This window comes from Ruegeria sp. YTSA226 (assembly GCF_059609905.1).
Genome location: NZ_JBXWMQ010000003.1, coordinates 56,001 through 113,671 on the forward strand (window position 1 = coordinate 56,001; position 57,671 = coordinate 113,671).

The window sequence follows — 57,671 nt, forward strand, 5'->3', positions numbered from 1 at the left end:
CGTCACTATGTCTCTGTTCGAGAACCTGATCAGTGACGAAGAAGGCCATATCGACTTCCTCGAAACACAGCTTGATTTGTACGAAAGGATTGGCGAAGCCAATTATGCGCAACTTAACGCATCGAAAATGGACGAAGGCGAGTAAGCTCTCGCTTGTAGCGGTGGCTGCGATTGCAGCCACCCCGATCCTGTCCGCTGAACTGCAGGATCTGCATCTCAACTTCCAACCCAGAACCGAAGATGAAAAGGCCCGGATCGCGGATGTGATCGCCGCGCCCACGGATTTCGACGCCGCGCAACGGTTCGAGGACCTGCCCGCCGGTGCCGCAACCGTAAGGGCACGTCAGGACGCAGATGCATTTTCGCAACCTTCGGGCAATCTGAAATTCGAACAGGAACTGGATTTCAAGGTCGGCAACGGGCTGTTCAAGAAAATCTGGGTGTCTTCGCCTTCCTCGACCCTGGCCTCGGACGGCTTGGGGCCATTGTACAACGCGCGCTCTTGCCAACGGTGTCACATCAAGGACGGGCGCGGCCACACACCAAATGGGCCCTATGACGGGGCTGTTTCGATGTTCCTTCGGGTCTCAATCCCCGGTGGCGGCACAATCGATGAAATCGCGGACTACATCGCCACTCAGCCCGAACCCAATTACGGCGGGCAGATGCAGGATCTGGCCCTCGCGGGCCACCCCGCCGAGTACCGGCTGGACATCACCTATGAAAACCTTCCTGTCGCGCTATCAGACGGCGAAACGGTCATTCTCCGCAGCCCGACCTATACCGCGGCGGATCTTGGATATGGCCCGCTGCACCCCGAGGCGATGCTGAGCCCGCGCGTGGCCCCACAGATGATCGGTCTGGGATTGCTTGAAGCGATTCCGGTCGCGGACCTGCTGGCAAAGGCCGACCCGGACGACGCGGATGGCGATGGTATTTCCGGCCGCCCCAACATCGTTTGGTCAACCGAATACGGTGAACCGATGATGGGCCGGTTCGGCCACAAAGCCGGGATGCCTACGATAATGGAGCAGTCTGCTGCAGCTTTTGCAGGGGATATCGGCATCTCAAGCCCGCTTTACCCTGCTGGCCATGGGGAGTGTACGGAATTGCAGGTGGATTGCGTTGGCGCGCCCCATGGGGACAACGATGACCGCGTGTTTGAAATCGACCAACTGGGCATGGACCTCGTTGCGTTTTACAGCCGCAATCTGGGCGTACCCGCGCGGCGCGATATCGGTGACCCGCAGGTCCTGCACGGCAAGCAGGTGTTCTTCGATACCGGCTGCGCCTCGTGCCACACGCCATCCTATGTCACCCATCGGATGGACGACCGGCCCGAGCACAGTTTTCAGCTGATCTGGCCCTATACGGATCTTCTGCTGCATGACATGGGCGATGGTCTGGCCGACAACCGACCCGAAGCACGCGCAACAGGCCGGGAATGGCGCACACCCCCGCTTTGGGGGGTCGGCCTGACGGGGCAGGTCTCTGGCCACACACAATTTCTGCATGACGGGCGGGCGCAGTCGCTGTTGGAAGCTATTTTGTGGCACGGTGGAGAGGCACAATCGGCGCGCGACACCGTTGTGTCTATGCCAAAACCCGACCGCGACGCTTTGATCCGCTTTCTGGAGAGCCTCTGATGCGTGCCCTCGGCCTGGCCATTGCCCTTATTCTGCCCCTGTCAGCCTTGGCGCAAAATCCCAGCCAGATCCTGACAGATGTTGTTGAAGGGCACATTCTTCCCGGATACGCACAGCTATCTGACGCAACAGCTGCGCTGGATGCGGCAGCGCAGGCGGATTGCACAGCCGTTTCACCGAACCTTCGTGCAGCCTATCACCTGGCATTCGACCGCTGGGTCAAGGTAAGCCACTTGCGCTTTGGCCCCTCCGAGGTCGATGACCGCGCATTTGCGATGGCATTCTGGCCAGACACAAAAGGGTTTACACCCAAAACCCTATCCGGCCTGATTGCCACCCAAGACGCGGTGGTTGACACCCCCGAGGCTTATGCCGAGGCTTCGATCGCGGGACGCGGGTTTCTTGCACTTGAATTGATGCTATTCGACCCAGCCCTCGCGGATCAGGGTGACAGGGCCTATCGATGCGCTTTGATCCGGGCGATTGCTGCAGATATAAACCGCAATGCGAAGGCGATGGACCACGACTGGCAACCTTTCTCTGCCAACCTGACCATGCCCGGCGGAGATAGTCCTTACCGGTCTGCTGATGAGGCCATGCAGGAACTTTACAAAGCTCTGATCACCGGATTGGAATTCACTGCCGAAACACGCCTTGGACGCCCCATGGGCACCCTAGAGCGCCCCCGTCCCAATCGGGCCGAAGCGCGCAGGTCTGAACGGTCACTACGCCAGGTCGAACTGTCATTGATCACGCTGCGCGATCTGGCCACCGGGCTGTCCGCAGATCATCCGCAGATTGCCGCTGATTTGGATAATGCGTTCGACAAGGCTATCATCCGCACGCGTGAGTTAGACGGCCCTACACTGGCCGGTGTCTCGACACCTTCGGGTCGGATACGGGTCGAAGCCTTGCAGCAGATGATCAACGACATCCTCACGATTGCAGCAACCGAGCTGGGCCCGACCTTGGGTATCAGTGCCGGATTCAATTCGCTGGACGGGGACTAAGCCATGACAAGCCGCCGTCAATTCCTTGCGGGCCTGGCTGCAGCTAGCCTTGCCCCAACACAAGGTTGGTCGACTGTCGGCGCGCCAGATTTCCTGGCGGCGGCGCTGTTTCCGGACGGCACCTATCGGCTGGCGGGCCTGAGTTCTGAAGGCGGTATCTTATTCTCTCTCCCCCTGCCGGCGCGCGGCCATGCCGCTGCGGCGCATCCCTTGCGCGCGCAAGCCGTGGCTTTCGCCCGCCGCCCTGGCACCTTTGGCGTGGTGATCGATTGCAAGAGCGGAACCCAAACCGCACGGATGGATGCTCCCAAAGGCCGCCATTTCTATGGCCATGGCGTGTTTTCCCGGGATGGAACCCATCTGTTCACCACCGAAAACGACTATGAGGCCGGTGAGGGTGTGATTGGCGTTTGGGACTCGGAGGACTACACGCGGTTGGGCGAGTTTTCTTCGGGCGGGGTCGGGCCGCATGATATGCGGATCATGCCGGATGGAGAAACTCTGATCATCGCAAATGGCGGCATTGAAACACATCCTGAAATGGGCCGAACCAAGCTGAATCTGCCCATCATGCAACCGCGCCTAAGTTATCTGAGTCTGTCAGGCTCGGTCCTGGAACAGATAGAGCTGCCCCGGACACTGCATAAAAATTCGATCCGGCACCTTGCCGTTCGATCCGACGGTCTGGTTGGGTTTGCAATGCAATGGCAGGGCAACAGGTTAACCCACCCGCCTTTGCTGGGACTGCACAAAAGAGGCGAGGCTCCGCGCCTGCTTGCAGCCCCGGAATCGGTGCAAAGTGCCTTGCAGGGTTACGCTGGCAGCATTGCTTTTGCCGGGGACGGCAAAACCATCGCCATCACCTGCCCTCGCGGCAACAATTTGCTCCGGTTCGACAGCTTGACCGGTCGACTTAACGACACGACCCCGCTTGAGGATGTCTGCGGCCTGGGTGCCGGGCCTTCCGGTTTTGTCTTCACCACAGGCACCGGGCTGGTCGGAGCGCTTACTGCCAAGGCCCGCATTTCCGCCCGACCGGATTGTCAGTGGGATAACCATCTGGTTCCCGTTGGTCTGCCTGTATAAATTCGGAAATACCCGTCACATAGATTACACTTGGACGAATCGAATTGCTGCCGTATTGGCGGGCGCGAAGCAGGCACCCTAGGTTAAGGACAGACTTGATTGAAACAGACGCCCGACGCACCGCATTCCATCTACGGGGTTGAGAAATGGGGCAAAGACCTCATCGAGGTGACGGAAGACGGCGAAATCGGTCTGCGCAATCCCCTTGCACCAGAGACTGCTGCTATCAGCCTGCCCGGTATTCTGCGTGATCTGGACGATCGCGGCATCAAGGCTCCGATGATCCTGCGCGTCAGCTCCTATCTGGAGCACGAGATTGTCCATATTAACGAAAGCTTTGCAGAGGCGATTGCCCGGGTTGGGTACAAAAGCAGCTATCGCGGTGTCTTTCCGATCAAGGTCAACCAACAGGCTCAGGTGGTCGACCGGATCGTCGAGTTTGGGAAGAAGTACAATTATGGCCTTGAGGCTGGCTCGAAACCGGAACTTGTGGTCGCGCTTGCCCATCGTCTGGCCAATGAGGCGCTGATCGTCTGCAACGGCGTCAAGGATGCCGAGTTTATCCAGCTGGCCATCCTCAGCCGCAAAATCGGGTTCAATACGGTGATCGTGCTGGAAAGCCCGAAAGAGGCCGACACGGTGATCGAAGTCTATAACCAACTGGGCATCGAACCGCTGATCGGCGTACGGGTTAAACTGACCAACCAGATCAGCGGAAAATGGGAAGAAAGCTCGGGCGACCGTTCCGCCTTTGGCATGAACACCGATCAACTGGTCGCCACGGTGGACAAGCTGAAGGCCGCCGGATTGCTGCACTGCCTGAAGCTGCAGCACTCGCATCTTGGATCGCAGGTGCAGGACGTCAATGACGTGCGCCGCGCCGTGGGTGAGGCCTGCCGATACTATACCGAACTGACCCGCGAAGGCGTACCGCTGACCCATCTGGACCTGGGTGGCGGCATGGGCGTAGATTACACGGGCGAAAAGAAAGCCGCCGAAAACTCGATCAACTACACGGTAGAAGAATACTGCGCCAACGTGGTCGAAACCGTGGCCTATGCCATGGATGAAGCCGAGGTCAAGCACCCCACATTGGTCACCGAAAGCGGGCGCGCTATCGTTGCGACCTCATCCATGCTGGTGTTCAACGTGCTGGAAAGCACGCTTTATGACGCGCCAGACGGCCCTGAGGTCGAGGCGGATGATCATCACTTAGTCTCGGACCTTGCCGCCGTGCACGGATACCTCTCCAGCGACCGCCTTCAGGAATGCTGGAACGACGCCACTTTTTATCGCAACGAGCTGCGCGCCCTGTTCCGCCGCGGATATATCGACCTGCGCCAGATGGCGCGCGCCGAACGCATTTATCTGTCATTGATGGCCCGCCTCAAGGCGTTGGCTGCCAGTGATGAGCTCGACACGGATGTCGACGAACAGTTGGAAAAAGTGGCTGATATCTATCACTGCAACTTCTCACTGTTCCAATCGCTGCCCGACGTCTGGGCCATTGACCAGCTACACCCGATCGTGCCGCTGCAGGGTCTGAACGAAACGCCCGACCGCCGCGCGGTGCTGTCCGATATCACTTGCGACAGCGACGGCAAGATCGACCGGTTTATTCTGGCCGACGGTGTCTCGCCCAGCCTGCCAGTGCATTCCCTGCCCGAGAATGACGAATACTTCATGGGCGTCTTCTTTGTTGGTGCTTATCAGGAAACGCTAGGCGATCTGCACAACCTGTTCGGCGACACCAACGTGGTTACCATCGACCTGCGCTCCGATGGCGGTTTCGATCTGCTGCACGAGCAAGAGGGCGACACCATTGGTCAGGTCCTGTCCTATGTCGAGTTTGATCCGGCCGACTGTGTCGCCGCCTTCCGCAAAATGGTGGACGAGGCGATCTCGACCGGTACTCTGCTGGCCAAAGACCGCAAAACCCTGATGAGCGCATATCGCGACTCGATCAATGGCTACACCTATTACGAATAACCCCCGAGAGGAGATGACCCCATGGGAACTTTGAGTGGCAAAACGCTGGTTGTCGGCGCGGGCGGCGTCTCTCACGCTGCGGTGCACAAGATGGCGATGAATTCGGACATCTTCACTGAAATCACGCTGGCCAGCCGCACCAAGTCGAAATGCGACGCCATTGCCAAGGCCGTGAAAGAGCGTGTTGGCGTTGATATCGCTACTGCGGAGCTGGACGCTTATAAGGTCGCGGACACAGTCAAACTGATCAAGGACACCGGTGCCGAGGTCCTCGTGAACCTGGCCCTGCCCTATCAGGACCTCGTGCTGATGGACGCGTGCCTTGAGGCGGGCATCCACTACATCGACACCGCGAATTACGAGCCCGAGGACGAAGCCAAGTTCGAGTATCACTGGCAATGGGCCTATCAGGATCGGTTCAAACAGGCAGGACTGACCGCCATCCTCGGTTCGGGCTTTGATCCGGGCGTGACGTCTGTCTTTGCGACGTGGTTAAAGAAACACAAGTTGGATACGATCCGCCAGATCGACGTGCTGGACGCCAATGGTGGCAGCAACGATCAGGAATTCGCCACCAACTTCAACCCCGAGATCAACCTGCGCGAAGTGTTGGCCGAAGTGCGCCATTGGGAAGCTGGCGAATGGAAACACTCCCCCGCCATGACCCATAAGGTCGAGTTCGATTTCCCCGCCATCGGCCCCAAAAACATGTACCTGATGTATCACGAGGAGCTGGAGAGCCTCTCCACCCACTTCCCCGAGATTGAGCGTGCCCGCTTCTGGATGACCTTCGGCGACGCCTATATCACCCACGCCAAAGTGCTGGAAAATGTCGGCATGACCCGCATCGACCCAGTGATGCATGACGGCAAGGAAATCATCCCGATCCAGTTCCTGAAAACATTGCTGCCCGACCCTGGCGATCTGGGCGCAGAAACCAAAGGCAAAGCTTGCATCGGCGACATCGCCACGGGTCAGGCCAAAGACGGCTCGGGTGAGAAGACCTATTACATCTATAACATCTGCGACCACGAGGAATGCTATGCCGAGGTCGGCAGCCAAGCGGTCAGCTATACCACCGGCGTCCCCGCCATGATCGGTGCGGCGCAGGTGCTGAAAGGCAACTGGTCCGAGCCGGGCGTGTGGAACATGGAACAGCTGGATCCGGACAACTTCATGGACATGCTGAACGAACATGGCTTGCCGTGGCAGGTCCACGAACTGGATGGTCCGGTCGAATTCTAAAGCTTAACCGTCACCATATTAAAGAGGGAGCGAATAGAAGCAATGTCGTCAGATCAGCAAATGGCAATTCTGATCGGGTCGATGTTCGGAACCTATGCGCTCCTTCTTATTTTATCGAAGCGGTACAGGACAGACACGGTCAAAATGTTCCGCTTGGAAAAGTCCAGCATTCTTGTGGCAGTAGAAAATCCTGTCGCTACCACTGCTCATATCCTGTCATTCATTATACCACTTTGGATGATGGGCCTCATCTGAAACTGCGTCGAACTTTAAGGGGCCGCAGTTAGAATGAAAGGGACTGGATTATCATGGCAGAAATGATGACCACACAAGCCGGGGATGCTGGAGCTTTCCGCAATTTCGACCTCAACCGCGTGCCAACGCCTTGCTTTGTGGTCGACGAAAAAGCAGTTGAGCAAAATCTGGCTATCTTGTCCGACGTCGGCAGTCAGTCAGGTGCGCAAGTGCTGAGTGCGCTCAAAGCGTTTTCGATGTTCTCGCTTGCGCCGCTGGTCCGCCAACATCTTGACGGCACCTGCGCCAGCGGTATCTATGAGGCGCGTTTAGGCCGCGAAGAATATGGCGGCGAAGTCGCCACCTTCTGCGCGGGCTACAAGGAAGCGGACATGGATGAAATCCTGTCGCTGTCCGACCATGTCATCTTTAATTCTATAGCTCAAAAGGATCGGTTCCTGGCCAAAGCCCAAGCAGCAGGTGTGCAGGTCGGTTTGCGCATCAACCCGGAACATTCCGAAGGCGAGATTGCAAAATACGACCCCTGCGCGCCCTGTTCGCGTCTGGGCACACCGGTCAGCCAACTAAGCCATGAAATCATGGTTGGTGTGGACGGCCTTCATATGCATACACTTTGCGAACAAGGGTTCGAGCCCTTGATGCGCACATGGGAAGCCATTGCACCAAAACTCGCCCCGTTCCTGGGTCATCTCAAATGGCTGAACTTCGGCGGTGGCCACCATATCACCCGCGACGACTATGATCGTGATGGGTTGATCGCGTTCATCAAGGCGATCCGCGAAACCCATGACGTCGACGTCTATCTTGAACCCGGCGAGGCTGTGGCACTGGATGCGGGCATTCTGGTGGGCGAAATTCTCGACCTGCCGACCAATGGCATGGCCCTTGCGATCACCGACATCTCGGCCACATGCCACATGCCCGACGTGATCGAAGCCCCCTATCGCCCGGCCCTGATGGCCGAGGCCGAGGCAGGCCATACCTACCGTCTGGGCGGCCCGTCCTGTCTGGCGGGGGATGTGATCGGCGACTATACGTGGGACAAACCGCTTGAGATCGGCCAACGCTTTGCCTTCCTAGATCAGGCGCATTATTCGATGGTCAAGACCAACACCTTCAACGGTGTCCCCCTGCCCACAATCGCCCTGTGGAACAGCGAAACCGACGCGTTGAAAATTATCAAACAGTTCGGCTATGACGACTTTAAAGAGAGGCTCTCATGAGCGTTTTCCTCGACAGTGAATTGACCACATCGGAACGGACCGAAAACGCCCGGTTTCGTGTAATCCCAGTACCGCTGGAGCGCACGGTATCCTACGGCTCGGGTACAGCCGGTGGCCCGGCGGCGATCATCGAGGCCAGCAACGAGCTGGAGCGCATCACCGGCCTTGCCGAGCCTTGCATAGCGGGTATTTTCACTGAGGAACCTTTGAACTGTGACGGCCCTATGCCTGCAGTGATGGAACGCCTTGCCCTGCGCACCGAAGCCGCCATTCGCGCTGGTAAAGTGCCAGTCACTCTGGGCGGTGAGCATTCGCTTAGCTACGGTGCGGTGATGGGCGTGGCCCGCGCGTTGAACCAACCGATCGGGATCGTCCAGATTGATGCGCATGCGGACCTGCGCGACACGTATCAGGGTGAAAAGCACAGCCATGCCTCGGTCATGCACCTGCTGGCCCAAGAAGGCGTCCGACTGGCCCAATTCGGCGTCCGGGCCTTTTCGACCGAAGAGGCGCAGAGCCGGGTGAAGAACAACGTGTTCCACATTGATGCCGAGGAGCTGGTCACCGGTAACATCCACGCGGTCGATCTGCCCAAGGATTTCCCCGAACTGGTCTATGTCAGCTTTGATGTCGACGGGCTGGACCCTTCGCAAATGCCAGCCACAGGAACACCCGTGCCCGGCGGCTTGGGCTATTATCAGGCGCTGCAACTGGTCGAGCATGCCCTTCGTGGGCGCAAATGCGTGGGGTTCGACGTGGTCGAGCTGGCCCCGGACGGCAATGCCGCCTGGGATTTTACCGCCGCACAGATCGTCTACCGTCTGATGGCCGCCTGCTAACCTTCGGCGGTTTCGTTCAACTCCATATGCCCCTCGCCGCGGCTTAGGACACGGCGCAGCATCGGCTCGAAGAACTCCAACGGTTTGGTCGGGTAATCCGGATCGAACGCCTTTTGGTCGTATTCATGGCAGAAATAGCGGCATTCCTCCCAATAAGGACTGTCGCGGTACTTGTCTCGGGCGTTGCGGTCTCCGCCCAGGTGGTGATTGTAGTAATAGCCCTGGAACACGCAGTGATGTTTGAGGATCCAATGGGTTTTCTGGCTGACATAGGGCTTCATCATCGCCGCTGACAGCTCTCCATGGTTATAGGGAGACAGGATATCGCCGGTGTCGTGGATCAGCGCTGCGACGACCAGCTCTTCTTCCGCCCCATCCTCATAGGCGCGCGTCGCGGCCTGCAGGCTGTGCTGATAGCGGTTCACGGGATAGGGCGTCCAATCCTCGTCCAGCGAACGGATCGCATCCAGTATCCTGTCCGGCAACGCGGCGTTATAGGCCTCTTCGTATTCCATGACGGCGTCCCAATCGGCCTTGGTCGCCTCTTCAAAGCTGGTCCAGGTGGGTTTGTGGGTTTTGTCCAGCATGGTCCGGTCCTTTTGACTGATCATCCAACCGCAGCCTAACGCAGAAAACCTGAGCGAAAAAACGAATTAGCTTGGCCGAAGAACATTGCGCCGAAATGCGCCGTAGCTTCAGGCTTGGGACAATGCCCGCGAGTGTTTTCTTGCGCGCACGCGCAGAAGCGGACGACCTGCAATCAAAAGAAACAGGCACGAGATCAATATGCCCATGACAGCAGGCAAATAGAGCAATAGCCACAATTTCGGGTCTTCGATCACCAACGGAGACACAAAGCCGCGCATACCTTCCAAAAGGACCAGAATTATGAATGCTCCAAAAATCTGTGGCCACAGGCCAAATCTGGAAAAGCTGCCCAACATAAGGGTTGCATAGCCCGCCATCGCGACCGCGATACAAATGGTGATCCACGAAAATCGCTGATGCAGCTCGTCGATCAACGCGCCCTCAGTGAACCCTTCTGCTGCCGCGATCGCAGCCCGGTCGCGCAACAGCTCTGCGGTGGGAATGGCCTCGAGGCTTCGCTCGGCCGCGTTGTCGGTACTCGTCAATTCTGAGATGTCATAGGACGCGTCCTGAAACAGTGTAGACGACAGGGTACGTCCCTGCCGGTCCTGACGCAGCGCAACTCCGTCAACCATCACCAGATGAATGCCCGAGCCGTTATTGACCAGATAAGCTGTTTGGCTGGAATAGCTGACCGGGCTGGTTTTATCCCGCCGGTCCGAAACAAAAACTTCGCGCAAAGTCCCGTCCAGATCAATTCCTCCAATATAGACGGTCACGTCACTTGCAGGATGCAGGAATTCGCCTTCATTCAATAACTGCGCTGTGACGTCACCCGCCACTTCGGCCTGCCGTTTTTCCAATAGATCGACCGAGGCCGGGCGCAGGAAAACACTGATCGAGGCCATCATCAGACCAGCAACAAGACCGAACAGAACAACAGCGCGAGCCAACCGCCACGGGCTGGAACCTGTGGCCAGCATCACCGTAAGCTCGCTTTCACGGCTCAAGCGGTTGGTGGCATAGACGGCCGCTGCGAACACGGCCATGGGCATCACCGTACGGATCAGCGTCGGCAAAGTAAGAGCGGTAAATTCGAGAAACACCATGGCCGATTGACCACCGCTGATGACACGGTCAAACAGGCTGACCGAGCGGGTGATCCAGAAAACCCCCACCAGAATCAGAGTGAAAAAGCCGAACAGAATCAGCAGTTGCCGCAGGAAATATCCATCGAAGCGCGACATGTATCCTCATCCGGCTACTTGAAATTCTTTTGGACAATATGCCAATCCCCTGACCGAGGAAACCGCATAGCCCAAGAATTATAGAAATTGAGCCGTGCGCACTAAAACGGCTTATGCCACATCGGAATTGGCACCCCGGTCCAGCATGCTTACCTGCCCGGATCAGTCCAGCGTTTCAGACAACGATCTGAGCAGGTGATTGAGCTGATCGCGCTGTTGCAGGGACAAACCCTGAACCAGGCGCTGCTGAGTCTCCACATGATCCGAAACGGCGGCCTCAATCGCTTTGAATCCGTTTTGGGTAAGACGGATCAGGAAGCCCCGGCCATCCTCAGGGTTTTGCACTCTTTCGACCATCCCCGCCTTAACCAGTTGATCGACGCGATTCGTCATTGTGCCGGACGTCACCATTGTAAGCTCCAAAAGCTCGCCAGGTGAAAGACCCTCTGGCTTGCCAGACCTTCGCAACGTGGCAAGGACATCAAAGCTGGCAGCGTTCATGTCATGAAGAGCCCAAGTATGCTCCATCGCCCTTCGCAACTGAACCGCCAACCGCGTCAGTCGACCAACGGTTTCCATCGGCCCCACATCCAGGTCGGGCCGGGCACTGTTCCACTGCGCGATAATTCGCTCCACATGATCCATGAGTTCTGGCTAGCCCAGCTTTATCTTGACGTCAAGATTTTACAATATATCTTGACGTCAAGATAAAAGGATTCGCCATGAGACACCAAACCGACATCGCCCTAACTGCTGTTGCCCCTTTGATCTGGGGTAGCACCTATTATGTTACGACCGAATTTTTGCCCGTCGGATATCCGATCACGATGGCCGCGCTGCGTGCGCTGCCTGCCGGACTGCTGCTGCTAGTTTTGTCCCGTCAACTTCCAAGGGGTCATTGGTGGGGCCGCATATTCATTCTGGGCGCGCTCAATTTCACCGTGTTCTGGACCCTGCTTTTCGTCGCGGCTTACAGGCTCCCCGGTGGGGTCGCAGCCACTGTCGGCGCGGTACAACCTCTTATTGTAGTCTTCCTGTCGGCATTTCTGCTGAACACCCCGGTTGGGCTGAGATCGGTCGGCGCGGCGCTGCTGGGGGTGATCGGCGTCGGGTGCCTTGTCCTCGGAACAGCTATCAATCTTGATACGGTTGGCCTGATCGCTGGACTGGGTGGCGCCCTTTCGATGGGGGCAGGAACTGTCCTGACGCGCAAATGGCAACCGCCAGTGCCGCTGCTGACATTTACCGCTTGGCAACTAACCGCCGGCGGGCTGTTGCTGGTGCCGCTTGCACTGATATTTGAGCCCGCCTTACCAGCGCTTGAAACAAACAGCCTTCTCGGAATTGGATATCTGAGCGTAATCGGGGCTGCCCTGACCTATATCCTGTGGTTCCGAGGCCTCGCCCGGATCGAACCCTCTGCGGTCTCGGCACTTGGCTTTCTCAGCCCGTTATCCGCCGTAATGATTGGTTGGGTCATGCTTGGGCAAAACTTGACCTTTGTGCAGATCGCCGGTGTCTGTATCGTACTTTTGGCGGTCTGGCTGGGGCAAATGGGCAAGCGTACCGGCCGTTCGATTGTCACCATCAGAAAGCCCGCCTGAAACTCCAGGCATCGATGTACGAGTTTTGTGCTAAACTGTGTGCTGTGCAACGCCCCGGCAAGAAAGGTATCACGTGTCAAAAAGCCGAGTAAAACCGCGCTATTTTGCCATCGCCCTGCTGCCGGTATGTGTTTTCGCAATCCATAAACTGATCCAGAACCAAATGATCGCCAATGAACTGGACGTTCCAGTGAACTTTGTGTTGAGCGGTAGCTCTTGGCAGGAAGCCGTTGGTCGGTTTCGGTTTCTTGCCGCGTCCTGGTTCTTTTTATCGCTGGCCTTGTTGCCCGTGGCAGTCTTGTTCCGGACCCTGTCACGCCCGATCGAAAAAAACACCCGGATCGCGGCAATCGCGATTGTAGTCGCCATCGTGTTTCTGGCTCTCGTGCCGACCATTCAAAAGCATATGACCGACCAAAGCCCGCAGATTTACCACCAGATCGGAAAAGCCATTTTTGAAACAGCATTGTCGCAAGGCACCTTACCGGCATGTTCCGGTTCGGAAGATAGCTGGATGTTTGGGAAATGCGGGCATGCCCCTGTTCTTTCACTGTTCAACCGTATTCTGGACCTGGTGAATGCAATGGCCGGCCTTGCGATCGGGTCTCTGATTGTCGGAATGATATTGTGTCTTGGTCGGCATGAATCTCAGGACATCGAAGCAACCGCAGCTGAGCTGGCGCAAAACCTGCGGCAGATGCGGCAGCAGCTCTACCTGTCCAGTCTGGTGCTGACCTTCGGCATGTTCTTTGCCGCAAGCTGGATGTACTGGCCCTTGCCCATGATCGCTGAATCAGAAAGGGCCGCCTATAGCGCATTGCTCAACGCATCGGCCTTGTTCACCGGCACATATTTTTGCTTGCTAATGCTCAGCTACTTTCTTCCCGTGGCAGTCCTTCTGGACGGAAGAATTTCTAACCTCGCTTTGGCTGCCCGAAATCAGGGCGGCACAGACCAGGTATTCGACATTGATGACTGGAGATCGTCGCATAAGCTGACAGAAGGCACAGGTGACATCATCCGCGCCGGCTTCGCCCTGACGGCCCCAATCTTGGCCGCTTTTGCCGGTGGCATATCACCGATTTTGGGTTAGACCGTGATTTGTTGAGCAACCAGAACGCGGTTTATCGCATCGGTCGAATGCTCTGCTGGTCCAAGTTGTAACAGCTAGGCTGCGCAAAGGGTCACGCGTGTCCCATTCCGCCCAAGCGGCACAAACTTCTGGAAATGGAGAGAATGGCAGGGGCAGCAGGGTTCGAACCCGCGACCTACGGTTTTGGAGACCGTCGCTCTACCAACTGAGCTATACCCCTAAGGTGCGCCTCAAATATGCCAGCCGCGCGGCGGACTCAAGAGGCTTTTTCAGATTCCTCCTCAGTTATGCGCACGACAAACAAGTTGCGTATGGCGTTGAGTTCTATAAGACACGGTTTGATCAATATGAGGGTCACCATTCGTGAGTATCCGCAAGAAAATCGCCGATAGCGAGGCCGTCCTGAATTGGACCGCCCGCCGCATCGCGAGCTATATTCGGATGGTTAACCGCAACACCCAATGGCAACGCATCGGCTATGAAGAGCTGGACCAACTGGCCGATCAGGGCGAGCCGGTCATCGTTGTCCTTTGGCATCAGCGACTGGCACAATCGCCCTATTTCTTTCCGTTGGATAAGGGGCGTATCTGCTCGATCACATCTTCGGCACGCGCTGGCAGCATGGTTGGTCGGGTGCAGAAACTCTTCGGCATGGACACCATCGCCATGACCAGCAAAAACGCCAACAACATCGCGGTGTCACGCGAAGTGATCGGCAAGATCAAGCGGGGCATTTCCATCGGTATCGCCGCTGACGGCCCGCGCGGTCCGGAACGGGTGCTGTCGACAGTGCCTCTGGTTTGGGCACGCACCTCGGGCAAGCGGGTCTTCGGTATCACCTTTTCTGCCCGCCACGGCAGCGAGGCCGGTACCTGGGATCGCCTGCTGATGCCGCGCCCTTGGCGCAATCAGGGCGTCTTTTTGTGCCGGGAATGGACCGAAAACGTTCCCCGCAAGGCCAGTGAAGAAGAACTCGAGACGCTGCGGTTAAGCCTTGAGGCGCATATGAACGACATCACTGCCGAAGCAGACAGGATGGTCGGGCGCGAACCCTGGTCACCCAAGGGCTAACCGCCGCGCAGCCTTTGCATCAGATACACTTCGCTGCCTTCGGGGATCGGTTCGGTCAACCCGCTGGCGATCACGCGACCGTTTATTGAGATGGATACCCCAGCATCAATCGGTGCCTGAAGCTGCGGATGTACCCGCGCAAGTTCCCGCAGCAGCTCACCAGTGGTTTTGGCCTCAACCTCGACCACCTGTTGACCCCCGGTCAAAGACCGGAGGCCGGACCACAGGTGGACCTCAACCATTGTCCTTGAGCGCCGCCAAAATGCGTGGCGGTGACATTGGCAGTTGTTTCATCCGCACACCCGCTGCATTCGAAACCGCGTTGGCGATGGCTGCCAGCGGTGGCACGATGCCAGTCTCGCCCACGCCGCGCACACCAAACGGGTGGCCGGGATTGGGCACTTCGACGATCACCGTATCGATCATCGGCAAGTCGCTGGCGACCGGGATACGATAATCGAGGAAGATCGAGTTCTGCAGACGACCATCCTCGCCATAGACATATTCCTCGTTCAGCGCCCAACCGATGCCCTGCGCCGCGCCACCCTGATACTGGCCTTCCACATAGGTCGGGTGGATCGCCTTTCCGGCGTCTTGAATGACCGTATAGCGGGTGATGCTGGTCTTGCCGGTCTCCGGGTCGACCTCGGCATCGACGATATGGGTGCCAAACGACACGCCTGCGCCTTCCGGGGTTGCTTCGAAATGGCCCGAGATCGGACCGCCGGTCGCACCCATATCAGCGGTGATATCGGCCAGCGGCATCGGGTCGAAATCGCCCGCATTGGGGCCCGAGGGCACCGCGCAGCCGTTTTCCCATTTCACCGCATCCATCGGGATGCCCCACTTGGCCGCCGCGCGTTCGCTCAGCTTTTCAACCGCATGCCGGGCCGCCTTGATCGTGGCCAGCCCTGAGGCATAAGTCACGCGCGAGCCGTGCGAAACGTCGTTATAGCCGAGTGTTGCCGTGTCCGCGATGGTGACGCGGATATTCTCGTAGGGAATGCCCAACACCTCGGCTGCCATCAGAGCCATCGACGCGCGCGAACCGCCGATATCGGGCGTGCCGACCATCAGCTGGGCCGAACCATCCTCGGACAGGGCCAGCGACACGGATGTCTCGCCCCCGTGATTGAACCAGAATCCACAGGATATCCCACGCCCCTGCCCTGGTTTCAGTGGCGCAGAATAGTGCGGATGCGCCTTGGCGGCCTCAAGCGTTTCGACCAGACCGATGCGTTCGTAGCGCGGGCCATAGCTGGCCTTCGTACCTTCGTAGGCGGCGTTTTTCAGACGCACATCCACGGGGTCCAGACCCAGTTTCTTGCACAGCTCGTCAATCACCGACTCAACAGCAAAGGCTCCCATCGGTGCACCGGGCGCCCGGTAGGCCGCCTGTTTCGGGCGGTTGGCCATGACGTCATAGCCCACCTGCTTGACGTTAGTCAGGTTATAAGGAGCAAAGGCACACATGGCCGTCATATCACCCGGCGCGCCGGGGAAGGCCCCACCCTGCAGGCGGAACACGCCTTGCGCTGCGGTGATCGTGCCGTCTTTCTTCATCCCGATCTTGATATCCATCGACGCGGAGGCAGTCGGACCGGTGGCCCGGAATACCTCGGATCGGGTCATCACCAGCTTGACCGGGCGGTTGGCCTTGCGGCTCAGCGCCAGCGCGACCGGCTCGATGAATACGGTTGTCTTGCCACCAAAGCCGCCGCCAATCTCGGACGCCGTCACCCGCAGTTGCGATGTTTCGATCCCCAGCAAAGCCGCACAGGTTTTCTGCGCGATCCAGTGACCTTGGGTGGTGCACCACAGCTCACCCTTGCCGTCATTTCCCAGCGTCGCCAAACAGGCATGAGGTTCGATATAACCCTGATGGGTTGCCTCGGTGACAAAGCTGTCTTCAACAACCAGATCCGCTTCGGCAAAACCGACCTCGACATCGCCATGCCCGCTTTCGTGATAGCGCACGACGTTCGGGTGCATCCCTTCGGGCACGGAATAATCCGCCGCCCCCTCGCGTATAACCGGAGCGTCCGGGGCCATCGCTTTGTCGACATCGGTCACATGGGGCAGCACCTCATATTCGACCTCAATCAGTTTGAGTGCGTCACGTGCCGACAGCGCCGAAGTTGCCGCAATAGCTGCCACCGCGTGGCCGTCATACAGGGCCTTCTCGCCTGCCATAACGTTTTCCAGCACGTTCCAGAACTCACCTTCAAGACCGGGCTTAAACGGCACCTCAGCGAAATCGTCACGGGTCACAACGGCTTTGACGTCTTTATGCGCTTGGGCCTTGGATATGTCGATCTTTACGATCCGCGCATGGGCATGGGGCGAGCGCAGAATAGCCCCGTGCAACATGCCCGGTGCGGTGGCATCAGCACCAAATTTCGCGCGCCCCGTGACCTTGTCCAGCCCGTCAGGGCGGTTCGGTCGGGTGCCAACGAAAGTGAATTCAGATTTGCGATCGTCGAGTGCCATTACGAAGCCTCCCCCAGTTCAGCCGCTGTATCCATCACGGCGCGAATGATCTTGTCATACCCGGTGCAGCGGCAGAGATTACCAGCCAACCAATACCGTGTCTCTTCCTCGGTCGGGTTCGGGTTCTTTTCCAGCAACGATTTGGCCGCGACCAGAATACCGGGGGTGCAGATACCGCATTGAAGAGCAGCATATTCAATCATCTTCTTCTGCAGCGGATGCAGAACGTCCCCGTCTGCAATACCTTCGACCGTCTCGATCTGTTTACCCTCTGCTTCGATCCCAAGCATCAGGCAGGAACAAACCAAACGGCCATCGAGAGTTACCGAGCAGGCACCGCAATCGCCGGTGCCGCAGCCTTCTTTCGCACCGGTCAGGTTCAGCTTGTCGCGCAGACAGTCCAGCAGGGTCTCGCGTGGGTCACACAGGTATTCGACCGTGTCACCATTGACGGTGGTGGATACGTGGAACTTGCTCATGCTTGCTCTCCCTTGGCGCGGGCATAGGCGATTTTCGCGGCGCGTTTGGCCAGAACCCCGGCCACTTCGGTACGGAATGCGATTGTGCCGCGCTTATCGTCGATCGGGTTACAGGCAGTAGATGCGGCAGCGGCAAGCGCGTCCAATGCAGTATCGTCCAGGGTGCTGCCCATGATCGCCGTGGCGCAGTCTTCGACAAGCAGAACAGTCGGAGCCACGGCACCCAGAGACACGCGGGCCTCGGTGATGGTATCCCCGTCCAGACGGAGATTCACACCTACGCCAACCACCGCAATATCCATCTCGGTCCTGGGGATGAACCGCAGATAGGCATCACCTCCGTTTTCGCCGCGTGCAGGAATATTGACCGCCGAGATCAGTTCACCCTTGGCCAAGGACGTTCTGCCCGGGCCGGTCGGAATATCTTCGACGGCAACCTCACGTGTGCCACTTGGTCCGGTGACTGTCACGGTCACGCCCGCTGCCACCATGGCTGGCACCGAATCCGCCGCAGGCGAGCCATTGCACAGGTTGCCAGTCAGCGTCGCCCGCCCCTGCACCTGAGTCGATCCGATCAAATCCATCGCTTCGACCACGCCGGGCCAGTCGAGGCCCAACCCAGGATGTTCGCTCATTTCCGCACCTGTCGCCGCCACGCCCAGCGTCCAGCTGCCGTCAGCATTGCGGGTGATATCGCTTACGCCATTGATTTTCTTGATGTCTATCAATGTATCAGGCGTCACCAATTCCGAGCGCAACTGCACCAAAACATCGGTGCCACCGGCAAGAAACCGTGTAACGCCTTTTGCATTTTCTGCCAGAGCCGACGCCTCGGCAAAGCTGGCAGGGCTGTGATAATCCATGATTTTACCTCGCGCCTGTTGGTCAGGATCCACTGGGGTTCGCAGGGACGTTAATGCAGCAACACACTGGCGTCCATGGCAAGAACGACCTATTTTTCGATCCCGAAATGACGTTTCCAGACCTCGGATCAGAGGTCGATCTCGACCACCCCGTCCGGGTCCGCAGCACGGCTTTGGCACAGGATGATTGCGCCTTCGCGCTGCTTGTTCGACAGCACGAAATCCCTATGCTCGATTTCACCCGAAATCACACCGCATTTACAGACGCCGCAAATTCCGTCCGAACATTTCACATCGACCTGAATTCCGGCTTCGTTCAGCACCTGCGCCGCGTGTTTGTCGGCGGGAACCTGCAGCTCTCGCCCCGATTTGGCCAGTTTCAGCGTGAAAGAATGGTTCTCATACTCGGGCTGCTCGGGAACGGAGAAATACTCCAGATGCCGCGCCTCGTCTGGGAACCCTTGACGTTCCGCTGCCTGCATCACGCCTTCCATGTACCGATCCGGGCCGCAGGTATAGACATGCCAACCTACCTGATATCCCGACAGGATTGACTGTAAATCAGCGCGCGTGCCTTCGTCCGAGAAATGATAGTGCACGTGATCGGCCCAGGGCATTGCAGCCAGATCGTCCAGATACCCCGCCCCAGCGCGGGTACTGGCCGAGTAATGCAGGTCAAAGGGTTTGCCCAGACTGTGCAGGCGGTGGGCAAAAGCGATCATCGGCGTGATACCGATCCCGCCGCCCATCAGGAATGTCCTGGTGGCGGTCTCATCCAGTTCGAAATGGTTGATCGGTTTCGAGATGAAAACCTTGCGCCCTTCGGTAAAAATCCGGTGCAACAGGGCCGAGCCGCCCCGCCCCTCATCCTCGCGCAAGACACCGATCTGATAGGTCGCTGGGTTCGCCGGATTGCCGGACATTGAATATTGCCGCAGGAACTCTGGCGCGACCAGCACGTCCAGATGGGCGCCTGCGGTCCACTGAGGCAGCGGCGCGCCATCCAGCGTCGCGAACTCATATTTGGTCACATCACCCGTCATCCGGTCGACCATGCTCAGCTCGACCCGCATGACAGGGGCATCACCTGCGATGGAATAGTTGTGAACAACAGACATGTCCCCGGCGGCCTTGCGTGCCTTGTACTCCTCTGCCGTGACCATCGCTTCATAAGCTGCAATCCCGGCTTCGCGGTCCATGGCAAAAGGATAGGGCCAGGGATGCGGGGCCAGATAGGCGGGATAGACCGCCAGCGTCTGATCCTCATATTTCAGGGCAAGGTCCGTCTGCAGGTTGCGCCGGTTCAGCGGATGCTGGGTCGGGCGATACGCGCCGTCGGGCTGCAATTCGATATCCCACCACCATTTCTTGGTGTCGTTCAAGCCACCATTGCCCACCGCATCGTCCAGTTTCGCCAGCGCTGGCGCGGCTTGGGGGAAGTTCATCGCGGCCCAACGGAAGGGACGTTCCTTGAAGATGCCTTCCAGATTCCATGGGCAGGTCTTCATGCACCGCCCGCACATCGCACCACCCGATGTTGTCACCCGGTAAGTGGCGCATCTCTGGCTGTCGGACTTCCAGATTTCATAGCCGTTGAACATCAGTTTTGGCCCGGCGGTGATCGCCCCCGAGGGGCATTCTCGCGCGCATTTATTGCAGCTTTCACAAAAACTCTGCAGTCCGAAATCTATCGGCTTGTCATGAGCCAGAGGCATATCTGTTGTGACCGCACCGGATTTCAGACGCGGGCCCAGATAGGGGTTCAGGATGACCTCGCCAATCCGGCTGACCTCTCCCAGTCCCGACAACAGCAAAAGCGGAGGCTGCAGCACCTCGCCATCCATCACCGTATGGGCCTTGGCCTTATACCCAAGGTTGCGGATCTGCTGTGCAACGACCCCACCCAAAAGCGAGAACCGCAGATAGGCGCGCATGGATTGAGCGACCGCAATCCAGTCGTCACCGCTGGATCCCTCCATCGTCTCATAACCTTGGTCGATGATCATGCTGATGGCTTGATCATGTGGCGGTGTAATCTCTTCTCCGGCGGCATCATGTGAATACCACGCCCATTCGGGGCAGCGGCTGAGGCCCACCGCATCCGCACCCAGAAAATAGGTCGTGGCCTTGATATTAGCGGCGTTCCGGGCGGCATCTGTCGGCGGCGCTGTCTCGGCGCTATCGCCATCCTGCAGCAGAACAAACGCGCCCAGCGCGCGCCGTTGCGCGAAACTGGGGGCCGCCTTGCGCACGTAATGCCCACCCTTGGCGGCGTCCTGCAGAGTCTTACCCATGTCGCCGAATTGCGCCCGGGCAAACATGTCAGCCCGTTTGGGGACGCGTGCAACGTTTTCCTCGTCAATATAAGTTGTCGGCGTTTCGACACGCTTAAGCTTTTCGAAGGGATGCGCGCCGTCGACATAGCGCCGTTTGGCATAGGAGTCTCGGTTCAACGCATTCTTGGCAAAACCCGCCCCCAACCACCATGCCGGTCCTTGTGTGCGAAACCACGGTTGCTGAGCCATCGGGCACAGCGGGCGGTCATGAGCGATCTCCAACTCGGTCGTCACCACGGCCAGCCCGAACCGGGTCCCAAGCCACGGGGCAACAAGTTGTCCACCTTCGGCCGAGGCCAATCCCGCGGCGACCGCCAGTTTGCCCAGATCAACATCCGACGACATCGCCGTATGCGCCCGTGCATCAAAGCCAAGCAATCGGATGTAGTTGGCAATCACCACCGCATTCTCGGTTGCCAACAAACAAGCGCGATGATCCTGCGCATCCACGATCCAATCGGTTCCGGGCTCGGACAGGTCCGGGTCTCGGTTGTGTTCGTACAGAAACACGATTGCATGGCGGTGGCTGTCGATTGGCTTTGGCGCAGCCTCGATACTGTCCTTCAAATCCGCCATGATGACATCAATGCCCGAGGCCAGCGTCTTGGTTTGCCGTGTCCTCAGGGCATCAGCCAGCCGGTCTATATCAGGGTTGCGGCGCGGCTCGGGCAACAGTGCTTCAGGCGGCAGTGGTCCGCACCCAATCATCGACGCATCGTTGAAATAACCAAAGGCTTTCAGATGGTTGGCGCGCGCATTCGGATCTGACGGGATATCGCCCATTGCCGGGTTCACCAACCCGTCGCGGATCGCATCCATCATCGCCTGAAACTCACCCATCGCATTGACGATGCTGTGGGGCTGATCGGGGCGGCGAAAACTAAGATCGCCCATAGGCGGCACCTGCGAAAGGTCCGGCATTGTGTCCTGCCGCGCCAACCGCTCTAGCGGGTAGCCGCCCATATGAACTGGCCTGTTCCGGTCTGAAAAGAAACGGATTCCCATAGCGTGCCTCCCCTTGCCCGTCTGACCCTTAATGCCCGGTAGACAGCAATGCCATTCATACTTAATCATAAATAATATGAATAAAAATGATTTCACTGATTTGGACGGCAAAGTCCTGCGGGTCTTTCTGACAATACTCGAGGAAAGCTCGGTCTCGAAAGCAGCCGATCGGCTGGGGGTCACGCAATCGGCAATCAGCCACACGCTGTCCAAACTGCGGCAGGTGCTGGGCGATCCGTTGTTTGTACGTTCAGGTCAGGGCCTGACCCCGACCGAACGTGCCTTGTCCCTGAAGGACCCTATTCAAACGGTGCTGGACGGGATGCGTGCCTTGACCGACGGTCGCCCCTTTGACCCGTTATCCGAACAGATCGACATTCGCATCGCCACAAATGACATGCCACGCGAAGTGATATTCCCAAGGCTGTTGCGAGACACACGCGCCGAGGGTGCACGGTTACGGTTGGAGTTCATCCCATCGGGCGTTCCCGATCCGGACCTGTTGCGCAGCGACCGGTGTCAGTTGATGGTCACCCCTCTGCCGCCGGATGGGCCGGACATTTACCAGAAACGGCTGCTCGAAAGCCCGCTGATGATGTTTTATGATGCCGGCCATTGCACCCCGCCAAACAGTTGGCAGACCTACTGCGAGAGCGACCATATCGAGGTGCGCTTTTCCGATGGCCGCAACGCCCGTGCCGTCATGCGGGGTGTTGATCAAAGCCAGATCAGAGCGCCGATTGTTACCCTGCCCCATTTCAACGCGATTCCGGCCTTTGTGCGGGGCAGCTCGTTGATCTCGACCGATACCGCCTTGATGAGACAAGGTCCTCTGGCCGGGTTGGACTGTGCGCATTTGCCCTTCGAATGCACCCCGGTTCCGCTTTACATGGTCTGGCACCAAAGGTCGGCCAATGACCCGGCGCATCGTTGGCTGCGCAGAAGGATCGAAGCCATAGCAGCTGACATCAGCGCGCCTTGATCAAATGGGTCAGTGCAGCACCGGTTTCAAAGTAGGCGTGACGCAGGCGGGTCCAGCGTTCAGTATGTTCCGCCACAGCGGGAACTGGCAGCAACGCCGGATCCCCTGCCAAAAGGCTCTCAGCCGCCATACGGCCAAACACCGTGCCCGGCCCGATACCCCGGCCTGAATAGCCATGGATCGAAACCGCATCCGGTCCGATCCGGGTGATCTTGGGAATGTGGTCCGAGGTCATCGCAATGCGGCCATGCCATCCCTGCTGCAAGGGTTGATCCGCAAGCTGAGGATAAAGCTCTGACAGTTTGCGCTTGATCCATCCGGTGTGCGCGGCGCTGCCCGCATGTTCTAGATTGCCCATTGCGCCGAGGATAAAGCGCCCGTCGTGATCCATTCGGAAAGAGGTCATGATCAGGCCGGTATCCCAACATCCTTCGGCTCCGGGAAGAATACTCGCGCGCAGATTGTCGGACAACGGCGCAGTAGTGAATTGAAAATACGAGACAGGAACATAGGCCGGTGCCGTATCGGGCAGGTTCCGATGATACGCGTTGGTGGCCTGGATCACTGATTTGGCGCGCACCGTGGCCTGCGGGGTTTCCAACAGCCATTGGCCATCGACATGGCGCATCGTCGTCACCGGGCTGTGTGTGTGAACGCGTGCCCCGGTTGCGGCAGCCGCGCGGGCCAGACCACGCACATATGCCATCGGCTGGATCGTTCCGGCGCGCGGGTCGAACAGAGCTCCACGAAAGGTGGCGCTGCCCGTGCGCTGGTACGTCTTGTCCGACGACAGCAACTCGACCGGAGCGCCTGCCTGACGCAACTGTGCATGGCGTATTTTCAAATCAGCAAGACCAGAGCCAGAATGCGCACAATGCAACGTGCCCGTGCGCATCGGCTCGCACTCAATCTCATGTGCCTGGATCACGCTGAATACTTCACTTGGGGCCGCCGCAAGGATTTCGATAAGACGCGTTCCGTCCGCATCCCCCAGATGGGCGCAAATGTCAGCAGGACGCACCCAGAGTCCGGCATTGACCAGCCCCACATTGCGCCCGGATCCCCCATGCCCGATCTCCTGCGCCTCCAAGACACAGACCGAGGCTCCGGCCCGTGCGGCCGTCAAAGCCGCAGAACTGCCAGTATAACCGCCGCCGATCACCGCAAGGTCCACAGACAAATCGCTGGTCAGCGGGGCGCTCTCCACATGCTCGCGGCAGGTGTTTAGCCAAAGGGATTGATCGTAGTCGCTCAATGCGGACTCCTTGCGGTGTCAAAAACCATTAGGACGCGGGATCAGGTCGTCGCAAGAGCCCTTTGATCCTCACGCCCCATCGCGATCAGGAAAGGCCGCGCCTTTTGCTGCGACTGAAACGCTGCCCGATCGCACATCCCCTGCCACCCGGCCAGAACCAGCGATTGCGCAACGGCACCGCCCAAAGTCGCTCCGGGGCCTGTCACGATGAACAGGTCAGGCGCGAATTCGCGCGCGGCGGTCTGGATTGCGCGGGTGAAGTCATAGGCCGCGGTCACCTGATGTCCCAGGGTGTAATCCCACAGTGCCTGCGTGTCCGTCGCACCCGGCCACCAGATTTTGCCACGCCCGTCGATCAGAGGCCGGTCAGGCTGTTTGAACAGCTCCGCACCAAGTTGCGTGCGCCCTTCCGCAGCCACCGGAGCTTGAAGGTGGGTGTGAAATGCGGCGTGATTTGCCAACCTCATGGGGAACCTGTCTTGCACACTCGGCCACGATGCCTCGAACGCTCGTAAGCCCTCTTCGTTGCCCGCCAGAACCAGCATTCCACCCAGATCAATCGACAATGCCAGAACCTGACCGTCCTGCGCGTTGATCCGCGCCACATCCGCCAGCAATTCAGCCTTACGCTGAGGATCAGCCACCCAGCTATCGTCTGAAAACGGGTATACGAGCTGCCCACCAATTAGGTGGTCCTGCATCAGCGTCCCCATTGTGTTCACCACACGAAAGCCATTCTCGGGCGACGCCGCGCCTCCGACGGCGAGGGCGATGTACCAGCCCATCGAGTTGCCGGTGACAGCCACCACTTCAATGTCATCGGCCAGCACCTGAGCATCAGCCAGAGATGCCGCGTAGATCAGAGGTGAGGCCATATCTCCACGCGAATACTTGCTGACCGTGAACCGATCGGCACCGTCCAGCTCCGTGACCGTCTCTTGCCCCGCACTGGCACGGATAGCGTCAAAATTGCCAAACATTTGCATCCGGCTTGCGTGATGACGGTGTAAATAACCCAGCTCGGCCTTGTTATAGGTGCCCCGACCCGGGCAGATCACAACGGCGGTACGGGTCATGAGCGGTTTCCAGTCAGATTGAGCGCAGCGGCGACAATATTATCCTTTGACGGCAATGGCGCAGCATATGCAGGCCCGGTCGCGATAAAGCTGTCTTCTGCCACTACGCGGGCGATTGGGGTGTCGGGGCTTTCTTCGACGAAGAAAGTTGTCAGCGCCTCTGACTGGCTTCCAGTCCGGCGGCATTCGTCAACGACCAGAATATGCGCACAGGTTTTGGTGGACTCGCGCAACGCTTCTGCAGGTAATGGAGCCAACCATCGCATGTCGATAATCCGGGTTCGGATCCCTGCGGCCTCAAGTTCAGGCAAGGCTTGCTGCGACAGGTAGTGGCCGTTGCCATAGGTCACAATCGCCAGATCGGTGCCGTCCCCCTGTACCCCGACCTCGCCCAGGCGGATGCTGCGATCCGGCGAAGGATAGGTCGTCATCCATCCGGCATCTTGTGCCTGATGGAGGTCGCGCATCGGATAAAGCGCAATGGGTTCCAGGAATACCACGACGCGCTGCTCTTCGCGGGCCAGCCTTACGCATTCTCGAAGCATCTGCACCGCGTCCGAACCAGTCGAGGGGCAGGCAATGATCACACCCGGAATATCGCGCAGAACGGCCAGAGAGTTGTCGTTGTGGAAATGCCCCCCGAAACCCTTCTGATATCCCAGACCGGCGATCCGCAGGACCATCGGATTGGTAAATTGCCCGTTCGAGAAAAAGGGCAAGGTCGCGGCCTCGCCCCTGATCTGGTCCTCGGCATTGTGGAGATAGGCCAGAAACTGAATTTCAGGGATCGGGACAAAGCCGTTATGCCCCATACCGATGGCCAGCCCCAGAATGGACTGTTCGTCCAACAGCGTGTCGATCACCCGATCCGGGCCGAACCGCTGTTGCAGCTTTTGGGTCACGCCATAGACGCCACCCTTGCGTCCCACATCTTCGCCCATGCACACGATCTCGGCGTGTTCCAGCATCAGATCGGTCAGCGCCCAGTTGATCAGACGACTCATCGGCTGGGGATCGTCCATCGCGCGCATGTCGCCGCCAAAAGCGGCTGCACGGGCCTCGGCCCCCGGACCATTGGTGGGTTTGCAGGTGCGTTCCGGCGGGATCAGGCTGGCCATGACCTCGGACGCAGTGGTCAGATGTGGGCGGGTCACGGCCTCGGCCGCGATCCTGTCGGTGCGGGCGCAGGTATCCTGATATATCTTCAGCGCCTGATCCGACGATAACGCCCCGGCCTGATCCAACAGCCGCACCGAATGCAGAAGCGGATCATTAGCCTCATCAGCTTCGACCTCGGATTTCGCCATATAGGTCGTCGGGACGTCCGCCCCCGCATGGCCATAAAGCCGAACGGTTCTTAGATGCAGAAAAGCCGGTTTGCGCCGAGTGCGCACGTATTCCGCCGCCTCTTTCGCAACCGCATAGGTTTCGAAAATATCCAAACCATTGGCCTGGAAATATTTGATCCCCGGCCGGTGCTGCATCGACGCTTGAACCCATCCCTTTGGCGTTCTGACCGAGATACCGATCCCATTATCCTCACAGACGAACAACAGGGGCAAAGGGGTCGACTGTACGCTGGTCCACCCCGCCGTATTGATCGCCCCCTGCGCAGTGGAATGATTGGCCGACGCATCCCCGAACGAACACATCGCGATCCCGTCCTGTGGCAGCTCGCGATGTTCGGGCGGGTGCCGCCGCGCTGCACCCAGGGAATAGGCCGCACCCACAGCTTTGGGCAGATGACTGGCAATTGTCGAGGTCTGCGGCGGGATCATCAGTGCCTTCGAGCCCAGTACCTTGTGCCGACCACCCGAGATCGGGTCCTCTTTCGAGCAGGCAAAACTCAGTAACATATCCCAGGCGATCTGCTGACCCGGCACCTGCTCGGAACGCGCGATCTGAAACGCGGCATCCCGGTAGTGCAGAAACGCGATGTCTGTGGGCCGCAGAGCATGGGCGACAGCAGCCATGCCCTCATGCCCGGACGAGCCGATAGTATAGAACCCCTGCCCCGCCTTCTGCATCGCGCGGCTGGTACGGTCCAACGCCCGGCTGAGAACCTGCGACCGGTACAGCGACACCGCCTCGGTATTGCTAAGTCCGGGGCGCGGGGCTGCGCCGTCAGGCAGGTGGCCTTGCGCCACACGTGTCAGGAAATTCTCATGAACGATCTGAGCGCGATCCATGGCGGCCCCTCTACTTCAATCTGGCGGTCGCAACAGAAATGCGCCGCAACCCTTCTTGCAGGCTTTCGGTGCCATAGGCAAAAGAAAGCCGCAGATGGCCCGGCATCCCAAAGGCGCGCCCCGGCACCAGGGCCACCCCGACTTCGTCCAGCAGATACCGGCAGAATTCATGATCGACCGGCATTTCAGCCGGTGTTTTGGGAAAGACATAGAACGCGCCATCCGGAACGGCACACTCCAGACCCGCGGCATTCAACCTAGCAACCACAAGATCACGGCGTGCTCGCATCGCCTGCAGGCGTTCGCCCAAAAGCGTTTGCGGCCCGGTAATCGCAGCCAATGCTGCCGCCTGCGCGATGGAACATGCGCCTGATGTAATCTGCCCCTGAACAGCGGTCATCGCCTTGATCAAGGGTGATGGCCCGATTCCCCAACCGATCCGCCACCCGGTCATCGAATAGGCCTTGGAAACTCCATTTACGGTCAGCACTCTATCCGCCAGATGCGGCACGGCCTGAACAAATGGCGTGAAGGGAACATAGGTCAGGTGTTGGTAAATCTCATCCGAGATCACCCAAACATTGGGATGCCTGTCCAAAACACGACCCAGGGCCTGCATTTCCGATTCAGTATAGACCGCGCCGGTCGGGTTTGAGGGCGTGTTCAGCAAAAGCCAGCGAGTGCGCGGCGTAATTGCGGCCTCAAGCTGTGCTGGGGTCAGCTTGAACCCCTGAGAAACCGGACAGTCCAAGACAACCGGAATACCGCCGGACAGCCTGACCATATCCGCATAGCTGGTCCAGAACGGCGCCGCGGTAATAACTTCATCCCCGGGATCGAGCGTGGCCATCAGCGCCCCGGACAAAACCTGTTTAGCACCGGTCGAGACGATCACGTTTTCCGGCTGGACACTGGCCCCGACGGCGATAGCCGCCCGAAGGTCCGGCGCCCCTGCCGTCGCCGGGTACCGTGTTTGCCCGGCCAGCGCCGCTTTATGGGCCGCCTCGACCACATGTTCAGGGGTCGGAAAATCAGGCTCGCCAGTACTGAGCGCGACCACATCGACACCCTGCGCCTTAAGGCGCGCAGCCTGCTCAGAGATCTGAACAATCTCTGACAACTCAATCCCGCGCAGCCTGTCTGCACGCCTAAAACTATCTGCTGCGATTTCCCTGGACACTGCCAACGTCTCTCTTGACCAAAATATTCATTTGGTATCGGGCTGGCGGGCTCTAAAAGCCAGTGATATTCCATTCGAAAGGTATGAGGAATTATCATATGATCGCCCCCCGTCGTTTTCTGCCGTCTATCCCCTCTCTGCTGGCACTCGAGGCCGTTGACCGCCTTGGCAGTGCATCGGCGGCAGCGGAAGAGCTTTCGCTGACCCAGAGCGCCATCAGCCGACAGCTCAAGTCGATGGAGGAACAGCTGGGCATCGAACTGATCCAGCGAACCCAGATGCGGCTGCAGCTTACCCCGGCGGCAAAAGAATACGTTCAGGTCGCGCGCAAAAGCTTGCACCAACTGGCGCAGGCCTCCCTAAAACTCAGAGCCAATCCGACCGGAGGATCGCTGAACCTGTCGATCCTGCCGGCGTTTGGGATGCATTGGCTGGCGCCGCGTCTTCAGGACTTTGCTCGCCGACATCCCGAGGTGACCGTCAATCTGAACACCCGGCTTCGCCCCTTCGATTTCGAAACGGAACATTTCGACGCCGCGATTCATTTCGGACGTCGAGATTGGCACGGCGTCAACTACCTGCCGATCATGCGTGAAAACGTTGTACCGGTTTGCGCCCCGGAAATTCTGCCAAAAAACCCGGAACAGATTGACTGGCTAATGAATGCCCCACTGCTGCACCTGGAAACGCGCCCTGACGCCTGGGAGCAATGGTTTGCCGCACAAGGGCTTGTGGCATCAGGGCTTGGCGGCATGTTGTTCGACCAATTCTCGACTATGGGACAAGCCACAATTCATGGGCTTGGGGTGGCGCTGCTGCCCAGCTATCTGGTCGAAGACGACTTGAAAACCGGGCGGCTTGTTCCCGCCTGGAAAGGCCCAGGCGTCAGTCTGGGCGATTTCTTTCTGGTCTGGCCGCAATCCCGGGTGGCATCCGAGCCGCTGAAGTCGTTCTGTTCTTGGCTGCAAGGCCAAGTCGACCAAATCTCGTGACCGGGCCATTCCGACCACCCTAGAAAACTGCGGGGCGGGAGCGTCCCGAACAGGATTATGTGTCCAACGACCGAGCAATGAGTTCCTTCATGATCTCATTTGTCCCGCCATAGATCATCTGAACCCGCGCATCCGCGTAAAGCCGAGCAATCGGATATTCCATCATGAACCCATAGCCACCAAACAGCTGCAGACATTCGTGCATGATCTCATTCTGCACCTCAGACCCCCAGTATTTGGCCATCGACGCGGTCGATGCATCCAAAGTTCCAGCCTCAAGCCGGGCAATACAGTCGTTGACAAAACTGCGCAGCACTTCGGCCTTGGTTTTACACTCGGCAAGCTTGAAGCGGGTATTCTGGAAATCCATCACGCGCTGACCGAAGGCTTTGCGCTCCTGCGTGTATTTCACTGTTTCGGCAATCGCGAAATCAATCGCACCCAGGGCACCGATTGCAATCGTCAGGCGTTCCCAGGGAAGTTGCCGCATCATCTGGTAAAAACCCTGCCCCTCTTCCGCTCCAATCAGGTTTGTCATCGGGACCTTGACGTCCTCAAAGAACAGCTCGGCCGTGTCATTGGACTTCATGCCCAGTTTCTTGAGGTTCCGCCCCTTGCGGAACCCATCTGCGCCCTGCGTTTCGACCGCGACCAACGATACCCCTTTCGACCCTTGGGTCTTGTCGGTCTTTGCGGCCACAAGGATCAAGTCCGCAGATTGCCCATTGGTGATAAAGATCTTGGATCCGTTCAGACAGTAGGAGTTACCGTTCTTTTCCGCAGTTGTGCGGATCGACTGCACATCCGAACCGGTTCCGGGCTCTGTCATGGCCAGCGCGCCAACCATCTCGCCCGAGGCGAGTTTCGGCAGCCATTTCAACTTTTGATCTTCGCTGCCATAAGCGGTGATATAGTGGATGACAATCGACTGGATCGCATAGCCCCAACCGGAATCTCCGTGCGAGGTCTGGGCGTACATGGTCAGAGCATCAAATCCCATGCCACCACCGACACCGCCGTGTTCTTCGGTGATCGCGCCAGCCATCAGTCCCATGTCACCGGCCTTGCGCCAGAACGCACGATCAACAACCCCGTTTTCGGTCCAGCGCTCGATATTGGGCACCAGTTCGTCCTGCATGAAACGGTTCGCCATTTCGGCAAACATCTGGTGCTCTTCGGACACCCAGCTGGATGTAGGGGTAATAAGAGACATTGCGCATCCTCCAAGATCAACTTGCCGCCAGCGTAAGTTGGACCGCCAAGTAATCCAATGCGTTGGATGAAACGCTACGCAACGTCTTTTGGAAGATTTCGCCGGGTCACTGGATCGGTGCGGCCAACGCGTTTTCCAGCAAGACCCGCGCTGCAGCTTTGGCATCTTGCGCGGGATCACAGCTTTTCAACAGAACCGCCGTCACGATTGCCCCTTCTTTCAGCAGAAGAATCTGACATCCCAGGCTTTCAGGATCGCAGGCACCGGCTTTGCGGGACAGATCCGTGAAATATTCCAACAACAACCGCTTGTGTTCCGCCGCCTGCACGTGGATCGGGTGCTCTTTCTCCTGGAACTCGGCGCCAGCCTTGATGAACATGCAGCCGCGAAACCCGTCTTCGGCGAACCACTCGCCCAGTGCATCAAAGCTTGAAATCAACTGGTCCGCAGGGGTGTCGGCCAATTCCTCGACACGACGCATGAACCAGTTGCGGAAATTCTCGTCCCGCAAGCGCAAAGCCGCCAGTATCAAATCTTCCTTGGTGCGGAAATGTTTGTACATCGAAGTCTTCGACACACCCGTCTCAGCCACCAGCTTGTCCATGCCGGTCGCATGAAAACCGTCACGATAAAAGACCTTTAGGGCCTTGCGGACCAGCTCATCCCTTTTGTTTGGGCGCATGATTCGCCTCCTATACGTACCGATCTGTACATAATTGTACCCTCCATAATCCGCAAGGGCCACCAATGTTCAGGAAATTCTCTTTATTTTCCACCTGGATAGAGAAAAATTTTAGATATTTTACAGGCGCCCCTTGCAAATAGGTACCGATCAGTACACCTTAACAACATGATGTACCGATCAGTTAACTATGGAGCCGTCATGAAACGCCGTACCAGCCCCTTCAACCGCCAGTACATCCCAATTCTGTTGACCCTTGCGCTGCTCGCTGCATCGCTGACCTGAAGGATCATGACATGAGCCGCCCCCCTCTGCCGCCATTCACTGCTGAGACCGCTACACAAAAGGTCCGCATGGCTGAAAATGCTTGGAACAGCCGCGATCCGGATATCGTGACGCCCGCCTATACCGAGGACAGCCAATGGCGGAATCGGGCCGAGTTTGTCGCGGGCCATGCTGAAATTCACGCGCTTTTGACCCGCAAGTGGAGAAATGAGCAGGAGTACCGGCTGATCAAAGAACTCTGGGCCTATTCGGAAAACCGTATTGCCGTGCGCTATGCCTATGAATGGCGGAACGACAGCGGCCAGTGGTTCCGCTCATATGGTAACGAGAACTGGGAATTCGATAGGGATGGTCGGATGGCCAAACGTCATGCCTCGCTGAACGACCTTCCGATCAGGCAACAGGATCGGGTTTTCCTTTGGCCTCTTGGTCCGCGCCCTGACGAACATCCCGGCCTGTCTGATCTGGGCCTGTAGAAAGGACCTATTATGCCACGTGCTTTTTCCAAACTAACCTTCACGCCTGCCGTTCTCACCCATCAAGAAAGGATGGGATCGGCAAAAACCTATGCGAAATTCCTGGAAAGCGGCCCTGTGCAGGGTCACGAAATCAGAGCCGCCGAAAAAGAGTTCATCGAGGCCCGCGACGGGTTCTACCAATCAACCGTGTCCGAGACCGGCTGGCCATATGTGCAGTATCGTGGCGGACCCGCGGGGTTTTTACGAGTACTTGATGCGCAGACCATCGGGTATGCTGATCTTTCGGGCAACAAACAGTATATCTCGCGCGGGAATTTGGATGGCAATGACCGGGTTGCGCTGATCCTGATGGATTATGCCAACCAGCGACGCCTGAAAATACTTGGGCGTGTCGAAATTGCCGAAGGCGCTGCGGCGGCTGCCAGCCTCTCCCCTGAAGGCACCCAGACCCCGGCCGAACGCGCCGTCATTATCAAGGTCGAAGGTCTGGACTGGAATTGCCCAAGTCACATTACCCCACGATTCACCGAGGCCGAGCTGCGCCCCCACCTGAACGAATTGGGCCAGCAGCTGGCCCAACTTCAGGCAGAAAATGACCGGCTGAAACGGGAACTGGAAAATAAGAAATAAGCCCCAGTGCCAAGCATTCCCCAACTTGTGATTCAAGGACTGACACCATGATAACGTTAACGCTTCACCGAGCCTTCATAGTCCTGTTTGGTTTCGCTCTGTCGATTGCCTTTCTTATGCTGGGGTTTTTCGCATCTCCCGAAGCTGTTCGGACATCCCCGCCCGCGCTTTATAATTCGCTGCTGCTGGAAAAACTGGCCCAAGACTAAGAACCGTACGGCCCTCGAAACAAGAGATTGTGCCTGAATCATGATCTCTGCCCTTGACCTTCCTGTGACTGGAACCCCCATCTAGGGTTGGAAACAGGACAGGATGAGTCGATTGGCCAACTCACATACTATCAGACTGAAGGTCACCGGAATGAGCTGCGCATCCTGCGTAGGCCGCGTGGAATCTGCGTTGCGCAATGTTCCCGGGGTTACCGAGGCTTCGGTCAACTTCCCAACCGAGACTGCACAGGTCACTTATGACGGGCCAATCAGCGACCTGACCGGCGCGCTGGACAAAGCTGGTTATCCGGTGTCAGTGGCAGAAGCCGTTCTGCAAATTGACGGTATGAATTGTGCTTCTTGCGTCGCAAGGATTGAACGAACACTCTGCGCAGATCCGGCCGTCATAAGTGCTCGGGTCAACCTGGCCACTGAAACCGCGATCATTCGTTTTGCCGACGGGGCAACTGATCCTGTGAAGCTGGCGCAGCTAAGCACCAAAGCGGGCTATCCGGCGCACCCTTCCAGGATGGCCGAAAGCAACGATGAGAAACCGGGCGAAGCCTCTGCGCTGATCCGCACCACCCTGATCGCTGCGGCGCTGGCTTTGCCCGTGTTTATACTCGAGATGGGCGGGCACATGATCCCAGCCTTTCATCACTGGGTTCAGGCAACAATCGGGATTCAGACCAGCCATATCATCCAGTTTGTCCTGACGTCGGTTCTGCTGATCGGCCCCGGAAGGGTGTTCTATGCCAAGGGTATCCCGGCCTTGCTGCGCGGGACACCTGATATGAATGCGCTGGTCGCGATGGGAACCGGTGCCGCCTATCTGTATTCCGTCCTGGCCACCTTTGCGCCTCAGGTTCTGCCACAAGGCAGTGCAAATGTGTATTACGAGGCCGCCTCGGTCATCGTGGTCCTTATCCTGCTGGGTCGCGCGATGGAGGCGCGGGCAAAAGGCCGGACCGGGGCCGCCATTCGCAAACTGGTCGGGCTTCAACCGAAAACAGCCCGGCTAGAACAGGACGGGGGCACGGTCGATCGACCCATATCCGAAATACTGGTTGGCGATGTGCTGCAGATCCGACCCGGAGAGCGCGTCCCAGTCGATGCTCAGGTGTTGGACGGCACCTCATACGTGGATGAAAGCATGATTACCGGCGAACCCGTTCCTATAGGGAAATCGGCCGAAGATCAGGTGATAGGGGGCACGGTCAACGGCACGGGCGCGCTGCGCGTGCGCGCCACGCGGGTTGGGTCCGAAACGGTGCTGGCGCAGGTGATCCAGATGGTTCAGCAAGCTCAGGGTGCCAAGTTGCCGATACAGGGGCTGGTCGACCGGATCACGGCGTGGTTTGTTCCCGTTGTGATTGGCGTTGCCCTACTGACCATTGCGGTCTGGCTGGTCTTTGGCCCCGCTCCTGCCTTGCCGATGGCATTGGTCGCAGGTGTTTCGGTTTTGATCATAGCCTGTCCTTGCGCCATGGGGTTGGCGACTCCGACTTCGATCATGGTGGGGACTGGGCGAGCCGCCGAACTGGGCGTCCTGTTTCGCAAAGGTGATGCGTTACAGCAACTGCAACAGGTCAAAATCATCGCGCTGGACAAGACCGGGACGCTGACACTGGGGCGCCCTGAACTGGCGAATGTCACGACCACGAATGGGTTTGACAGCGACACCGTTTTACGGCTGGCTGCTGCGGTCGAGTCGCGATCCGAACACCCGATTGCCTCGGCAATCACGCGGGCCGGACCGGCGAACCTGCCCCCCATTTCCAGTTTTGAATCGCTAACCGGGCTGGGTGCGCGCGCGTCCGTTGATGGGCACGATCTGTTGATCGGCTCACCCAGATTAATGGCGCAGAACGGCATTGATCTATCCGCGCTGAGCCAACAGGCCGACCAGCATGCCGCCGAAGGGGCGACACCTGTGTTCGTCGCGATCAACGGTCAGGCTGCAGCACTTCTTGCGGTTTCCGACCCGGTCAAACCCGGCACGGTCGAGGCATTGCGCAGGCTGCACACGATGGGCCTGACATTGGCGATGGTCACCGGGGACAACGCCCTGACTGCGCAGGCCTTGGCAGACAAGCTGGGCATTGACCATGTTACAGCCGAGGTCCTGCCGGACGGGAAGCTCGCCACAATCAACGCCCTGCGCGACCAGTTCGGAGAGCTGGCCTTTGTCGGTGACGGGATCAACGACGCCCCGGCATTGGCTGCGGCGGATGTCGGCATTGCTATCGGAACTGGCACGGATGTGGCGATTGAAACGGCGGATGTGGTACTGATGTCGGGCGATCTGCGCGCGGTTGCCAATGCAGTCGAAATCAGTCGCCGGACCATGAGCAATATCCAACAGAATCTGGGCTGGGCGTTTGGATATAATGTTTTGCTGATCCCTGTCGCCGCCGGGATTCTGTATCCTTTTGGCGGCCCGCTTCTTTCCCCGGTTCTGGCGGCTGGAGCCATGGCTTTGTCCAGCGTCTTTGTCGTCACCAACGCGTTGCGACTTCGCAGGGTTCGCGCCAGCCTGCCCGAGGGATCACATCCGGCGGCTCCACAAATGGTGACGTCATGAATATCGGCGACGTTTCCAACCAAACCGGTCTCCCGGCCAAGACCATCCGCTATTACGAAGATATCGGACTGATCAAACCGCTGCGCGATGATAATGGCTATCGCCGGTTCCGCAGTCAGGATGTGCACAAACTGAACTTTTTAGGCCGGGCCCGCGCATTGGGATTTACGATCGAAGATTGCCGGACCCTGATGGCCTTGTATGAGGATGAAACCCGCGCAAGTGCAGATGTGAAGAAGGTTGCCCGCGCGCATATGGTCCAGATCGAAGCGAAGATTGCCGACCTTAATGCGATGCGCGATACGTTGGGTCATTTAATTGACGCCTGCGCCGGCGACGACAGGCCTGATTGTCCGATCCTGAAGGATTTGGGCGGACAACCCTGACACGGGGTTGCCCTTTGTCTTCAGCTTTGCTTTGTCTCTGCCAAACAATCCGGCTTGCGGCGTCTGACCGGACCCGGACAGCAGAGAGGTTCACCAAATGGCAAAAGTTGCGTTCCTTGGTTTGGGTGTCATGGGATATCCAATGGCCGGCCACCTGCAGGCTGCAGGTCATGAGGTCACGGTTTTCAACCGAACAACCGCTAAGGCCGAGGCTTGGGTCGCCCAATATGGCGGCTCAATGGCCGCTACCCCGCGCGAGGCGGCTGAGCGAGCCGAGTTTGTCATGGCTTGTGTGGGCAATGACGATGATCTGCGCATGGTCTGCACCGGCGACGATGGTGCCTTCGGCGCAATGTCAAGCGGCGCGGTTTTCGTCGACCATACGACCGTCTCGGCAAAGGTAACCCGAGAGCTTTATGGCGCGGGCAAAGCCGCAGGGATTGCCTTTGTGGACGCGCCGATTTCGGGCGGTCAGGCCGGGGCTGAAAACGGCGTTCTGTCGATCATGTGCGGGGGGGATCAGGCTGCCTATGACGCGGCCGAGCCCATTATGCAGGTCTATTCCAAAATCTGTCGCCGCATTGGGGACAGTGGCGCCGGTCAGATGACCAAGATGTGCAACCAGATCGCCATTGCCGGACTGGTTCAGGGCCTCAGCGAGGCGCTGCATTTTGCCGAAAAAGCCGGGCTGGATGGCCGGGCGGTTGTGGAAGTGATCAGTCAGGGGGCCGCAGGCAGTTGGCAGATGGCGAACCGCTATGAAACCATGTTGGACGATCATTTTGAGCACGGTTTCGCGGTGGACTGGATGCGCAAGGATCTGGGAATTTGCTTGGATACCGCAGATGAAACAGGGGCATCCCTGCCGGTGACGGCTTTGGTTGATCAGTTCTATAAGGATGTGCAGAAAATGGGCGGGAATCGGTGGGATACGTCCTCGCTTATTAAACGGTTGCGCGCATTGGGGTAACGGGAAAAGGGGGCTGTCTGCCCCCTCTTGGCCCGCAGGGCCAATTCACTCCCGAAGATATTTTTAGCCAGATGAAAAGGACCCCGGTTTACTGGGACAGGGTTTCAAATGAACGACATCATCGCATTTTGGGCTAATGCTTTGCGGCAAAACTGGGGGCTGGACGCGCGGCTGACCCGATTGGACGGCGAATACGATCTTAATTTTCTGGTCCGGGCAACCAACGGACAGGATTATGTGCTGAAAGTCATGCGCCCCGGATGCGAAGCAGAGCTTGTGGACCTGCAGGTCAAAGCCTTAGAACATATCGCCTCAGAAGCACCAGGGCTGCCATTTCCTACAGTGTTTCCCGATTTGCAGAGGGGCTATCTGCCCCGAATCGAAGATCACGAGGGGGTACCGCGCCTTGTTTGGTTGCTGGAATGCCTGCCTGGGCAATGCTATGCGAAATCGGCACCCAAATCCGAAGAGTTGATCCTAAAGCTGGGTCGCGTTCTGGGTGCTACAGACCGCGCATTAGAGCGGTTCACGCATGAGGGTTTGGCCCGGGGCGATTTCAAATGGAATCTGACGCAGGCAGGGTGGATCGAACAGCATCTGGACGCCGTTAGTAGCCCCGCGCGGCAGGCAGTGCTGGCCGAGATATGTTCCGAATTCAATGCGATATCGGGCAAGTTGGCAGGCTTGCCCAGTCAGGCGATTCATAATGACGCCAATGACTATAACGTTCTGGTCGAAGCAGAGCCTGGCCAGCGCCCGGGGGTGTCGGGCTTGATTGACCTTGGCGATATGTGTGCCGCGCCACGCGTTTGCGATCTGGCGATTGCCGGGGCCTATATCGTATTGGATCATCCGCAACCCGAACGCGCATTGGCGGCACTGGTGCGCGGCTATCAGGCGGCAAACCCCCTGCGCGCGGACGAAGTCGAACTGATCTGGCCTCTCTTGCGTATGCGACTGGCTGTGTCGGTTGTGAACTCGACCCTGATGGCCCTTGAAAACCCGGATGATCCTTATGTCACCATCAGTCAGGCGCCGGCCTGGCGGTTTCTTGAGGACCAAAGCGTCAATGGCGGATTGATGCCAGCGCGCCTGCGCGTCGCCTGTAGTCTACCGGTCACCGATGGGGCCGAGCGCATCCACGCCTATCTGTCCGCGCATCGCGGTCAATTCGCCGAGATGTTTGGGCAGGGTCTAAAAGATGTGCCCATTGGCTCGCTATCGGTCGAAAACTCGGTGTGGCCGCAAAATCCTTTCCACATGCCCCTGGCCGAGGCGGCACGTGTTGGCGAGGAATATGGCACAGAATTCTGGTTGGGATATTACAATGAACCCCGCCTGATTTACGCAGAGCCGGGGTTCCGCAAAGGGCCATGGAAAGCTTCGGACCGACGCACCGTGCATCTGGCGGTGGATGTGTTCGCGCCTGCTGGCACTGTCCTGAATGCCCCGATCAGTGGCCGGGTCGAGGCGGTCGAGAATCGCGACAGTCACCTTGACTATGGCGGGGTGGTGATCCTGCATCACGAAACACCCCAAGGCGATCCGTTCTATACACTCTACGGACATTTGGACCCCGAGGTCTGCGACAGGCTGAACCCGGGCGATCCAGTCGCACAGGGAGCGGCGTTTGCACGGCTTGGGGATGTCACACAGAACGGGGGCTGGGCCCCACATGTACATTTCCAGCTGGCCCTGACTACGAACGGGATGCGGGCCAACTGGCCGGGTGTTGGCGACCCTGACGAGCTTGAACTGTGGCACGCCGTCTGCCCGAATCCGGCGGCTCTGCTGAACCTTCCCGATGACAAGGTGTTCTATCGGCCGACCGATAAACAGGCGATCCTGCAGGGACGGCAGGACCACTTCGGAGGCAACCTGTCCCTGACCTATGACGATCCAGTCATGCTGGTACGCGGTTGGAAGCATCACCTGTTTGACGAATGGGGTCGCCCTTATCTGGATGCGTATAACAATGTACCCCATGTGGGCCACGCCCACCCGCGCATTCAGGCTGTCGCAGCAGATCAGCTCAAGCGGATGAATTCCAACACCCGGTATCTGCATCCGGCCCAGACGGCTTTTGCCGATAAGGTTCTGTCCAAGCTGCCCGATCACCTCGAGGTCTGCTTCTTTGTGAATTCCGGCACCGAAGCCAATGAGCTCGCCCTGCGGCTGGCCCGCGCCCATACCGGCGCCAAAGGGATCGTGACGCCCGATCACGGGTATCACGGCAATACCACCGCCGCCGTGGCAATTTCGGCCTATAAGTTCAACAAACCGGGCGGAGTTGGTCAGGCGGATTGGGTGGAACTGGTTGAGGTCGCGGATGACTACCGAGGGTCTTTCCGGCGCGACGACCCCGATAGCGCCCAGAAGTTTGCAGATCTAGTGGACCCAGCGATTGCAGCCCTACAGGACAAAGGTCAGGGCGTTGCCGGTTTCATTGCCGAGACCTTCCCTTCAGTTGGCGGGCAGATCATACCACCCAAAGGCTATCTGCCCGCGGTTTATGAGAAAATCCGCGCCGCTGGTGGTGTCTGCATCGCCGACGAGGTGCAGACAGGTCTGGGGCGTCTGGGCGAATATTATTTCGGCTTTGAGCATCAAGGCGCGCTGCCGGATATCGTGGTCATGGGCAAACCCATTGGCAACGGTCATCCATTGGGCGTTCTGGTTACTACCAAAGAGATCGCCCGCAGCTTTGACAACGGGATCGAGTTCTTTTCGACCTTTGGCGGATCGACCCTGTCCTGCCGCATCGGCAAAGAAGTTCTGGATATCGTCGATGATGAAGGCTTGCAGGACAATGCCCGCCTGATGGGCGACAGGTTGATGACAGGCCTGCGTCAGATCGAGACCGATTTCGGATCTGTCGGTGATGTGCGCGGCATGGGCCTGTTCGTTGGAGTCGAACTGATCAACCCCGATGGCTCTGAAGGCCGTGAGATCTGCAAATATGTCAAGAACCGGATGCGCGACCACCGGATTCTTATTGGCAGCGAAGGCCCAAAGGACAGCATCCTGAAAATTCGCCCGCCGCTGACGATCGAAGCGGAAGATGTGGACATGATCCTGTGGGCATTACGGGATGTGCTGGCAGAAGTTGGTGATTACAGCCCGCCACCCTCATGCGATCATGACCATCACCACGCAGGGTGCGGCTGCTGCTGAGGGCACGGAACCCCGGCGCGCATTCGCCGGGGTTCTGCACCTGCCCTGCTGCTTAGTGCAGCGTGGCAGTGGGGTTCTGATGTCTAGAGGTTGGCATCGGGATCGAGACCGTCATGTGTCGCAAAGCCAGCCCTAATTCCTCGGACAAAGCGGCCAATGCGGGGGCAAAATCGGGACGGACGATCAGGGACGCCATCATCATAGCGTCTTCGCGCGCGCCTTCTGATGCCGCCGCAATCATCTGGGCGAAACAGTTTTCATCCGCGCCAAGGCAGGCACAGCCCAACCCATGCCGGATCAGCGGGCGCCGCCCGTGATGGGCACAAAGCGAGCACAGCCGGTCCAGCGTCAACATCGCTGCCCGGCCCTGATCCGTACCCAGGGCGATCTGAAAGTCCTGCGCCGCATCCATACGCGTTTGCATTCCGTCCCCCCAGAGGCGCAGATACATGACCGCACCGGCCTCGACAGGGCTTAGGTCGGACAGACGGCCAACGGTCGCGCCACCCCGGGCTGCAGGCGCGCTCATTTGGTCAAGATCAGTTTGCCCGCGCGCGTGATGCGCAGGGTGTACAGCTGATCGCCCAGCTCGATATGGGCCAGATTGCCCCCTTTGGTCAGATCTTCAGCCTTATGTGCAGGCAGCATTGATACGGCAAAAGACTGGCTGGGATTCGGGTTCTGAACATTCATCAGGATCACTCCGGAGGGTTTCAGGCAATGCGCCTTATCGGTCTACTTTTCGGGTATCTGGCTGGCCCGATTCCGGGGTTGCTGACGGCTTGAAATATAATCTGATTATTTTAGTCAGGTATGTCAAGCCTCAATATCCCACTCTCGCAACCGGGTTGAATTGCACTGCCTGAACACACCAGTTAGGACTTGCGGTGCAGCTTCAGAGGCAAGGATTTTAATGAGCGCTACAATTATGTTCGATTTGGACGGAACACTGGTCGACAGCCTTCCGGACATCACCGCCGCTGCGAATGCAATGCTGCGGGACACTGGTGTCTCGCCCCTGCCCCAGGACACGATCAAACAATTCGTCGGCAATGGCCTCCCGAAATTGGTAGAACGTATGATGTTTCATTGCGACCTGCCTATGGATCGCCATGCCGAGCTATCGGAACTGACGCTGACCCACTACAACGCAGCCTCCAGCGACAAAACCGTCGTCTACCCCGGCGTGGCCGAAGCGCTTGAACAGCTGCGCCAGATGGGATGTGTTCTGGGTGTTTGTACAAACAAACCCAAAGCACCGGCTGACCATGTTCTGAAGTCGATGGGCCTGACCCATCATTTCGATGCCACCCTGGGTGGTGACAGCCTGGCCACGCGCAAACCAGACCCAGCCCATCTTGAGGCAAGTTTTAACGCAGTGGCCGCTATAGGTCCGCGCCTGTTCGTGGGTGACAGTGAGGTCGACGCAGAAACCGCTGAACGGGCCCAGGTGCCCTTTTTGCTATTCACGGAAGGTTATCGGAAAAGCCCGGTTTCTGAACTGTATCATACCCGTAACTTCGCCGACTGGCACGAAGTGCCTGCGCTTGTAAGTGAGCTTTTGGGGGAATTGGGTTGATGTCCCCCGACTAGTGAGGGGCCGGCCGAGGGGGTAAGTAGCCAGCCCCTCAAGGGGGAAAAGTGGTAGGTCCTTGGAAACTCCTTGGATGATTTGAAGCTAACGAATCGCTCCAATCAAAGATATAGGGGGTTTCCCGTAGCCCTAGATAGGGTGTTGAAATTACATAATAAATTATCCGTAAATTCTAGAAATTCGTTGAATATTGTCATTTTCCATTGGTGACCCGGCCCCAGGACACCGCCAATCGAAAGCTGAACAACGAAAAAGGGCGGGGATGAACACCCCGCCCGACGGTTCAGAACAATTGCTGAATCCGCATGTTCAGATTGCCAGATATTCCTCGCGCAGCTGTGGATTCTCTAACACCTCGCTGGCGGCTCCATCAAACACGATGCTGCCCGTATCCAGAATGATCGCACGGTCCGCCAATTCCAGGGCGCGCACCGCGTTCTGCTCGACAATGATCGTGGTCATACCCTGCTGTTTGACGTGAAGCAGAGTCTTTTCGATCTCATCCACGATCACCGGGGCAAGCCCTTCATAGGGTTCATCCAGAAGCAACACCTTGATGTCCCGTGCCAAAGCCCGCGCAATCGACAGCATCTGCTGCTCTCCGCCCGACAGGGTAATGCCTTCTTGCTTGCGGCGCTCACCCAGCCTTGGGAACAGCTCATAAAGCCGTTCCAGCGACCAGCCGACAGGTGGAGCGATCTGGGCGAGTTGCAGGTTCTCTTCGACCGTCAGACCGGGGATGATACGACGATCCTCGGGCACAAGGCCAAGGCCTGCAGCGGCGGCCTCATAGCTGGACATTTTGTGCAGCGGCTTGTGATCCAGCCAGATTTCACCATGACGCACCTCGGGGTCACTGACCCGCGCGATGGATCTGAGCGTCGAGGTCTTGCCAGCACCATTCCGGCCCAGCAGGGCCAGAATTTCACCTTCGTGCACGTTAAAGCTGACGCCCTGCACGATATAGCTTTCGCCATAGTATGAATGCATGTCCCATACGGACAAAAACGCAGGGGCGGTGCTGGCCATATTGGCGTTTTTCGAAAAGTCAGGTTTCTCGTTCATTGCTTTTCCTTACGCGGCCTCACCCAGATAAGCTTCGCGAACCTTGGGATGCCCGCGGATGTTTTCTGGCGTATCTTCGACCAGAGGTGTTCCCTGCGCCAGAACGGTGATGCGCTCGGCCAGGCTGAACACCACATGCATGTCATGTTCAATGATGGCGATGGTAATGTCACGCTCGTCCTTGATCTGTTTGAGCAGGTCGATCGTGTTGTTGGTATCTGCCCGGGCCATCCCGGCGGTGGGTTCGTCCAGCAAAAGCAGGCGCGGGTTCTGGCTGAGGCACATGCCGATCTCAAGTCGTCGCTTGTCCCCGCGTGACAGCGATGCCGCGTGCATCTCGCGTTTGTCAGCCATGTTCATCTCTAACAGCATCGCCTCGGCCTGCTCGACAATCGCCTTTTCACTGGAGATGGTTTCATAGGCGTGCATCCGAAACGCGCCGTCCCGCATCGCAAAGATCGGGATCAACATGTTCTCCATCACAGTCAAATCCCCGAAAATCTCGGGCGTCTGGAACACACGGCTGATGCCCATCTGGTTGATCTGATAGGGTTCCAACCCCAAAACAGAATTGTTGTCGAACAAAACAGAACCGGTATCCGGCATCAGCTTTCCCACCAAACAGTTCAGCAAGGTTGACTTGCCCGCACCGTTCGGGCCGATGATCGCGTGGACCGAGTTTTCTTCGACGTTGAGGTTCACATCCGACAGCGCCTTGAGGCCACCGAAGCGTTTGCTGACGTCTTTGACTCGTAGAATTGCCATGGTGCCCCCTTATTCCGCTGGCTCGGTTTTGCCCTTCGGGGCATCATCGGCGCCCGGTTTCTTACGCTTGAACCAACCCATCAGCCGCTGACCACCTTCAACCAGCCCACCCGGCAGATAGATCACCACCAGCATGAACAGGATACCCAGCGTCAGATGCCAACCCTTGCCGATGAACGGATGGATCAGGAACACAACCGCGTCCTCAAGCCCATCGGGCAGGAAAGCGAACCAGCTGTGCAGAACATTGTCGTTGATCTTCGAGAAGATGTTTTCGAAATACTTGATAAAGCCTGCTCCCAGTACCGGCCCGATCAGGGTCCCTGTACCGCCCAGAATTGTCATCAGCACCACCTCGCCCGAGGCAGTCCACTGCATCCGCTCGGCCCCGGCCAGCGGGTCCATTGCAGCCATCAGCCCCCCCGCCAGACCGGCATACATGCCCGAAATCACAAAGGCTGCCAGTGTGTAGGGTTTCGAATTTAGACCGGTATAATTCATCCGCTGCTGGTTGGATTTCACCGCCCGCAGCATCATGCCAAAGGGCGAGCGGAAGATCCGGATAGAGAGATAGAACACCGCCATCATGATCACCGCACACAGGTAATAGCCCGCGTTAAAGTCAAAGCTCCAGGCACCCACATCCAACGTATAGGTCGCGCGCATGGGAATGCCGAACAGATGCGGTAGGTTCGGCGCGCTGGCCGATTGCAGGATCTGCGGATCGTCCGCATAGACCTGCAAGCCGGTCTCACCATTTGTCAGGTTGAATTTTGGGTTCGAAAGCACCGAATAGGCCAGTGCAAAGCTCATCTGTGCAAAAGCCAGCGTCAGGATCGAGAAATAGATGCCCGACCGACGCAGGCTGACAAATCCGATCAGCAGCGAAAACACCCCGGCGACAAGAACGCTGAGCGCGATGGCCGGAACGACGTTATAGCTGAGCAGTTTGAACATCCACACTGCGGAATACGACCCCACCCCAAGAAAGGCCGCATGGCCAAAGGACAGGTATCCGGTCAATCCAAACAGAATGTTGAAGCCGATCGCAAAGATCCCAAAGATCACGAACCGCTGCATCAAATCGGGATAGCCCGCGTTGAACTGCGCCATGGCGCTGCCTTCGGGGAACGGGTTCAGGATAAAGGGCGCCAACAGGGTCAGTATGGCGACGATGATCAGCAGGCTGGTATCTCTCTTGTTCAGTCCCAACATGGCTTATTCCTCCATCACGCCTTTGCGCCCCATCAACCCGCGTGGACGGGTCAAAAGCACGATGATGGCGACAAGGTAGATGATGATCTGGTTGATGCCGGGGATCGTGGTCGTGGCCCAGGTGGTCGACGCAAAGCTTTCGAGCACGCCAAGCAGGAACCCGGCCAAAACCGCGCCCGGCAATGAGCCCATCCCCCCCACAACCACAACCACAAAGCTGAGAACCAGAAAGTCCATGCCCATGTGATAATTCGGGGGGTTGAGCGGCCCGTACATCACCCCGGCAAGACCCGCGACCGCGGCCGCAATCCCGAACATGATGGTAAACCGCCTGTCGATATTTATCCCCAGCAGGCCCACCGTTTCACGATCTGCCATGCCAGCCCGCACGACCATGCCAAAGGTTGTGAATTGCAGGAACGAGAACACCGCTCCGATAATGCCAACGGCAAACCCGAAATAGACCAGCCGCCAGATCGGATAGATGATGGCGTTGGGATCGAATCCAACCATGATGCCAAGATCAACAGACCCACTCAGCATATCGGGGGGCGGGGTCTGGATCGGATTGGCACCGAAGAAATATTTGATGATCTCCTGCAGCACGATCGCCAGGCCAAAAGTCACAAGGATCTGATCCGCATGAGGGCGCTTGTAAAAATGTTTGATCAGCCCGCGCTCCATCACATAGCCGACAAACAACATGATCGGGATCGCGAACAGGACAGCCAGAGGAACGGACCAATCTATGATTGACGCGCCAATCTCGGGGCCGAACCAGGCCTCTATATACGGGGTTTCAACCTTCAGCGGGTTGCCCAGAAAATCTTTCTGACTTTCATCAAGGGTCACGTAGCTCAAGTTAAAGAGTTTTTGCAAAGACACGGCGCAGAACGCGCCAATCATGAACAGCGCCCCATGGGCAAAGTTCACAACTCCAAGCGTTCCGAAAATCAGCGTCAGGCCAAGCGCGATCAGCGCATAAGCCGACCCCTTGTCCAACCCGTTCAGAATTTGCAGAAGAATGGCGTCCATAGTCCCCACCTTTGGCCTGTCCAGTGGACTCCCCCATAGCCGGGAGAGCCCGTTTTCTAGGTCAGAGAATTTTCGTCGAAAATTCTCGCGCTTGTGTTACGCGCCCGGATTGCATTTACCCAGTTCGCCACCGGCAAACATCGGGTGCTCGGGATCGTATTCGACCTGCGCGCGTGGGGTGATCTCGACGATCTCCAGCGTGTCATAGGCGTTGGTCGGGTTCTCGTTGCCCCGCACCACCAGCACATCCTTAAAGCACTGATGATCCGCGCCTCGATACCAGGTCGGCCCGTTGCCCAGACCGTCGAACTCGAAATCTTCCAGCGCTTCGGCGACACCACAGGGGTTGAAGGTACCCGCTCGTTCGCACGCATCTGCATAGAGCAGAACCTGTGCATAGCAGGTCTGAGCCGAATTGGACGGCGGCTTGCCGTATTTCTCACCAAAGGATTTCACAAAGGCCTTGGTGCCTTCGTCTTGCAGCTGCCAGTTCCAGTTCATCGAACCCAGCACGCCCTTGATGTTCTCGCCAGCACCGGCAGCCATCAGTTCGGAATACAGCGGCACGACAATCTTAAAGTCTTTGCCGTTGGCCACCTTGTCGAGCAGGCCGAACTGAATCGCATTGGTCAGCGAGTTCACCATGTTACCGCCATAGTGGTTCAGAACCAGCACATCCGCGCCCGAGTTCAGAACCGGCGCGATATAGGACGAGAAGTCCGTCGACGCGAGCGGTGTTTTGACCGTGTTGACCGTTTCCCATCCCAGGGCTTCGGTCGAGGCCACAATCGACTCTTCCTGAGTCCAGCCCCAGTTGTAGTCAGCGGTCAGATGATAGGCCCGGCGTTCACTGCCCATTTCGGCAGCAAGAACCGGCGCCAGAGCAGCGCCCGACATATAAGCATTGAAAAAATGGCGGAAACCGTTCGCCTTCTTGTCCTTACCGGTCGTGTCGTTGGCATGGGTCAGGCCAGCCATGAAGATCACGCCCGCTTCCTGACACAGACCCTGAACTGCGACAGCCACGCCCGAGGACGAGCCGCCGTTGATCATGATCGCACCGTCTTTTTCGATCATCGACTTGGCCGATGCGCGTGCGGCGTCCGATTTGGTCTGGGTGTCGCCGGTTACGAACCCGACCTTTTTACCAAGAATCCCGTTCCCTTTCAGGGCCTTGGACGTAAAGGTGTTCAGGCAACCGCCATCGCCCTCACCATTCAGATGCTCGACTGCAAGCTGCTGTGCCAGCAGTTCATCATTACCCTCTTCTGCATAAGGCCCGGTCTGCGGAACATTGAAACCCAATGTGACAGACGACCCAGAAGGTTCGTTAGTATATGCAGCAGCCGACGATGCGGTAAAAATCGTAGGTAGGGCCAGACCGGTACCGGCAACAGCACCAGACTTCAGCACGCCGCGGCGTGTGACAGATTTATTAGTCATTCATTCCTCCCAGTTCCCTGTTTTACGTCTGTTGGCTCCTCTTCCAGCAAACGATTGCGCAGGTTTACGCACCGCGAGTATGGCGGGGGTTCTGAAAATTTCTCAATAACCTATTCAAAAAGCAGCTATGTTATGTAAACAAATGAACACCTAGGTGCGGATTCTTGTAAATTCTTAAACATCTTATGCTTCTTAAGAATTGAAATTAAAAGGTATTATTTGAAAACATGCCGGTGATCGCCATGCAGGCAGTGCCGCTCTGCTCGGCAAGCAAGAAGTTGTTGCTAAATCTACAAGAAGTTGTTGCTAAATCTAAAGGAGAGCCCGGGCCGTATGATACAGCTCAGATGGTCACCGGGACGAGCTGACTTCCCCTGGAGATCAAGCCGTTTGAACCTGGGTTCTCAAACCCGAAGCATCGTGCAAATCAAGAATTGTGACAAATTGAAAACCGGTTAATCCCTCCACGGCTGCATCGGTGAATACAGGCAACCGCCCGACCAACCGACGACCAAACAAGCGCAATAACCTTACAAAAAAGGCATAAACCACTACGCTTCACCCCGCATTCCGCGAATAGGTCAAAGAAATAGTCCGCGGATTTTGTGCAGTTTGTTTACTGAAACGCGACGAATTGATCGTACATAATTAGGTTAATGATTTTTTAGATGAGTTTTAGACGATTATATAGAACTATAGGAATGTAAAGAATCGGTAGGAGGTTGCGCACTCTTATATTGCAAATGCGCGTTTATGTTTGTTCGAGTACAGGTTGTTATCTATGGTCCGGGGGAATGCTCAGAGCGCTGCGTGGTTGCCAAACGCGCTTCATGCCAGAGCCATCATTAATTTCATTCATTGGAGCCAGGCAGGCGTCGTTCTTGATGCCGCGCTTGAAGGTATCGTCAAAGCATTTGGCGCCGATTGTGCTGTCATCAGCCGTGTGTGGCTGAACAAAGGGGCCCATCGTGTTGCCGCACGGGCTGACACACGGGATCCAAAATTCCAAAGACCGTTGTTTCATTCTTTCGCCAACGACGCCCTCGGCCCGTTTCGGAACAAACCAAAACGCGCCTCGGTGTTTAGTCTGCGAGATGACGGGGCAGACCCCAGTGATATCTCCGCAGTTTTGTTAGATTGGATGTCGCACCGCAAGCTGGATGACATTCTGTTCATATGCCTGGACCATAACGGCGGCGAAATCGACTTTCTGGAACTTCATTTCGGGCAGAGTTCCGAACCCGGTTACCGCGAAGCTATTGAACAGGTGGCTCCGCAACTATCCGAGACCTATCAGGCCCGCCGAGCCGGACTGATCACTGAATCATTGTCTCGGCAATCAGTCACCGCACTCAGAAAATCATACAGTGAAGCACCTATTCTCAGCACCGAGAACCCAACGGGCCTGACCCGTGCCGAATGGCGTGTTTGCGTTCTTGTTTCACGCGGGTTGTCGCCTCAGTCCATTGGTGCCGAACTTGAGATCGGACCAGCGACAGTTCGCACGCATCTCAAGCATATCTATTCAAAAACGGCGCTGGACACCTTCCACATGCTGGCCCGGCGCTTGGTATCGGTAGAAGAGCGCGAGGCCCTTTTTGGGAAACCTGGCCAGGCACGTGCCTGATGCCTGAACTGGACTGGCAGTCCTGGCTGACATTGTGGGTATTCACACCGCTGTTCGTAATGATCGCCTGGACGGATTTCACCCAAATGCGCATCCCTAACCTGTACTGCCTGCTGGGCGGTGCAGTCGTGCTTGTGACCGCGCCGTTTCCGGATTGGAACCAACTGCTGCTGCGCCTTCTTGTGGCCGCAGCGTGTTTTGCGATTTGTTTCGGCCTGTTTGCAGCGGGTTGGCTGGGCGGTGGCGACGCCAAGATATTGCCAATCGTATTTGCCGCAATTCCGGTCCCGGTCGTATCGACCTATCTGCTAATACTGGCAGGCTGCATGGCAGCGGGGCTGATCGGAATGTCGCTGTTTCGGCGTCTCGCCCGACAAACTTCCCCGCATATCAAGTCGACCGCCCAGTCGCGCGAATTTCCTCTTGGAATTGCTATCGGATCATCCGGGGTGATCCTTGCAATCTGGTCGGCTACTGCGCTTTGGTTCTGACCATGTCAGCGTCTTAGGGGCCAAACGCATCCATATAACGGATCACGATCGGGGCCAGGATCAGCCCAGCGATTGCAGGCAACATAAAACTGGCCATAACCGCCGACATTTGGACAGGCAACTTGTTGGCCTTTTCCTGTGCCCGCACCTCGCGCAGTTCACGCATTTCTTCGGCATAGGTGTTCAAAGCCGCAGCCAGGGGAACGCCAAACCGGGTCGATTGCAGCACAACGCTTACGAATGAGCTCATTTCCTCGATACCTGTTCGACGCGCCATACGCATCAGCGCGGTATCTCGGTCGCGCCCTGCCTGAATCTCGGAAAGCGCAATCAGCATCTCTTCGGACATTTCCGGCGCGACAAGCTGCATTTCAACCGCCACTTTCAGCAAGGCCTGATCAAAACCGAGGCCAGCCTCGATACCGATCTGAAGTAGATCCAGCATGTTCGGAAACGCATTTTCCATCAGGCGCTTGCGCTCTTTGATCCGGGCGCCCATCCATAACTGCGGTATGAGATACCCGATCCCGCACAATACGCCGACATTCCGGATAATCTCGAACGCGTTCAGGCTGGACGTATATTCCGCGATCCGCGCACCCAAGTTGTTTGCCGGTTGCCAGGACATCAGGAAGAGGAAGGCCAGCGGCAGGAACGTCGCCAGCCCCAAACGGATAAGATAGAAATTCACGATTGCGTTTTTGCTGCGAAATCCGGAACGCGCCAACACCTGCCCAACTTCGAAACGTACACTGGCATCGCTGGGTATCAGGGCCGCACTCAACCCTGTCGGCGCTTCGCCCTCGACTTTTTCAGGAACTGCCCGTGACAAAGCCTGACGTGGTCGGCTTGACACCATGCGCTCTGCGGCTGTGGACCGTTCGCTAAGCGAGGACGAGATACCAAGAAACGCTACGACCGCACCTATCAGCACACAACCCAGAACCAGGATCTGCGTTGATAATTCGCTATCAAAAATCGAACTCAAATACTCCATCGAATACGCCTCTTCAAATCCGGAAATTCACAAGCTTGAACATCACAATCGCGTTCAGGACGATGGTCACTGCGATAACGCTCATGACTGGCACAAAGGCCGGAGAGTCCGCGACATCGCCATAATATGTCGGCGTCATGATGGTCATGAACACGGCAATGCCAACGGGAATGGATGACAGGATATAAGCCGTCATGCGGCCTTCGGCCGAGATGGCCTTGACCTTGCGACGCAATGACATTCGCGCTCGGATCACGCGGGCCAGCGTGCGCAAGATGCCGGCCAGGTCACCACCTGTGCCGTGCTGCATCATCAGCGCAACAGCTAGATACTGGATATCTTCTTCATCGATGCGGTCAGCCATGCTTTTGATCGCAGTCGTCAGTTCTTCGCCATAAGAGACCTGATCAACGACCAGCCCAAACTCAGTTCCAATTGGGTCAGGCATTTCTTCGGCGACACTTTGTAAGGTTGTGTTCAGTGGGTGCCCCACCTTCAATCCACGGGACATCAGGTCCAGCGCATCGGGCAACTGCTTGATCAACGCCGCCTTGCGCTTGCGCAACGTCACCCCCAACGCAACCAGTGGCGCAATCAAGAAAACAAGGGCGCAGGTGGGGACCACTTTCAATGGATCAGCCACCATAGACCCACCAATGGCCGAGATCAGAAAGGCTGCGCCACAACCGGCCAGAAACATTTCGGGAACCATGTTCAGGCCCGAAACCTTCAACGCCAGAGGCAAATCCCCCACCAGCGGGAAACTCCGCAACAGTGGCTTGGCTTCCTGCGGTTTCAACAGGCTGAGGACATCCTCACCCGACTTCCCCTCGGACAGCATCTGAATTCGGCGGTTGATCGCCTCTTCGCGGTTTTCGCCACGCCGCATAAACTGACGCAGCCCTTCAAAAGCAATCAGCGCACCCAGGAAAACCGCAAGCGCCAGAACAAACCTGACATCGAACCCGGCAACTTCCATTTCCGGGCCGATCAGGTTGTTGATGTTCAGATTGGCCAGATATGACCTGATTTTCTCGAACATCCCGGACCTCCTTAGTTGAACTTGACGGTGGACAGGTCGACCCCGGCAGCCGCCAGTGCATCACTGGATTTTGGCCGAATTCCCGTGGGCATGAACCGGCCCAGAACCTTGCCGTCTTCATCCTTGCCTTCGCGCTTGAAAACAAAGATGTCCTGCATGGTGATGATGTCGCCTTCCATTCCAGTCACTTCCGAGATCGAAGTAACCCGGCGCGTCCCGTCTGACAGTCGGTTCAACTGAAGCACAAAGTGGATGGCCGAAGCGATGGTGGCCCGGATCGCCGAATGCGGCAGCTCCATCCCGCCCATCTGTACCATCTGTTCGACCCGAGACAGCGCATCGCGTGGACTGTTGGCATGAACGGTCGTCATCGAACCGTCATGGCCGGTATTCATCGCCTGCAGCATGTCGAAGGCCTCTGATCCGCGCACCTCGCCGACCACAATACGGTCAGGGCGCATCCGCAGCGCGTTGCGGACAAGATCACGCTGGGCCACAGCGCCGGTCCCGTCCAAACCGGCTGGGCGGGTCTCCATGCGGAGAACATGTTCCTGCTGCAGTTGCAGTTCAGCAGCGTCTTCGATGGTCACGACCCGTTCGTTGCCGCCGATATAGGAAGACAGGGCATTCAGCATTGTCGTTTTACCTGATCCGGTTCCTCCGGAAATCAGGACATTCATCTTTGCCTCGACCAGACCGCGCAACAACGCCGCAGCACTGTCATTCAATGCATCGTTCTTAACCAACCGCTCCATCGTCAGCGGTACGCGCGCGAATTTACGGATCGACAAGGCCGGCCCGTCCAGCGCGCAGGGCCGAATGATCGCGTTTACACGGCTGCCATCCTCAAGCCGCGCATCCACCCAGGGTTGGCGTTCATCAATACGACGGCCGACACGACTGACAATCTTGTCGATGATCCGAAGCAAATGACGTTCATCCCGAAAACGCGCCGAGGTTTTTTCCAGAATACCTGAACGTTCGACGAAAATCTGCTTGTGACCGTTCACCAGAATATCGTTGATCGAAGGGTCGGCCAGCAAAGGCTCCAGTGGCCCAAGCCCAAGCACCTCGTGCATCAGTTCTTCGACCAAAAGCTTGATTTCCTCAGACCGCATGGCCCGGCCCTCGGACCGCAACAGATCAGTTGCGTGTTTGCCGATTTCGCCCCGCAATGTGTCTTCTTCGACCTTGTCGATCACAGCCAGATTCAGCTTATCAAGCAACGAGTTGTGCATCCGGGCCTTGAGGTCGATACGGTCCATCTCGCGCTCGCGCTCCATGGCACGGCGTTCGGCGTTCTTGACCTCGATATCAGCAACATTTCCGTTCGGCTGTTTCGTGTCCAACGGCACAACTTTTGGGGATTGGGATGTTGTGCGACCCGTTCTGTCAAATTCACGAAACATTCTGCTTTACCTTTTACTTAACTGATCTTCACATCTTCGGACTTCGATTTACTGTTTGCCCACGCGTGGCGGCAGAGAAACTGTGGTTTCCTGCGCGATGCGGCGGATGGCCCGTGTCAGAGGCGCCCGGTTTGAGACCTCTTGCAGAGGTACGCCCCGATCCACGCATTCACGAACGGTTCGCTCATCCTTGGGGATCCAGTGGGCGAAATCCTGTTCCAACAGCTTTGCCGCTGCGCGGTGGTGCGCGGCCGGGATCAGGGGTTTCTTTTCCAGGCTCGCAACCAGCTGGATTTCCAAGGCCGGGTTTTCGGCGTGATAGAAATCCATCAATTTCCGCGCTGACCGGATCGAAGGCACTGCGACATCCGTTACCAAAAGCAGCCGGTCGGCTTGCGACAACACCGGCGTGATCCACTCGACCAGAGCTCGCGGCAGATCAATAATCACATAATCATGGCTGCGCTTAAGGCTGTCCAAAATGGCCGAGATCTGTTCTTCATTAATGGCACTGAGAGGACCAAAGCGCGACGGTGCAGCCAGAACATCAACCCCACAGGGGGATTTGGTCATGGCCTGTTCCAGAAAGGCGCCATCGGGAATGCTCTCATCCATCGCCATCCGCCACATGGCGTCACTTTCCTCAACATCCATCAGGGCGGCAATAGATCCGAACTGAAAATCCAAATCGACAACCGCGACTTCGTTGGCGGCTTTCTTCTTGAAGAACCCTTCCTTGGCCTGTAGCTCGTTGGCCAGATTGGCAGCGACGATAGACGATCCAACCCCACCACGGGATTTCGCCACGGCGATCACTTTGCCCAGGGTTGCCTGACCGCCCCACACGGCCGGCAACTGCGCCTGACGGCGGGCCCGGATTGCGTCCACCTGCGGCACAATTTCCTCGTCGATCCACTTTCTCGGAAGAACGTCGTCGACACCAAGCTTTTTCAGCTGGCGCGCCTTTTCCAAGGGCAGATCCTCATGGGCCAACGCAATGATGATCGCATTTGGCATACGGGCATCACAGATTTTCCGTGCGGTTTGCAGTAGGTCCCCGGAATTCTCATCCACATCGAACAGAACAACATCATGCTCTGCAGTCAGCGAGATCGCAGAGCCGTTTACCCCCGCAACGGTGTCCTGACGACCGGTGAACCGGCAGTTCGCCTGCCCCCGCAACGAGCCTTCGATGGCCGAGTAAATCTGCTCGTCCGGTGAAATCAACAATACTGAAATCTGCTTGGCACTCATTATGTTTCTCCTTACTCACTCGCCCCGGCCGCCAGATCTTCGGCGGGAACCGATGTGCTCATCGCGGGAAGAGAAATACTGTTGGGGGTATTTGACGCAGGTGTTGTGCCGTTCGACGCAAGAGCGGCCAGACCGGCGATTGGCATCATGAAGTTAAAGTTTACGTTAACAAGTTCGGCGGTAACGACCGGCGTATATGGCCCCCCTAAAAATCCAAGGCGCGCGTCATGCGAATATCCGATCTGTACGTTGGCGGCAGTCGTTCCCGGTGGCAGCAACATGCGGATATCATTCCAGACACGTGCGCCGTAATCCGTCGCGGTATTCAAAGGGCAGGGCGCAGGCAGGGCAGGCACGGCACAGACATTGCCACTGCGGCAGAGCACCCCAAATTTCGTACTTGTAGGAGCGCCGCTTGCCAGCGTGTGCTCGGTCGGCAACGCACCGCAAAGCGGAGGCCCAAGAGTTGCCAGCCTGGATGCTTTTTGCATCGCCTTCTGCGCCATGGTTGTCGACCAGAACAACCGGCCATAATCCACAATGCCGAACATCAGCAACAGGAACAGTGGAATGACCATCCCCAATTCGACCAGGGCGGCGCCACGCTCCTGACGCCGGAAGGTCCGCAGGATATGCGACACCCGGGTCATACGCCGAACACCCGGCTCTGATCCGAAATCACCGTGTCAAGCGTGCTAACAGCCCCGCCGAACAGGCCCAGAACATTGCCCAGGATAAAATCAATCTGGATTTTCGCGGTCACTTCGACCACTGAGGTCGGGTCAATACGATAGCTGCCAGACCGCGATATGCAGGTCGGGGTTACATCCACCAGCGTTGTTCCGACCGGCAAATGCGCCCCACCGCCCAGTCGGTTGGCGACAATATCTGTGGCCATTGCATCATAGCTTGCGACGCCGCCCGCGCTGCATAGATCCAGCGGTGCGATGCGAGCGATCATGCGTGACGCATCCCGTACGCCGGCAGATGTCGCCTGATGTATCCAGGTGATCCGGCTGCCCTCGATGATCACAACAAAGAACAGCAAGATAACCGGCAGAACCATGGCGAACTCGACCATCGGCGCGCCAGACTCGCAGCGCTGAAAGCGTGAGAGGAAGCGACCCAGCGGCTTCATCGGTACAGCCTCACGACATCGCGGAAAATGCCATCAACGGCACTGCCACCAACTCCGCCGCCAACCTGTTTGACCACCTCGACGAAGATGTCAAAATCCGAACCTGTGGACTCTTCAAGTGGCTGAAACAGAAAGACTTTTACGAATTCTTTCACCGGCACATCGGTGGCCCGCCCGGAAACCGGGTTCGCGGTGCAGTCAATCGCTGCGGCGATAAATGTCCGGCGGTCGGGGTCGGTGCTGGGCTGGCTTGAACATTGGGCGCGGCCGGTCTCGTCCCGTCCGGTGACGATATCGCCTGACCCGGCCCGGCTGACCTCATCCAGATATACCTGATACCGGGTGTTTCCTGTCGGTGCACCCTGCGCGTGCGGTGTCAGCGTACCGTCCGGTCCAACGCCATAATTCATAAGGTTGTAAGCTGCTTGCCCTGACGTCCAGTTGCCATCGCCAAAACGGCTGCCATTGCAAAGACCACTCACCGGGTCAAAGCAATCATCCGGCGGCATTGGAATAGTATTGGTCGACAGCGTCGGATTGTTGTTCAAACATCCCCCACCAGTATGGTCCCAGCCTGAAATCACATTTGGACCCGGCGCATAATCTGGATCGTTCTTCAGTTGGTTCATGGTCGCCTGGAACATATCGAACCGCGAATTGTAGATCGCGCTGCCAATCCCATTCCGCTGACCGGGTTCGGTGTCGACACCGCGCTGGGACACGCATTTGGTCAGGTTCCCATTCGCAGCAATGAGGCAGATATACAGCTTTGAGCCAGTCAGACCGGCGCATGGCCCGTTTGGATTGATCCCGATATCCGTTGGATCCAGAAATCCGAAATTCCCCGGCCCCCAGGCCGAGTTGTTGCCGCCAGTACGCAATTTGATGGAAGCGCCGATATTGGCGCTGGAGGTCCAGCCCGACGGGATGCAGAACATCAACGGCGTTACGTCACAGGCATATGCTGAATACCCAGCGATCGAGACTGAATTCACCTCTCCGGACGGATTGGCGACGCCCAACAAGCTGGCCAGCGATCGGCCAAAAGGCAGGAAAACAGTCCGTGGTGTCGCGGTCACCTCGACCAAAACGGCACGCGCCGGGTCTGTCGTCACAAAGGGCGTAACCGAGTCGTTATCGTCTGGGTCTGCCGCCGGAGCAGGCAATCCAGTCAGAAAGCGAAGCGAAAAATCCGCAGAAGTTCCAAGGCTTTGGCTGCCATCCGCGAAAAACTGTTCGTCGTCGATCATGCCGGATGCCGCAGCTGTTGCACGGGTGATGGCGTCAGCATTGCCATCCAGCTCTCCTGCGGCGGCAAGCGCCACGTGGTCGGTATAGGCTTGCAGGTCAGTTTGGGTAGAGGCGATACGCCCCAGATCAAAAGTCAGTGCAGCCATTCCGATCATGACGACCATGAACATGCCGACAAATACCAGAATTGTGCCGTCTTCTTTGTCCCTGATTTTGCGTAGCGAAGTCATATCAACCTCCCTCGAAAGACCAACCTGAACTCAGTTCACCGGCTCAGTTGTTGCACTGGTGTTACCAAAGACCTGAATTTCCTGAACGTCGGTTGCCCCACGGCGAACTTTCACAATCGGCCTGGGCGTGCCCTCTTCTAGCGGTGATTTTTCAAGGAGGATGTCGCTGAGGCGAACCGCTTCCAGCGGCTTATCCTCTTCTGTTTGCAGAGACCGCAGAGAAAGGCTGAGCTGCCCGGCCTTCTGCGCCAGAGCCAACTTCTGACCTTCATCCGGGGTGACCTCGATCGTAACCGTGCGGGCAATGCCCGGTTGGTCAAGCTCTTCATCCGCGGTTTGGTCCACGCCGATGACCCGGATATTCTGCAGGATCGTCACTGCACGCAGTGTATCATTGGTGCCGCGGGTCAGAACAATGTCGACAAAGTCGCCAGGCGTAACAAATCCGCCTACCCCTGTCTGCGCGTCGACATTGATCGCCATCGCGCGGTTATTCTCGCCAATCGTCTGAACGATTGTCACTTTTTCACCAAAATCGGAAACTTTCGAGGTTAAAAGAATTTCGCCCTGCGCCAAAGCGCGCTTGGCCCGGCGAGGTTCTATGCCGGCGGCAGGCAGGACATCATCAAAGCTTGTAAAAACACCTGCAGGCACAGATGCAGTAGGCCAATCAATGGTCGTCAGCTTGTGCCCTTCGATCGGCGTTCCGAACGCGATATCTTCGGCCACGGCCACAACACGAACTATGGTTGGTTCACCC

52 protein-coding genes and 1 tRNA gene (2 of these 53 cut by a window edge) are annotated in these 57,671 nt (G+C 57.6%); 23 read left to right on the plus strand and 30 right to left on the minus strand.

Annotation, left to right across the window (positions count from 1 at the left end; all coding sequences use genetic code 11):
* The 8 genes from bfr to speB form a co-directional block, all read left to right on the plus strand.
* Positions 1–145, plus strand: the final stretch of a protein-coding gene (gene bfr, locus AC2FFF_RS05270) for a bacterioferritin (RefSeq protein ID WP_142635826.1). Its footprint begins 341 nt before the window's first position; 145 of the gene's 486 nt are visible here — the last part of the coding sequence; the start codon falls outside the window, past its left edge; the stop codon is at positions 143–145.
* On the plus strand, positions 105–1,646 hold the full coding sequence (locus tag AC2FFF_RS05275; protein WP_496882881.1) for a di-heme oxidoreductase family protein: 1,542 nt from the start codon (positions 105–107) through the stop codon (positions 1,644–1,646). Before bfr ends, AC2FFF_RS05275 begins: the two co-directional genes overlap by 41 nt.
* Positions 1,646–2,656, plus strand: a complete 1,011-nt coding sequence (locus AC2FFF_RS05280; RefSeq protein ID WP_142635821.1) for an imelysin family protein — start codon at positions 1,646–1,648, stop codon at positions 2,654–2,656. The genes AC2FFF_RS05275 and AC2FFF_RS05280 overlap by 1 nt, the downstream gene beginning before the upstream one ends.
* A gap of 3 nt (positions 2,657–2,659) precedes the next feature.
* Complete coding sequence (locus AC2FFF_RS05285) at positions 2,660–3,742, plus strand: DUF1513 domain-containing protein (protein ID WP_142635819.1); 1,083 nt, start codon at positions 2,660–2,662, stop codon at positions 3,740–3,742.
* 99 nt (positions 3,743–3,841) lie between these two features.
* Positions 3,842–5,731 carry a biosynthetic arginine decarboxylase gene (speA, locus tag AC2FFF_RS05290; protein WP_281972444.1) on the plus strand — a complete coding sequence of 630 codons (1,890 nt, stop codon included), beginning with the start codon at positions 3,842–3,844 and terminating at the stop codon, positions 5,729–5,731.
* Positions 5,732–5,752: 21 nt separating this feature from the next.
* The gene (locus tag AC2FFF_RS05295; RefSeq protein WP_142635815.1) at positions 5,753–6,976 is read left to right on the plus strand and encodes a saccharopine dehydrogenase family protein; all 1,224 of its coding nucleotides are present in this window, start codon (positions 5,753–5,755) and stop codon (positions 6,974–6,976) included.
* A 308-nt stretch (positions 6,977–7,284) separates the two neighbouring features.
* Positions 7,285–8,454, plus strand: a complete 1,170-nt coding sequence (gene nspC / locus AC2FFF_RS05300) for a carboxynorspermidine decarboxylase (RefSeq protein ID WP_281972445.1) — start codon at positions 7,285–7,287, stop codon at positions 8,452–8,454.
* Complete coding sequence (gene speB, locus AC2FFF_RS05305; RefSeq protein WP_142635810.1) at positions 8,451–9,293, plus strand: agmatinase; 843 nt, start codon at positions 8,451–8,453, stop codon at positions 9,291–9,293. The genes nspC and speB overlap by 4 nt, the downstream gene beginning before the upstream one ends.
* Here speB and AC2FFF_RS05310 read toward each other — a convergent pair.
* From AC2FFF_RS05310 to AC2FFF_RS05320, 3 genes are all read right to left on the minus strand, one after another.
* Positions 9,290–9,880: an HD domain-containing protein gene (locus AC2FFF_RS05310; protein ID WP_142635974.1), complete on the minus strand. Its 591-nt coding sequence runs from the start codon at positions 9,878–9,880 to the stop codon at positions 9,290–9,292. The genes speB and AC2FFF_RS05310 overlap by 4 nt on opposite strands.
* A gap of 108 nt (positions 9,881–9,988) precedes the next feature.
* Entirely contained in the window at positions 9,989–11,128 is a 1,140-nt protein-coding gene (gene lptF, locus AC2FFF_RS05315; RefSeq protein WP_142635808.1) for an LPS export ABC transporter permease LptF, read from the minus strand.
* Positions 11,129–11,290: 162 nt separating this feature from the next.
* Positions 11,291–11,773 carry a MarR family winged helix-turn-helix transcriptional regulator gene (locus AC2FFF_RS05320; protein WP_496676356.1) on the minus strand — a complete coding sequence of 161 codons (483 nt, stop codon included), beginning with the start codon at positions 11,771–11,773 and terminating at the stop codon, positions 11,291–11,293.
* Between the two features lie 77 nt (positions 11,774–11,850).
* Between AC2FFF_RS05320 and AC2FFF_RS05325 the strand changes: the two genes are divergently transcribed.
* Positions 11,851–12,732: an EamA family transporter gene (locus AC2FFF_RS05325; RefSeq protein WP_281972447.1), complete on the plus strand. Its 882-nt coding sequence runs from the start codon at positions 11,851–11,853 to the stop codon at positions 12,730–12,732.
* Between the two features lie 73 nt (positions 12,733–12,805).
* Complete coding sequence (locus tag AC2FFF_RS05330; RefSeq protein ID WP_281972448.1) at positions 12,806–13,825, plus strand: hypothetical protein; 1,020 nt, start codon at positions 12,806–12,808, stop codon at positions 13,823–13,825.
* 144 nt (positions 13,826–13,969) lie between these two features.
* Here AC2FFF_RS05330 and AC2FFF_RS05335 read toward each other — a convergent pair.
* A tRNA-Trp gene (locus AC2FFF_RS05335) sits at positions 13,970–14,045 on the minus strand.
* A 143-nt stretch (positions 14,046–14,188) separates the two neighbouring features.
* On the opposite strand from AC2FFF_RS05335, the gene AC2FFF_RS05340 reads away from it, so the two are divergent.
* The gene (locus AC2FFF_RS05340; RefSeq protein ID WP_142635800.1) at positions 14,189–14,896 is read left to right on the plus strand and encodes a lysophospholipid acyltransferase family protein; all 708 of its coding nucleotides are present in this window, start codon (positions 14,189–14,191) and stop codon (positions 14,894–14,896) included.
* On the opposite strand, the gene AC2FFF_RS05345 is transcribed toward AC2FFF_RS05340, so the two are convergent.
* From AC2FFF_RS05345 to AC2FFF_RS05365, 5 genes are all read right to left on the minus strand, one after another.
* Complete coding sequence (locus AC2FFF_RS05345; protein ID WP_142635798.1) at positions 14,893–15,138, minus strand: MoaD/ThiS family protein; 246 nt, start codon at positions 15,136–15,138, stop codon at positions 14,893–14,895. The genes AC2FFF_RS05340 and AC2FFF_RS05345 overlap by 4 nt on opposite strands.
* Positions 15,131–17,386: a xanthine dehydrogenase family protein molybdopterin-binding subunit gene (locus tag AC2FFF_RS05350; RefSeq protein ID WP_496882882.1), complete on the minus strand. Its 2,256-nt coding sequence runs from the start codon at positions 17,384–17,386 to the stop codon at positions 15,131–15,133. The genes AC2FFF_RS05345 and AC2FFF_RS05350 overlap by 8 nt, the downstream gene beginning before the upstream one ends.
* Positions 17,386–17,865 carry a (2Fe-2S)-binding protein gene (locus AC2FFF_RS05355; RefSeq protein ID WP_281995328.1) on the minus strand — a complete coding sequence of 160 codons (480 nt, stop codon included), beginning with the start codon at positions 17,863–17,865 and terminating at the stop codon, positions 17,386–17,388. The genes AC2FFF_RS05350 and AC2FFF_RS05355 overlap by 1 nt, the downstream gene beginning before the upstream one ends.
* Positions 17,862–18,728 carry an FAD binding domain-containing protein gene (locus tag AC2FFF_RS05360; RefSeq protein ID WP_281972453.1) on the minus strand — a complete coding sequence of 289 codons (867 nt, stop codon included), beginning with the start codon at positions 18,726–18,728 and terminating at the stop codon, positions 17,862–17,864. Before AC2FFF_RS05360 ends, AC2FFF_RS05355 begins: the two co-directional genes overlap by 4 nt.
* Before the next feature lie 128 nt (positions 18,729–18,856).
* Positions 18,857–22,069 (minus strand): reductive dehalogenase, encoded by a 3,213-nt coding sequence (locus AC2FFF_RS05365; RefSeq protein WP_496882883.1) that lies wholly within the window; start codon positions 22,067–22,069, stop codon positions 18,857–18,859.
* A gap of 76 nt (positions 22,070–22,145) precedes the next feature.
* Here AC2FFF_RS05365 and AC2FFF_RS05370 point away from each other — a divergent pair, with 76 nt between their 5' ends.
* Positions 22,146–23,051, plus strand: a complete 906-nt coding sequence (locus tag AC2FFF_RS05370) for a LysR family transcriptional regulator (protein WP_281972455.1) — start codon at positions 22,146–22,148, stop codon at positions 23,049–23,051.
* Here the strand turns inward: AC2FFF_RS05370 and AC2FFF_RS05375 are convergent.
* From AC2FFF_RS05375 to AC2FFF_RS05390, 4 genes are read right to left on the minus strand one after another with little or no spacing between them, the layout of a single operon-like run.
* Positions 23,038–24,306 (minus strand): NAD(P)/FAD-dependent oxidoreductase, encoded by a 1,269-nt coding sequence (locus AC2FFF_RS05375; RefSeq protein WP_281972456.1) that lies wholly within the window; start codon positions 24,304–24,306, stop codon positions 23,038–23,040. The genes AC2FFF_RS05370 and AC2FFF_RS05375 overlap by 14 nt on opposite strands.
* Positions 24,307–24,347: 41 nt before the next feature.
* Positions 24,348–25,382 (minus strand): ACP S-malonyltransferase, encoded by a 1,035-nt coding sequence (locus AC2FFF_RS05380; protein WP_281995333.1) that lies wholly within the window; start codon positions 25,380–25,382, stop codon positions 24,348–24,350.
* Complete coding sequence (locus AC2FFF_RS05385; protein WP_496882884.1) at positions 25,379–27,571, minus strand: dehydrogenase E1 component subunit alpha/beta; 2,193 nt, start codon at positions 27,569–27,571, stop codon at positions 25,379–25,381. The genes AC2FFF_RS05380 and AC2FFF_RS05385 overlap by 4 nt, the downstream gene beginning before the upstream one ends.
* A 10-nt stretch (positions 27,572–27,581) precedes the next feature.
* Positions 27,582–28,751: a pyridoxal phosphate-dependent aminotransferase gene (locus AC2FFF_RS05390; protein WP_282021693.1), complete on the minus strand. Its 1,170-nt coding sequence runs from the start codon at positions 28,749–28,751 to the stop codon at positions 27,582–27,584.
* Positions 28,752–28,849: 98 nt separating this feature from the next.
* Here AC2FFF_RS05390 and AC2FFF_RS05395 point away from each other — a divergent pair, with 98 nt between their 5' ends.
* On the plus strand, positions 28,850–29,743 hold the full coding sequence (locus AC2FFF_RS05395; RefSeq protein WP_142635780.1) for a LysR substrate-binding domain-containing protein: 894 nt from the start codon (positions 28,850–28,852) through the stop codon (positions 29,741–29,743).
* A gap of 55 nt (positions 29,744–29,798) precedes the next feature.
* On the opposite strand, the gene AC2FFF_RS05400 is transcribed toward AC2FFF_RS05395, so the two are convergent.
* Positions 29,799–30,956: an acyl-CoA dehydrogenase family protein gene (locus AC2FFF_RS05400; RefSeq protein ID WP_142635778.1), complete on the minus strand. Its 1,158-nt coding sequence runs from the start codon at positions 30,954–30,956 to the stop codon at positions 29,799–29,801.
* A gap of 106 nt (positions 30,957–31,062) precedes the next feature.
* Positions 31,063–31,638 carry a TetR/AcrR family transcriptional regulator gene (locus AC2FFF_RS05405; RefSeq protein WP_281972461.1) on the minus strand — a complete coding sequence of 192 codons (576 nt, stop codon included), beginning with the start codon at positions 31,636–31,638 and terminating at the stop codon, positions 31,063–31,065.
* 296 nt (positions 31,639–31,934) lie between these two features.
* Between AC2FFF_RS05405 and AC2FFF_RS05410 the strand changes: the two genes are divergently transcribed.
* From AC2FFF_RS05410 to AC2FFF_RS05440, 7 genes are all read left to right on the plus strand, one after another.
* Positions 31,935–32,399, plus strand: coding sequence for a nuclear transport factor 2 family protein (locus AC2FFF_RS05410; protein ID WP_282021582.1), 465 nt, complete (start codon positions 31,935–31,937; stop codon positions 32,397–32,399).
* A gap of 12 nt (positions 32,400–32,411) precedes the next feature.
* Positions 32,412–33,032: a pyridoxamine 5'-phosphate oxidase family protein gene (locus tag AC2FFF_RS05415; protein ID WP_142635772.1), complete on the plus strand. Its 621-nt coding sequence runs from the start codon at positions 32,412–32,414 to the stop codon at positions 33,030–33,032.
* 47 nt (positions 33,033–33,079) lie between these two features.
* Positions 33,080–33,241 (plus strand): hypothetical protein, encoded by a 162-nt coding sequence (locus AC2FFF_RS05420; protein WP_185956647.1) that lies wholly within the window; start codon positions 33,080–33,082, stop codon positions 33,239–33,241.
* A gap of 103 nt (positions 33,242–33,344) precedes the next feature.
* The gene (locus AC2FFF_RS05425; protein WP_281972464.1) at positions 33,345–35,825 is read left to right on the plus strand and encodes a heavy metal translocating P-type ATPase; all 2,481 of its coding nucleotides are present in this window, start codon (positions 33,345–33,347) and stop codon (positions 35,823–35,825) included.
* Complete coding sequence (cueR, locus tag AC2FFF_RS05430) at positions 35,822–36,211, plus strand: Cu(I)-responsive transcriptional regulator (protein WP_142635768.1); 390 nt, start codon at positions 35,822–35,824, stop codon at positions 36,209–36,211. The genes AC2FFF_RS05425 and cueR overlap by 4 nt, the downstream gene beginning before the upstream one ends.
* Before the next feature lie 97 nt (positions 36,212–36,308).
* On the plus strand, positions 36,309–37,181 hold the full coding sequence (locus tag AC2FFF_RS05435; RefSeq protein WP_281972465.1) for an NAD(P)-dependent oxidoreductase: 873 nt from the start codon (positions 36,309–36,311) through the stop codon (positions 37,179–37,181).
* Positions 37,182–37,289: 108 nt separating this feature from the next.
* Positions 37,290–40,355: an aminotransferase class III-fold pyridoxal phosphate-dependent enzyme gene (locus AC2FFF_RS05440; protein WP_281972466.1), complete on the plus strand. Its 3,066-nt coding sequence runs from the start codon at positions 37,290–37,292 to the stop codon at positions 40,353–40,355.
* Positions 40,356–40,407: 52 nt separating this feature from the next.
* On the opposite strand, the gene AC2FFF_RS05445 is transcribed toward AC2FFF_RS05440, so the two are convergent.
* Both AC2FFF_RS05445 and hemP read right to left on the minus strand, forming a co-directional pair.
* Positions 40,408–40,884 carry a hypothetical protein gene (locus tag AC2FFF_RS05445; RefSeq protein WP_281972467.1) on the minus strand — a complete coding sequence of 159 codons (477 nt, stop codon included), beginning with the start codon at positions 40,882–40,884 and terminating at the stop codon, positions 40,408–40,410.
* Positions 40,881–41,048, minus strand: a complete 168-nt coding sequence (gene hemP, locus AC2FFF_RS05450) for a hemin uptake protein HemP (protein ID WP_142635762.1) — start codon at positions 41,046–41,048, stop codon at positions 40,881–40,883. Before hemP ends, AC2FFF_RS05445 begins: the two co-directional genes overlap by 4 nt.
* Before the next feature lie 220 nt (positions 41,049–41,268).
* On the opposite strand from hemP, the gene gph reads away from it, so the two are divergent.
* Positions 41,269–41,934 carry a phosphoglycolate phosphatase gene (gene gph, locus AC2FFF_RS05455; protein ID WP_281972468.1) on the plus strand — a complete coding sequence of 222 codons (666 nt, stop codon included), beginning with the start codon at positions 41,269–41,271 and terminating at the stop codon, positions 41,932–41,934.
* 324 nt (positions 41,935–42,258) lie between these two features.
* Here gph and AC2FFF_RS05460 read toward each other — a convergent pair whose 3' ends face one another.
* The 5 genes from AC2FFF_RS05460 to AC2FFF_RS05480 form a co-directional block, all read right to left on the minus strand.
* The gene (locus AC2FFF_RS05460; RefSeq protein WP_496882885.1) at positions 42,259–43,014 is read right to left on the minus strand and encodes an ABC transporter ATP-binding protein; all 756 of its coding nucleotides are present in this window, start codon (positions 43,012–43,014) and stop codon (positions 42,259–42,261) included.
* A gap of 9 nt (positions 43,015–43,023) precedes the next feature.
* Entirely contained in the window at positions 43,024–43,779 is a 756-nt protein-coding gene (locus tag AC2FFF_RS05465) for an ABC transporter ATP-binding protein (protein WP_142635756.1), read from the minus strand.
* 9 nt (positions 43,780–43,788) lie between these two features.
* Positions 43,789–44,994 carry a branched-chain amino acid ABC transporter permease gene (locus AC2FFF_RS05470; protein WP_142635754.1) on the minus strand — a complete coding sequence of 402 codons (1,206 nt, stop codon included), beginning with the start codon at positions 44,992–44,994 and terminating at the stop codon, positions 43,789–43,791.
* A 3-nt stretch (positions 44,995–44,997) separates the two neighbouring features.
* Positions 44,998–46,029: a branched-chain amino acid ABC transporter permease gene (locus AC2FFF_RS05475; RefSeq protein WP_142635752.1), complete on the minus strand. Its 1,032-nt coding sequence runs from the start codon at positions 46,027–46,029 to the stop codon at positions 44,998–45,000.
* Positions 46,030–46,125: 96 nt separating this feature from the next.
* A complete protein-coding gene (locus tag AC2FFF_RS05480; RefSeq protein ID WP_142635750.1) occupies positions 46,126–47,472 on the minus strand; it encodes a substrate-binding protein in 1,347 nt (448 codons plus the stop codon).
* A 781-nt stretch (positions 47,473–48,253) separates the two neighbouring features.
* On the opposite strand from AC2FFF_RS05480, the gene AC2FFF_RS05485 reads away from it, so the two are divergent.
* Positions 48,254–49,099: a helix-turn-helix transcriptional regulator gene (locus tag AC2FFF_RS05485; RefSeq protein WP_246097200.1), complete on the plus strand. Its 846-nt coding sequence runs from the start codon at positions 48,254–48,256 to the stop codon at positions 49,097–49,099.
* Positions 49,099–49,590, plus strand: coding sequence for an A24 family peptidase (locus tag AC2FFF_RS05490; RefSeq protein WP_142635747.1), 492 nt, complete (start codon positions 49,099–49,101; stop codon positions 49,588–49,590). The genes AC2FFF_RS05485 and AC2FFF_RS05490 overlap by 1 nt, the downstream gene beginning before the upstream one ends.
* Positions 49,591–49,603: 13 nt before the next feature.
* On the opposite strand, the gene AC2FFF_RS05495 is transcribed toward AC2FFF_RS05490, so the two are convergent.
* The 8 genes in view from AC2FFF_RS05495 to cpaB are tightly spaced (at most 48 nt apart) and all read right to left on the minus strand, a layout consistent with a single transcriptional unit that may run on beyond the window.
* Complete coding sequence (locus AC2FFF_RS05495; protein ID WP_142635745.1) at positions 49,604–50,587, minus strand: type II secretion system F family protein; 984 nt, start codon at positions 50,585–50,587, stop codon at positions 49,604–49,606.
* Between the two features lie 13 nt (positions 50,588–50,600).
* The gene (locus AC2FFF_RS05500) at positions 50,601–51,629 is read right to left on the minus strand and encodes a type II secretion system F family protein (protein ID WP_142635743.1); all 1,029 of its coding nucleotides are present in this window, start codon (positions 51,627–51,629) and stop codon (positions 50,601–50,603) included.
* An 11-nt stretch (positions 51,630–51,640) separates the two neighbouring features.
* Positions 51,641–53,038, minus strand: coding sequence for a TadA family conjugal transfer-associated ATPase (locus tag AC2FFF_RS05505; RefSeq protein WP_142635741.1), 1,398 nt, complete (start codon positions 53,036–53,038; stop codon positions 51,641–51,643).
* A gap of 48 nt (positions 53,039–53,086) precedes the next feature.
* The gene (locus AC2FFF_RS05510) at positions 53,087–54,292 is read right to left on the minus strand and encodes a CpaE/TadZ family protein (RefSeq protein ID WP_142635739.1); all 1,206 of its coding nucleotides are present in this window, start codon (positions 54,290–54,292) and stop codon (positions 53,087–53,089) included.
* A gap of 11 nt (positions 54,293–54,303) precedes the next feature.
* Entirely contained in the window at positions 54,304–54,942 is a 639-nt protein-coding gene (locus AC2FFF_RS05515; RefSeq protein WP_142635737.1) for a TadE/TadG family type IV pilus assembly protein, read from the minus strand.
* A complete protein-coding gene (locus AC2FFF_RS05520; protein ID WP_271948250.1) occupies positions 54,939–55,430 on the minus strand; it encodes a TadE/TadG family type IV pilus assembly protein in 492 nt (163 codons plus the stop codon). The genes AC2FFF_RS05515 and AC2FFF_RS05520 overlap by 4 nt, the downstream gene beginning before the upstream one ends.
* Positions 55,427–56,911, minus strand: coding sequence for a pilus assembly protein TadG-related protein (locus tag AC2FFF_RS05525; protein WP_271948252.1), 1,485 nt, complete (start codon positions 56,909–56,911; stop codon positions 55,427–55,429). The genes AC2FFF_RS05520 and AC2FFF_RS05525 overlap by 4 nt, the downstream gene beginning before the upstream one ends.
* Before the next feature lie 30 nt (positions 56,912–56,941).
* Positions 56,942–57,671: the 3' portion of a Flp pilus assembly protein CpaB gene (gene cpaB, locus AC2FFF_RS05530; protein ID WP_142635731.1), read on the minus strand. Its footprint extends 98 nt past the window's final position; the window shows 730 of its 828 coding nt (coding positions 99–828); its start codon lies beyond the right edge, outside the window; its stop codon occupies positions 56,942–56,944.

Bases quoted from the DNA above. Each gene is read 5' to 3' on its own strand.
- AC2FFF_RS05395 (WP_142635780.1), top strand. From the start codon at position 28,850: ATGATCGCCCCCCGTCGTTTTCTGCCGTCTATCCCCTCTCTGCTGGCA.
- nspC (WP_281972445.1), top strand. From the start codon at position 7,285: ATGGCAGAAATGATGACCACACAAGCCGGGGATGCTGGAGCTTTCCGC.
- AC2FFF_RS05405 (WP_281972461.1), bottom strand. From the start codon at position 31,638: ATGCGCCCAAACAAAAGGGATGAGCTGGTCCGCAAGGCCCTAAAGGTC.
- AC2FFF_RS05320 (WP_496676356.1), bottom strand. From the start codon at position 11,773: ATGGATCATGTGGAGCGAATTATCGCGCAGTGGAACAGTGCCCGGCCC.
- AC2FFF_RS05495 (WP_142635745.1), bottom strand. From the start codon at position 50,587: ATGGAGTATTTGAGTTCGATTTTTGATAGCGAATTATCAACGCAGATC.
- AC2FFF_RS05525 (WP_271948252.1), bottom strand. From the start codon at position 56,911: ATGACTTCGCTACGCAAAATCAGGGACAAAGAAGACGGCACAATTCTG.
- AC2FFF_RS05500 (WP_142635743.1), bottom strand. From the start codon at position 51,629: ATGTTCGAGAAAATCAGGTCATATCTGGCCAATCTGAACATCAACAAC.
- AC2FFF_RS05510 (WP_142635739.1), bottom strand. From the start codon at position 54,292: ATGAGTGCCAAGCAGATTTCAGTATTGTTGATTTCACCGGACGAGCAG.
- AC2FFF_RS05490 (WP_142635747.1), top strand. From the start codon at position 49,099: ATGCCTGAACTGGACTGGCAGTCCTGGCTGACATTGTGGGTATTCACA.
- AC2FFF_RS05480 (WP_142635750.1), bottom strand. From the start codon at position 47,472: ATGACTAATAAATCTGTCACACGCCGCGGCGTGCTGAAGTCTGGTGCT.
- AC2FFF_RS05440 (WP_281972466.1), top strand. From the start codon at position 37,290: ATGAACGACATCATCGCATTTTGGGCTAATGCTTTGCGGCAAAACTGG.
- AC2FFF_RS05435 (WP_281972465.1), top strand. From the start codon at position 36,309: ATGGCAAAAGTTGCGTTCCTTGGTTTGGGTGTCATGGGATATCCAATG.
- cueR (WP_142635768.1), top strand. From the start codon at position 35,822: ATGAATATCGGCGACGTTTCCAACCAAACCGGTCTCCCGGCCAAGACC.
- AC2FFF_RS05470 (WP_142635754.1), bottom strand. From the start codon at position 44,994: ATGTTGGGACTGAACAAGAGAGATACCAGCCTGCTGATCATCGTCGCC.
- AC2FFF_RS05360 (WP_281972453.1), bottom strand. From the start codon at position 18,728: ATGGATTATCACAGCCCTGCCAGCTTTGCCGAGGCGTCGGCTCTGGCA.
- AC2FFF_RS05275 (WP_496882881.1), top strand. From the start codon at position 105: ATGCGCAACTTAACGCATCGAAAATGGACGAAGGCGAGTAAGCTCTCG.
- hemP (WP_142635762.1), bottom strand. From the start codon at position 41,048: ATGAATGTTCAGAACCCGAATCCCAGCCAGTCTTTTGCCGTATCAATG.
- AC2FFF_RS05465 (WP_142635756.1), bottom strand. From the start codon at position 43,779: ATGGCAATTCTACGAGTCAAAGACGTCAGCAAACGCTTCGGTGGCCTC.
- gph (WP_281972468.1), top strand. From the start codon at position 41,269: ATGAGCGCTACAATTATGTTCGATTTGGACGGAACACTGGTCGACAGC.
- AC2FFF_RS05515 (WP_142635737.1), bottom strand. From the start codon at position 54,942: ATGACCCGGGTGTCGCATATCCTGCGGACCTTCCGGCGTCAGGAGCGT.
- AC2FFF_RS05355 (WP_281995328.1), bottom strand. From the start codon at position 17,865: ATGAGCAAGTTCCACGTATCCACCACCGTCAATGGTGACACGGTCGAA.
- AC2FFF_RS05445 (WP_281972467.1), bottom strand. From the start codon at position 40,884: ATGAGCGCGCCTGCAGCCCGGGGTGGCGCGACCGTTGGCCGTCTGTCC.
- AC2FFF_RS05425 (WP_281972464.1), top strand. From the start codon at position 33,345: ATGAGTCGATTGGCCAACTCACATACTATCAGACTGAAGGTCACCGGA.
- AC2FFF_RS05505 (WP_142635741.1), bottom strand. From the start codon at position 53,038: ATGTTTCGTGAATTTGACAGAACGGGTCGCACAACATCCCAATCCCCA.
- AC2FFF_RS05350 (WP_496882882.1), bottom strand. From the start codon at position 17,386: ATGGCACTCGACGATCGCAAATCTGAATTCACTTTCGTTGGCACCCGA.
- AC2FFF_RS05385 (WP_496882884.1), bottom strand. From the start codon at position 27,571: ATGGATCGCGCTCAGATCGTTCATGAGAATTTCCTGACACGTGTGGCG.
- AC2FFF_RS05420 (WP_185956647.1), top strand. From the start codon at position 33,080: ATGATAACGTTAACGCTTCACCGAGCCTTCATAGTCCTGTTTGGTTTC.
- AC2FFF_RS05325 (WP_281972447.1), top strand. From the start codon at position 11,851: ATGAGACACCAAACCGACATCGCCCTAACTGCTGTTGCCCCTTTGATC.
- AC2FFF_RS05475 (WP_142635752.1), bottom strand. From the start codon at position 46,029: ATGGACGCCATTCTTCTGCAAATTCTGAACGGGTTGGACAAGGGGTCG.
- AC2FFF_RS05370 (WP_281972455.1), top strand. From the start codon at position 22,146: ATGAATAAAAATGATTTCACTGATTTGGACGGCAAAGTCCTGCGGGTC.
- AC2FFF_RS05295 (WP_142635815.1), top strand. From the start codon at position 5,753: ATGGGAACTTTGAGTGGCAAAACGCTGGTTGTCGGCGCGGGCGGCGTC.
- lptF (WP_142635808.1), bottom strand. From the start codon at position 11,128: ATGTCGCGCTTCGATGGATATTTCCTGCGGCAACTGCTGATTCTGTTC.
- AC2FFF_RS05285 (WP_142635819.1), top strand. From the start codon at position 2,660: ATGACAAGCCGCCGTCAATTCCTTGCGGGCCTGGCTGCAGCTAGCCTT.
- AC2FFF_RS05520 (WP_271948250.1), bottom strand. From the start codon at position 55,430: ATGAAGCCGCTGGGTCGCTTCCTCTCACGCTTTCAGCGCTGCGAGTCT.
- speB (WP_142635810.1), top strand. From the start codon at position 8,451: ATGAGCGTTTTCCTCGACAGTGAATTGACCACATCGGAACGGACCGAA.
- AC2FFF_RS05460 (WP_496882885.1), bottom strand. From the start codon at position 43,014: ATGAACGAGAAACCTGACTTTTCGAAAAACGCCAATATGGCCAGCACC.
- AC2FFF_RS05280 (WP_142635821.1), top strand. From the start codon at position 1,646: ATGCGTGCCCTCGGCCTGGCCATTGCCCTTATTCTGCCCCTGTCAGCC.
- AC2FFF_RS05415 (WP_142635772.1), top strand. From the start codon at position 32,412: ATGCCACGTGCTTTTTCCAAACTAACCTTCACGCCTGCCGTTCTCACC.
- AC2FFF_RS05365 (WP_496882883.1), bottom strand. From the start codon at position 22,069: ATGGGAATCCGTTTCTTTTCAGACCGGAACAGGCCAGTTCATATGGGC.
- AC2FFF_RS05345 (WP_142635798.1), bottom strand. From the start codon at position 15,138: ATGGTTGAGGTCCACCTGTGGTCCGGCCTCCGGTCTTTGACCGGGGGT.
- AC2FFF_RS05380 (WP_281995333.1), bottom strand. From the start codon at position 25,382: ATGACCCGTACCGCCGTTGTGATCTGCCCGGGTCGGGGCACCTATAAC.
- AC2FFF_RS05410 (WP_282021582.1), top strand. From the start codon at position 31,935: ATGAGCCGCCCCCCTCTGCCGCCATTCACTGCTGAGACCGCTACACAA.
- AC2FFF_RS05310 (WP_142635974.1), bottom strand. From the start codon at position 9,880: ATGCTGGACAAAACCCACAAACCCACCTGGACCAGCTTTGAAGAGGCG.
- AC2FFF_RS05485 (WP_246097200.1), top strand. From the start codon at position 48,254: ATGGTCCGGGGGAATGCTCAGAGCGCTGCGTGGTTGCCAAACGCGCTT.
- AC2FFF_RS05400 (WP_142635778.1), bottom strand. From the start codon at position 30,956: ATGTCTCTTATTACCCCTACATCCAGCTGGGTGTCCGAAGAGCACCAG.